This window comes from Streptomyces sp. NPDC004610 (genome assembly GCF_040609715.1).
Taxonomy (GTDB): domain Bacteria; phylum Actinomycetota; class Actinomycetes; order Streptomycetales; family Streptomycetaceae; genus Streptomyces.
The window spans coordinates 1-57,671 of sequence record NZ_JBEXLA010000030.1 but is presented as its reverse complement, the minus strand read 5'-3'; the positions used below and the strand labels follow the sequence as shown (position 1 = coordinate 57,671).

General features: G+C 73.5%; 36 protein-coding genes (1 of these 36 running past the window's edge). 28 read left to right on the top strand and 8 right to left on the bottom strand.

Translation table 11 applies throughout. The features are described 5' to 3' along the window. Positions 1–179 carry the 3' end of a hypothetical protein gene (locus ABZX40_RS29115; RefSeq protein ID WP_355747642.1) on the top strand. It extends 295 nt beyond the left edge of the window, so the window shows 179 of its 474 coding nt (coding positions 296–474); its start codon lies beyond the left edge, outside the window; its stop codon occupies positions 177–179. A 168-nt stretch (positions 180–347) separates the two neighbouring features. Here the strand turns inward: ABZX40_RS29115 and ABZX40_RS29110 are convergent, their stop codons facing one another. Continuing rightward, complete coding sequence (locus ABZX40_RS29110; protein WP_355747645.1) at positions 348–1,364, bottom strand: ABC transporter substrate-binding protein; 1,017 nt, start codon at positions 1,362–1,364, stop codon at positions 348–350. 238 nt (positions 1,365–1,602) lie between these two features. Between ABZX40_RS29110 and ABZX40_RS29105 the strand changes: the two genes are divergently transcribed. The 5 genes from ABZX40_RS29105 (at position 1,603) to ABZX40_RS29085 (ending at position 7,597) form a co-directional block, all read left to right on the top strand. Further along, positions 1,603–2,427 carry a hypothetical protein gene (locus ABZX40_RS29105; protein WP_355747648.1) on the top strand — a complete coding sequence of 275 codons (825 nt, stop codon included), beginning with the start codon at positions 1,603–1,605 and terminating at the stop codon, positions 2,425–2,427. Between the two features lie 94 nt (positions 2,428–2,521). Beyond that, entirely contained in the window at positions 2,522–3,469 is a 948-nt protein-coding gene (locus ABZX40_RS29100) for an HtaA domain-containing protein (protein WP_355747651.1), read from the top strand. A 216-nt stretch (positions 3,470–3,685) separates the two neighbouring features. Then, entirely contained in the window at positions 3,686–4,222 is a 537-nt protein-coding gene (locus ABZX40_RS29095) for a hypothetical protein (RefSeq protein ID WP_355747654.1), read from the top strand. Positions 4,223–4,355: 133 nt separating this feature from the next. Further along, complete coding sequence (locus ABZX40_RS29090) at positions 4,356–4,892, top strand: hypothetical protein (protein WP_355747657.1); 537 nt, start codon at positions 4,356–4,358, stop codon at positions 4,890–4,892. Between the two features lie 95 nt (positions 4,893–4,987). Then, positions 4,988–7,597, top strand: a complete 2,610-nt coding sequence (locus ABZX40_RS29085) for an immunoglobulin domain-containing protein (protein WP_355747660.1) — start codon at positions 4,988–4,990, stop codon at positions 7,595–7,597. A 74-nt stretch (positions 7,598–7,671) separates the two neighbouring features. Here ABZX40_RS29085 and ABZX40_RS29080 read toward each other — a convergent pair whose 3' ends face one another. Beyond that, a complete protein-coding gene (locus tag ABZX40_RS29080) occupies positions 7,672–11,040 on the bottom strand; it encodes a CARDB domain-containing protein (protein WP_355749682.1) in 3,369 nt (1,122 codons plus the stop codon). 481 nt (positions 11,041–11,521) lie between these two features. Between ABZX40_RS29080 and ABZX40_RS29075 the strand changes: the two genes are divergently transcribed. From ABZX40_RS29075 to ABZX40_RS29065, 3 genes are all read left to right on the top strand, one after another. Next, entirely contained in the window at positions 11,522–13,933 is a 2,412-nt protein-coding gene (locus tag ABZX40_RS29075) for a phosphoketolase family protein (RefSeq protein WP_355749679.1), read from the top strand. A 361-nt stretch (positions 13,934–14,294) separates the two neighbouring features. After that, positions 14,295–15,263: an alpha-L-glutamate ligase gene (locus ABZX40_RS29070; protein WP_355749676.1), complete on the top strand. Its 969-nt coding sequence runs from the start codon at positions 14,295–14,297 to the stop codon at positions 15,261–15,263. 119 nt (positions 15,264–15,382) lie between these two features. Then, positions 15,383–16,408, top strand: a complete 1,026-nt coding sequence (locus tag ABZX40_RS29065) for an alcohol dehydrogenase catalytic domain-containing protein (protein ID WP_355749673.1) — start codon at positions 15,383–15,385, stop codon at positions 16,406–16,408. A gap of 7 nt (positions 16,409–16,415) precedes the next feature. On the opposite strand, the gene ABZX40_RS29060 is transcribed toward ABZX40_RS29065, so the two are convergent. Next, the gene (locus ABZX40_RS29060) at positions 16,416–16,922 is read right to left on the bottom strand and encodes a cupin domain-containing protein (RefSeq protein WP_355749670.1); all 507 of its coding nucleotides are present in this window, start codon (positions 16,920–16,922) and stop codon (positions 16,416–16,418) included. A 155-nt stretch (positions 16,923–17,077) separates the two neighbouring features. Here ABZX40_RS29060 and ABZX40_RS29055 point away from each other — a divergent pair, with 155 nt between their 5' ends. From ABZX40_RS29055 to ssuE, 11 genes are all read left to right on the top strand, one after another. Beyond that, complete coding sequence (locus ABZX40_RS29055; RefSeq protein WP_355749667.1) at positions 17,078–17,524, top strand: Rrf2 family transcriptional regulator; 447 nt, start codon at positions 17,078–17,080, stop codon at positions 17,522–17,524. Continuing rightward, complete coding sequence (locus ABZX40_RS29050) at positions 17,521–18,429, top strand: DsbA family protein (protein ID WP_355749664.1); 909 nt, start codon at positions 17,521–17,523, stop codon at positions 18,427–18,429. Before ABZX40_RS29055 ends, ABZX40_RS29050 begins: the two co-directional genes overlap by 4 nt. Before the next feature lie 519 nt (positions 18,430–18,948). Next, positions 18,949–20,523 (top strand): ABC transporter substrate-binding protein, encoded by a 1,575-nt coding sequence (locus ABZX40_RS29045; RefSeq protein ID WP_355749661.1) that lies wholly within the window; start codon positions 18,949–18,951, stop codon positions 20,521–20,523. A gap of 32 nt (positions 20,524–20,555) precedes the next feature. Continuing rightward, positions 20,556–21,590: an ABC transporter permease gene (locus tag ABZX40_RS29040; protein WP_355749658.1), complete on the top strand. Its 1,035-nt coding sequence runs from the start codon at positions 20,556–20,558 to the stop codon at positions 21,588–21,590. A 4-nt stretch (positions 21,591–21,594) separates the two neighbouring features. Next, positions 21,595–22,476: an ABC transporter permease gene (locus ABZX40_RS29035; protein WP_355749655.1), complete on the top strand. Its 882-nt coding sequence runs from the start codon at positions 21,595–21,597 to the stop codon at positions 22,474–22,476. A 185-nt stretch (positions 22,477–22,661) separates the two neighbouring features. After that, the gene (locus ABZX40_RS29030) at positions 22,662–23,603 is read left to right on the top strand and encodes an ABC transporter ATP-binding protein (RefSeq protein ID WP_355749652.1); all 942 of its coding nucleotides are present in this window, start codon (positions 22,662–22,664) and stop codon (positions 23,601–23,603) included. Further along, on the top strand, positions 23,600–24,466 hold the full coding sequence (locus ABZX40_RS29025; RefSeq protein WP_355749649.1) for an ABC transporter ATP-binding protein: 867 nt from the start codon (positions 23,600–23,602) through the stop codon (positions 24,464–24,466). Before ABZX40_RS29030 ends, ABZX40_RS29025 begins: the two co-directional genes overlap by 4 nt. A gap of 188 nt (positions 24,467–24,654) precedes the next feature. After that, positions 24,655–26,004: an LLM class flavin-dependent oxidoreductase gene (locus ABZX40_RS29020; RefSeq protein ID WP_355749646.1), complete on the top strand. Its 1,350-nt coding sequence runs from the start codon at positions 24,655–24,657 to the stop codon at positions 26,002–26,004. Then, positions 26,004–27,056, top strand: coding sequence for an LLM class flavin-dependent oxidoreductase (locus ABZX40_RS29015; protein ID WP_355749643.1), 1,053 nt, complete (start codon positions 26,004–26,006; stop codon positions 27,054–27,056). The genes ABZX40_RS29020 and ABZX40_RS29015 overlap by 1 nt, the downstream gene beginning before the upstream one ends. Before the next feature lie 7 nt (positions 27,057–27,063). Beyond that, positions 27,064–27,846, top strand: coding sequence for an alpha/beta hydrolase (locus tag ABZX40_RS29010; protein WP_355749640.1), 783 nt, complete (start codon positions 27,064–27,066; stop codon positions 27,844–27,846). A 54-nt stretch (positions 27,847–27,900) separates the two neighbouring features. Further along, on the top strand, positions 27,901–28,464 hold the full coding sequence (ssuE, locus tag ABZX40_RS29005) for an NADPH-dependent FMN reductase (protein ID WP_355749637.1): 564 nt from the start codon (positions 27,901–27,903) through the stop codon (positions 28,462–28,464). A gap of 13 nt (positions 28,465–28,477) precedes the next feature. Here ssuE and ABZX40_RS29000 read toward each other — a convergent pair whose 3' ends face one another. After that, positions 28,478–29,317: a hypothetical protein gene (locus ABZX40_RS29000; RefSeq protein ID WP_355749634.1), complete on the bottom strand. Its 840-nt coding sequence runs from the start codon at positions 29,315–29,317 to the stop codon at positions 28,478–28,480. Between the two features lie 368 nt (positions 29,318–29,685). Between ABZX40_RS29000 and ABZX40_RS28995 the strand changes: the two genes are divergently transcribed. The 3 genes from ABZX40_RS28995 to ABZX40_RS28985 are packed head-to-tail and all read left to right on the top strand — an operon-like array spanning position 29,686 to position 33,506. Continuing rightward, a complete protein-coding gene (locus tag ABZX40_RS28995) occupies positions 29,686–30,150 on the top strand; it encodes an RpiB/LacA/LacB family sugar-phosphate isomerase (protein WP_355749631.1) in 465 nt (154 codons plus the stop codon). A gap of 36 nt (positions 30,151–30,186) precedes the next feature. Further along, a complete protein-coding gene (locus tag ABZX40_RS28990) occupies positions 30,187–32,562 on the top strand; it encodes a glycosyl hydrolase family 65 protein (RefSeq protein ID WP_355749628.1) in 2,376 nt (791 codons plus the stop codon). 44 nt (positions 32,563–32,606) lie between these two features. Then, positions 32,607–33,506: an NAD(P)-dependent oxidoreductase gene (locus ABZX40_RS28985; RefSeq protein ID WP_355749625.1), complete on the top strand. Its 900-nt coding sequence runs from the start codon at positions 32,607–32,609 to the stop codon at positions 33,504–33,506. A gap of 58 nt (positions 33,507–33,564) precedes the next feature. On the opposite strand, the gene ABZX40_RS28980 is transcribed toward ABZX40_RS28985, so the two are convergent. After that, positions 33,565–33,930, bottom strand: coding sequence for a DUF6479 family protein (locus ABZX40_RS28980; RefSeq protein WP_355749623.1), 366 nt, complete (start codon positions 33,928–33,930; stop codon positions 33,565–33,567). Between the two features lie 510 nt (positions 33,931–34,440). On the opposite strand from ABZX40_RS28980, the gene ABZX40_RS28975 reads away from it, so the two are divergent. Further along, on the top strand, positions 34,441–36,744 hold the full coding sequence (locus ABZX40_RS28975; protein WP_355749620.1) for a serine/threonine-protein kinase: 2,304 nt from the start codon (positions 34,441–34,443) through the stop codon (positions 36,742–36,744). 167 nt (positions 36,745–36,911) lie between these two features. Beyond that, on the top strand, positions 36,912–37,124 hold the full coding sequence (locus ABZX40_RS28970; protein ID WP_355749617.1) for a hypothetical protein: 213 nt from the start codon (positions 36,912–36,914) through the stop codon (positions 37,122–37,124). Positions 37,125–37,152: 28 nt separating this feature from the next. On the opposite strand, the gene ABZX40_RS28965 is transcribed toward ABZX40_RS28970, so the two are convergent. Beyond that, entirely contained in the window at positions 37,153–39,564 is a 2,412-nt protein-coding gene (locus ABZX40_RS28965; RefSeq protein ID WP_355749614.1) for a penicillin acylase family protein, read from the bottom strand. Positions 39,565–39,676: 112 nt separating this feature from the next. Between ABZX40_RS28965 and ABZX40_RS28960 the strand changes: the two genes are divergently transcribed. Continuing rightward, positions 39,677–41,173: an acyl-CoA synthetase gene (locus ABZX40_RS28960; RefSeq protein ID WP_355749611.1), complete on the top strand. Its 1,497-nt coding sequence runs from the start codon at positions 39,677–39,679 to the stop codon at positions 41,171–41,173. A gap of 67 nt (positions 41,174–41,240) precedes the next feature. On the opposite strand, the gene ABZX40_RS28955 is transcribed toward ABZX40_RS28960, so the two are convergent. Together ABZX40_RS28955 and ABZX40_RS28950 are read right to left on the bottom strand one after the other, a co-directional pair. Next, on the bottom strand, positions 41,241–53,789 hold the full coding sequence (locus ABZX40_RS28955) for a protein-glutamine glutaminase family protein (protein ID WP_355749608.1): 12,549 nt from the start codon (positions 53,787–53,789) through the stop codon (positions 41,241–41,243). 197 nt (positions 53,790–53,986) lie between these two features. Further along, positions 53,987–55,540, bottom strand: coding sequence for a sulfatase (locus tag ABZX40_RS28950; protein ID WP_355749685.1), 1,554 nt, complete (start codon positions 55,538–55,540; stop codon positions 53,987–53,989). A gap of 774 nt (positions 55,541–56,314) precedes the next feature. On the opposite strand from ABZX40_RS28950, the gene ABZX40_RS28945 reads away from it, so the two are divergent. Both ABZX40_RS28945 and ABZX40_RS28940 read left to right on the top strand, forming a co-directional pair. Beyond that, on the top strand, positions 56,315–56,557 hold the full coding sequence (locus ABZX40_RS28945; protein WP_355749605.1) for a DUF397 domain-containing protein: 243 nt from the start codon (positions 56,315–56,317) through the stop codon (positions 56,555–56,557). Positions 56,558–56,684: 127 nt separating this feature from the next. Then, a complete protein-coding gene (locus ABZX40_RS28940; protein WP_355749603.1) occupies positions 56,685–57,587 on the top strand; it encodes a universal stress protein in 903 nt (300 codons plus the stop codon). Positions 57,588–57,671: the final 84 nt, after the last annotated feature.

Below are 57,671 nucleotides of genomic sequence, written 5' to 3'. Positions count from 1 at the left end.
CGGCTTCCGAGGCCCACCAGGCGGGCAGCGAGATTCTCGTGGGCCTGGTCGACCAGTTGCTCGCAGTGTGGGACGGGAAGCCTGCCCGGGGATACGGCGGGACAGCCGATGTCGTTGCGTACGCCGAACGGACCGGTGTTCCGGTGCGCATCCTGTGGCCGGAGGGCGCCTGCCGGTGAGGGAGCGGGACGGTGCGGCGTCGTAGCGAGTGAGTCCTCCATGCCTTCCGTCCGGAGATCGGCTGTTTCCGCTGGTCAGACGCCATGGGTAGAGCGGTGACCGGAACCGGACCCGCCCGCCGCGACTCATCGGCCCCGCTGCCCTCCCCGGCACGACGGGACGTCATGTCACTCCCCGTGCAACCCCTCCACCAAAATGTCGATCACCAGCGGCGTCCGCGGCCCGAACCCGAGCAGGACGCCGTCCTCCAGGGCGACGACCCGGCGGTCCATCCCGGCCGGGGTCTCGCGGATGCCCGGGATCTCCACCAGGCCGTCGACCCCGCCCACCGACGCCAGCCCCTTGGTCATCATCAGCAGCACATCCGGCTGGGCATTGACCAGTGCCTCGCTGGTGAGCGGGGTGAAGGGCTTGTCCAGCCCGGCGTCCACCCCCGCGTCGACCGCGCCCGCCGCCGCGATCAGCGAATCCGCGCCGGACCCCTTGCCGCCCATGAGGTACACCGCCGCGCTGCCGCGCATGTAGAGGAACGCCACCTTGGGCCTGCTGCCCTCCGGTACGGCGTCCCGCGCCGCGGTCAGCTCCTTCTCCATGCGGGAGTTGAGCGCCTCGCCCGCCGCCGGGACGCCGAGCGCCTCGGCGACGCGGGTCGTGCGGGTGGTGACATCGGAGAGTTCCGTCGCCGGGTCGAGGACGACGACCGGCACCCCCGCGTCCCGGATCTGGTCGATGGCCTCCGAGGGCCCGGTGTCGGTGTCCGCCAGCACCACCGTCGGCCGCAGCGACAGCACGCTCTCCGCGCTGACGTCGTGCGCCTTGGTCACCAGCGGCAGATCCGCGGCCTCCTCGAAGGTCGCCGTGATGTCCCGGCCGACGACCCGGTCCCCCAGCCCGAGGGTGAACACGATCTCCGCGACCCCGCCGTTGAGCGGCAGGATGCGCGAGGTGTCCTCGACCGTCACCGAACGCCCGTCGGAGGAGTCCACGGTGACCGGGAGTTCGGGGGTGGGCGGCTCGCCCGCCAGCGGGACGAGGGTGTTCGCGTCGAGCCGTGCCCGCGCCGCCTCGGCCCGCTCGCCCGCCGACGCCGGGGACGCGCCGGAACCGGTATCGCCGCCCGCCTCACCCGAGCCCCCGGAGCCGCCGCCCGCGCAGGCGCCGGTCAGCAGCGCCAGCGACAGCATGAGGGCCGCCGCCGTGCCCCACCGCGGACGCGAACGGCTCCGGTTCCCTGACCCGGTACGGTTCCCCGGCCCCGTACTGTCCCTGTCCGGGCCCCCGTCCCCGTCCCCGCCATGGGCGGAAGCCGTCCACCGTCCCGCAGCCTTGACCCTCATTCGTCGCCCTTTCCCCTTCGACGGCACGCACTTGGGCGATAGTTTAGGTTAGGCTGGCCTAAGTTTCCCGAGGTGGGGGTGTTCCATGTCATCGGCAAGTGGCCCGCGCGGCAGGCGCGTTGGCTGGATCGGCGCGGTCACGGTCGCGGGGGCGCTGACGCTGGCGGTGCCGGCGCCCGCTGTCGCGGCCGGGGGCTCGGCGACCGGCCCGGAGGGGCAACGGCTCACCGTGTCCAAGACCTCCGGCCTCACCGAGGCGGGGGAGACGGTCACCGTCACCGGCACCGGATACAACACCGAGAAGGGCATCTACATCGCCCTGTGCGTCGACAACGGACCCGGCAAGACCCCGACGCCCTGTGTCGGCGGGGTCGACATGTCCGGTGAGTCCGGGGCCTCCGTCTGGATCTCCTCCAATCCGCCGTCCTACGGCGACGGACTCGCCCAGCCCTACGAGGGCAGCGGCCATGACGGCTCGTTCTCGGCGCAGCTCAAGGTCCGCGCCAAGGACGCCAACACCGACTGCACCGCGTCCGGGGTGACCTGCGCGGTCATCACCCGCAACGACCACACCCGGGGCGGCGACCAGACCCAGACGGTCCGGGTCCCGGTGTCGTTCGGCGGCGCGGCGGCGGACGGCGGGGCGTCCACGGGCGGCGCGGAGTCACCGGACCCGACCGCCACGGCGGGCTCCGGCACCACCACCGGGGGCGGGACGACCGGCACCACCACCGGTGGCGGCGGCTCGGACTCCGGGTCCACCGGTGACGGCCCGCTGGCCAGCACCGGTTCCGGTCTCGCGCTGCCGCTGGGCATCACCGCGGCCGGACTGGTCGTCGCCGGGGGCGCGACCTGGGCCCTGGCCCGCAGGCGCCGCTCGGCCGCCGCCGGTACGTCCGGCGTGCGGTGAGTCAGGCCCAGGGACCCGGGCCTGAGCCCCGGCTCCGGTTCTGGCTCCCGCGTCACATGGTCAGTTTCTTCGGGAGGTTCGAGGGACGGTGGAAGTGAAGGCGAGGAAGAGACCCGCCGCCGCGCTGGTCGTGGCGGGCGGAGCCGTGCTCGCGCTGCTCGCGCCGGGGACGGCGGTCGCGGCGGGCGGCGCCGAGGTGTCGGGCGGGTATGTGAGCTGGTCCACGGCCGAACTGGCCGGTGCCGGACTCACCCTGACGGGCGGCACCGGATCCGCCGGGCGCACCTGGTTCCGCGCCGGGGGCGGTGCGGTGGACGGTACGGACGCCCGGGTCGAGCTGGCCGGGACCGCCGCCTTCGGCGCGGCGGACCGGCCCGCGCTGCCGCTGGCCGAACTGTCGCTCACCCTGGACGACGGCACCGGCACCCTGCACGCCCGGCAACCCGGCGCCGACCGCCCCGAGTTCGCCCTCGCCGCCGTACGGCAGGGCGACACCGCCCCCGTCGTACGGGACACCGGGGCCACCTGGACCGGGCTGCGCGCGGCGCTGACCGAGGAGGGGGCCGCCCTGCTGTCCGGCTGGAGCGGGCGGGAGTTCACGGCGGGGGATCCGCTGGGGCTGCTGGACGTGACCGTGGGCACCGGCGACGGCACCCCCGAGCCGCCGCCACCGGCCCAGGGCGGCACCGGGGAGACCCCCGCGGCCCCGCCGCCCACCCCGGACGCGCCGGAACCCCCCGCGGCCGGGGCACCGGACCTGGACACCGGCGGTCCGCCCGCCGCGACCGTGGCGCACCCCGCGCTGACCGCCGGGGGTGAACAACGCGTCACCGGTACCGGGTTCACCCCGGGCGCGGTCGTCCTGGTCGCCATCGACGGCGACACCCGCTATCAGGCGGTCGCCGATGAACGGGGGCGGGTGGAGCGGGCGTTCCCCGTCTACACCAACGCCGTCGCCGGGGAGCACACCGCCGAACTGACACCGGTGACGGGCGGGGGCGGCGGCGCGCTGGCCCGCTTCGAGGTGCGCAGCCCCGACTGACCCATGTGCTGACCCGGTACCCGGGTCACCCCCAGGGGTACGAGGAGCGGACTCGCCGAGTCCGCTCCTCGGCATGTCCGGGAGGAGACCTCAACTCCCTTTGGAAAAAGGTGAGTTGGGACTCCTTTGCGAACCGTTGACAATCCTCCCCGGGTGGGACTTAGGTTTGCCTTACCTAATTGGGCCGCACTGAGAATCTGAGAAGGGGAACCTCGTATGAGACCCGTTTCCACGCGTACCGCCGTCCGCGCCGGGCTGGCCGTCGCCGCCTCCGCCGCACTCACCCTGGGCCTGGCGGGCTCGGCGTCCGCCGCGACCTCGACCCGCACCATCAGCGACGGCGGCACGACCTACAACCTCTCGCTCACCGCGCCGAACTCGGCGTCGGCGGCGGGCCAGGTCATCACGGTCTCCGGGTCCGGCTACAACTCCGGCCAGGGCATCTACGTCGGCCTGTGCGTGGTCAACGGCGCCGCGGGCGCGAACAAGCCGTCCCCCTGCCTCGGCGGCCAGGATCAGAGCGGCTCCACCGGCGCCTCCCACTGGGTGAACCAGACCTTCGGCGGGCTCTTCGCCAACAGCTCCAAGTTCACCACCGGCGGCAAGTTCACCGTGAACATCTTCGTCAAGGCCCAGTTGGAGGACGGCAGCGTCTGCGGCGAGGACGTCACCTGCGCCGTCGTCACCCGCGCCGACCACTTCGACACCAACGACCGCAAGTACGACGTGCACGTGCCGATCAGCTTCTCGTAGCCGACGGCACCCCTGGACGTGGTGCGGGCCAGCTTCCCGGCCCGTACCACCCCGGTGCGGGCCGGCTGTCCCACCGGCCCGCACCCCCCATCCCCCGCACCCGTCACCTCGTCACCTCGTGAAAGGTCCCCCCATGCGCGCAGCCACCCCCCGCAACGCCGCCCGTGCCGGTCTCGCCGTCCTCGCCTCCGCCGCCCTCACCCTGGGCCTGGCGGGCGCGGCGTCCGCCGCCACCTCGACCCGCACCATCACCGACGGCGCCACCACCTACAACCTCTCCCTCACCGCCCCCGACACCGCCGCCACCGCCGGTCAGGTCATCACCGTCTCCGGCTCCGGCTACAACACCACCCAGGGCGTGTACGTCGCCCTGTGCGCGGTCAGCGGTGCCCCGGGCCAGAGTCAGCCCACCCCCTGCCTGGGCGGCGCCGACCAGACCGGCACCACCGGCTCCTCCCACTGGGTGTCCAACTTCGGCGGCGGCACCGTCGCCAACAGCTCCCGCTTCGGCACCGGCGGCACCTTCTCGGTGAACATCTTCGTCAAGGCCACCCTCGACGACGGCAGCGTCTGCGGCCAGGACGTCACCTGCGCCGTGATCACCCGCGCCGACCACACCGACACCGCCGACCGCAAGTACGACGTCCACGTCCCGATCGCCTTCCAGTAGTCCCGTCCGGCCGGGCGCACCGCCTCACGCGGGGTGCCCGGCCCTCGGCGTCCCCGGGGGCAGCCGGACGCACATCCAGCCACGAGGAACCCGCCATGACTGACGACACCCGTCCGGACACCCCCGCCAGAGGCGGCCGGCTGCGGCGGCCCGCCGCGTTCATCGGCTCGGCGGCGCTGATCGCCGCCGGAGCCACCGCCGTCACCCTCGGCCCGCCCGCCCAGGCCGCCGACACCCCGAGGACCGGCCTCGGCAAGGACGGCCAGAAACTGACCGTCTCCGCCTCCGCCAACCTCGACCCCGACGGCGAGACCCTCCGGATCACCGGCGAGGGCTATGACGCCACCAAGGGCCTGTATGTCGCGCTGTGCAAGGACAACGGGGACAACCGCATCCCCACGCCCTGCCTCGGCGGCGCCGACCAGACCGGCGGCAGCGGCTCCTCCAAGTGGATCGTCCCGCCCGGCGACCCCAACGAGGGCGATCTCACCGAGACCTGGGGCGCGGGCGGCACCTTCGACGTCCAGCTCGCCATCGAGGCCAAGGACGGCGGCCTGGACTGCACCCAGGTCACCTGCTCGGTGATCACCCGCGTCGACCACCGCGCCGCCGGTGACCGCTCCCAGGACGTCCGGGTCCCCGTCACCTTCGAGGGCCAGGACCCCGGCGGCCCCGGTGACGGCGTGGACGTCCCCGCCGGGACCGTCAGCTATGTCCGGGCCGCCGAGTACGGCACCGCGGGCCAGCCCAACGATCTGCTGCTGCACCCCGACTCCGGGAAGCTGTACGTCGGTTCGAGCAACATCCCCGACACCTCCGATGTCAACGAGGCCGGGCTGTACGTGCTCGGCACCGCCGACGGCCGGGTCCTCAGCCATGTCGCCCAGGCGCCCAGCGCCACCGGGGTGCTCGCGCCGCGCAATGTGCAGCGCATCGCCGGGCCGCTCGCCGGGGACGGGGTCGTCTTCCAGTACCCGGTGCGCGGGATCGGCACCGCCAAGGACGGCGACACCGCCGCCACCGGCTTCTGGCCGGCCGGCGCCGCCATCAACGGCATCGCGCCCGGCACCGCAGCCGCCACCGTCTTCGTCGCCCAGGGCACCACCCTCTCCGAGATCGAGCACACCACCGGCACCGTCCGCCGCTCCGCCACCCTGGACGGCACCGGCGAACTCGCCACCGACAACGCCCGCCAGGCACTCTGGGCCGCCGACTACGCCACCAAGAAGCTGCGCCGGATCGACACCCGCACCCTGGAGGTCACCGCCACCGCCGATCTCACCTCTGACCTGGTCGCCTTCGTCAGCGTCGACCCCGCCACCGGCAATGTCTGGGTCGGCACCGGCCACGACGTCCTCGTGTACGACAAGAACGGCACCCTCCTCACCACCCTCACCGGCACCGACCGCCCCACCGCCCTCGCCTTCGACGCCACGACCGGCGAGGCGTTCGTGCTGCGCGAGGACTACGGCAGCGCCGAGGACGGCGCCGACAACGTCGGCTCCCTCGACGTCCACTCCGCGACCACCTTCGCCAAGGCGGCCGAGTCCCTCGCCCTGCCCGGCAGCCGCGCCGGGGCCTACGCGGGCATCGCCGTCACCCCGGGCGCGGGCACCGTCTTCGTCACCAGCACGGCGGAGAGCGAGGTGCTCCGGCTGGAGCGCCGGATGTCCCCGAGGATCACCCAGGCGCCCACCGACCAGACCGCCGCCCCGGACGCCCGGGTCACCCTGGTCGCCGCCGCCGAGGGCACCCCGGCGCCCACCGTCCGCTGGCAGGTCAGCCCCGACGGCGGCCAGACCTGGACCACCGTCGAGGGCGCCACCGAGAACGCCTACGGGTTCACCGCGCGGCTCGCCCAGAACGGCTACCGCTACCGCGCCGAGTTCACCAACTCCGCCGGCACCACCCGCACCACCCCCGTCACCCTCACCGTCGAGGCACCCGACGACGGGGGCGACGGCGGCGGCGACGGCGGTGACGAGGACCCTTCGGGCACCCGCACCGGCACCGGTCCCGAGGGCCAGAAACTCACCGTCACCCCGGTCAACCACCTGGCCCTGGAGGACCAGAAGCTGACCGTCACCGGCTCCGGCTACGACATCGACAAGGGCGTCTACGCCGCCCTGTGCGTCGACAACGGGCCCGGCGAACTCCCCAGCCCCTGCATCGGCGGCGTCGACATGACCGGCACCTCGCACTCCTCCGCCTGGATCTCCTCCAACCCGCCGGACTACGGCCAGGACCTGGCGATCCCGTACGGCACCGGCGGCACCTTCGAGGTGGAGCTGACCGTGGACGCCAAGGACGAGTTCACCGACTGCTTCCAGGTCACCTGCGTCCTCGCCACCCGCGCCGACCACACCCTCTCCGGCGACCGCAGCCAGGACGTCAAGGTGCCGGTCGCCTTCACCGGCCAGGACCCGGTGGACACCGACCCCGGTGACGGCGGCGACACCGGCGGGGGTGACACCGGCGGCGGCTCCACGGGCGGTACGAGCGGCGGCTCGACCGGTGGCACCTCCGGCGGCACGGGCTCCACCGGCACCACCGGCTCCACCTCCGGCGGGACCACCACCACCGGCGGCGGCAGCCTCGCCTCCACCGGCGCCACCATCGGCACCGCCGCCGCGCTGGCCGCGCTGCTCACGGCCACCGGCTGGTACGTCCACCGCCGCGCCCGCGCCCGCACGACGGCCGAGTAGCACCGAGGAGCACCCAGGCGGGCCCGCACCCCGGAACAGGGGTGCGGGCCCGCCGCCGTACGGGGGGAATCCGCCTACTGGTTGATCACGAACTGCGAGCCCGGCTGGACCACGATGTTGCCGTCCGCCGAGTTGGTGATCGTCACGTTCGACAGGGTGGCCGTGCCCCTGGCCCCGCTCATCGCGAGGATCCCGGCCCCGTTGTTTGACCTGTCGATGACGACGTTGGAGATCTGCGCGGTCACCGTGCCACCGCCGGTCTTGAACTGGATGCCGTCATAGGTCGAGTCATGGATCTCGGTGTCCCTGATCACGACCCCGGGGATGCTCTGCCCCTGGGCGAACAGGGTGATGGCCCCGAACTCCTGGTCCTCGTTCCAGAACGCCCCGCCCGTGCGGTACAGCCCGTTGTTGGCGATCAGGGTCTGTCCGGAGAAGGGCAGCGGATCGTGATCGGTCGCCAGCATGATGCCCGGGTAGTTCATGGTGTCGGAGATCAGATTGTTCTCGATGGTGTTGTCATAGCCTCCGTAGACCGCGATGCCATTGGCCCGCCAGGGGAGCTGGATGGTGTTGTTGCGGAAGGTGTTGTCATGGCCGATGTCCACGGACTGGTCCCTGACGTACTTGTTCGCCCAGACGGCGAGCGCGTCGTCCCCGGTGTTGCGGAAGGACGAGTTCTCCACCGTCGAATTGCGGCTGCCGTTGGAGAAGTTGATGCCGTCCGCGTAGGTGTTGCGGATCCGCATGCCGGAGAACTCCAGACCGTCGGCCGGACCCCACAGCTCGGGGATGTTGTCGTAGTCCCGGCCGACCCACACCCCGACATTGGCGTGCTCGATCCAGACGTTGTTGATCTCGGTGCCGGTGCCGAACCGGCCGTTCAGCCCGACGCCGCCCTCGGCACCGCCGTCGCCGCCCCGGATGGTGCCCGAGCCGAAGATCGCGATATCGGAGATCTGGGTGTTCTTGTCGATGTCGAAGCCGAAGTTGCCCTCGTGCGGATGGTTGATGCCGCCCGCCTGGTGGGGCGGGGTGAGGGTGTAGAGCTGGGAGTGCCACATACCGGCGCCCCGGATGGTGACATTGCTGATGCCGACCTGGTTGTACTGGCCCCGGTTCTGCGGGTCGTCGGTCAGGATCTTCTGTTCCTGGCGCCACTGGCCCGCCGGGATCCAGACACAGCCGATCTGCCCGTTCTGGTCGGCGGTCACGGCCCGCTGGATGGCGTTCGTGTCGTCCAGACCGTCATTGGGCACGGCCCCGTACTCGGTGATCGAGACACAGCCGGACGGCTGCTGCGCGGGCGGTGCCACCTGCTCCAGATCGATCAGGTCGATGATGTAGAAGGACGCGTTGTCCCCGGTGTCCCGCTGGAGCCGGAACTTGGTGCCCGCCGGGTAGCTCTGCGTCAGCAGCGCGTTGGACTCGTCGAACAGCCTGCGCGCGTCGGTCCCCGGGGTGTTGGACAGCCCCTCCGGGTCGTCCGTGGTGCCGTACAGCCAGCTGTGCTTGGACGACAGATTCAGTTTGCGGACGAAGGTGCCGTTGGCGTAGAGGCTCAGGGTCGCCTCGGCGCCGCCGCCGCCCGCCGCGTCCGGGACGGAGTTGCGCACCACGATGGAGTTGGCGGCACTGGTGGAGGTGAACTCCACATACTGCCCGCTGGTGCCCAGCCGTACCGACTTGCGGCCGGAGGACTCGGTGGCGAAGTTGGTGTGCCCGAACGTCCGCTCCTGGTCCGCCGTCAGCAGAGTGCCGTTGTGGGCGGCGTTCTCCGCCTCGTACTCGATGTAGGGCACCGCCGCGCCCCGGCCGACCACGATCGAGCGGGAGTAGACATTGTTGCCCTCGTTGGTCTCGGCGACGGTGTTGGTGGCGTCGGCGGTGGCGGTGAGCACGGCCGCGCCGCTGGTCGCCGTCCAGGTGCCGCTGATCGCGACCTCGGCGGTGGCGCCCGCCGCGATCGACGGGGCGGTGCCGTTGAGGGTGGCCGAACCGGCGGTGACCCGGGTGACCGTACCGGCCGCGACGGCCGTGGTGCCCCGGTTGTGCACCGACACGGTGAAGGACACGGCGGCACCGGCCGCCGGGCTGGACGGGTTGGTGGCGATACCGCGGACCTCCAGGTCCGGGCCGGGGCTCTGGCCGACGGTCAGCCGGGTGGCCGCCGTGCGGCTGTTGTTGCTGTTGTCGAGTTCCGGCACGGTGTCCGTCGGGTCCACCACCGCCGAGACGGTGTAGCTGCCCATCGGCCGCTTGCCCAGGGTGACCGGCACGGTCGTCTGGGCGCCCGCGGCGAGCGCGGCCACGGAGGCACTGCCCGCGACGGTGCCCTCCAGGCTGACGTTCACCGTGGAGGCGGGGGAGGCGGCGGTGCCCGCGTTGCGCACGGTCACCTGGGCGGTGACGGTGTCCGCCTCGGTGGGTGACGCCGGGCTCCAGGTCAGCTCGTTCACCACCAGGTCCGGGTTGGGCGCGGCGGTGCCGATGACCTCGAACTCGGCGGCCTGGGCACCGTAGCCGCTGCTGTTGGCGGTGTAGGTGAGCCGGACATCGGTGTAGCGGCCGGTGACCGGGATGGTGACGGTGTTGGCGTTGGAGGCGGGGTTGAAGGTGTAGTCGGCGCGGGCCTTGATCGAGGTGAACGCCGTCGACCCCTGGGCCCGGCCGAGCACCTCGATGCTCTGGGTCCGGGTCGCCCAGGCCGCGTCCGGGTTGAGCTTGACGACGACGCCGGAGAGGTCGGCGTTCGCGCCCAGCTCGACGGTGAGGGAGGCGGGCTGGCCGCCCGACTCCCAGTAGGTGCCCACCTGGCCGTCGTTGGCGTTGGCCGCGACGAACGAGTGGATGGTGGAGGTGGCGGTGATGGGCTTGCCCCGCGCCAGGTTGGTCCCGTTGACCGGCGGCTCACCGGGGTCCGGGTCGGTGCCGTAGACCTCCAGCGCGGAGAGCTGGGCGGCGTTCCAGCCGGTGTTGGCGGTCACCAGGACCCGTACGTAGCGCACGGTGCGGGCGGTGAAGTCGACGGTCACCGTGTTGGCGGCGGCCGGGTCGAAGCGGCGGGCGGCGGAGGTGGACAGGGCGGAGAAGGTGGAGCCGTCCGTGCTGCCCTCGACGGCCAGCGTCTGGGTCCTGGCCTCCCAGGACGACGGCAGCTTCAGGACCGCCTGGTTCACCTCGACCGCGCTGCCCAGGTCGACGCGGACCCAGCTGGGGAACGACCCGGCCGGGCCCTCCCAGTAGGTCCCCTGGCTGCCGTCGGTGACGTTCACGGCCGGATAGCCGCCGTTCGCGCCGCTGGCGGTGGCGCTCTTGCCCAGGGCGATATTGGGGCCGGCGGCCACCGCGGCGGCGGCGGTGCCGGGGTGCAGGCCGAAGGCGACCAGCGCGGCCAGGATCAGGCCGGTGATCGTCCGCAGACCGTGTCTTTTCCGTCTCATGGCGTCCTCGTTCCATGGCGGGGGACGACGGGGGAGAGATGGCGCTGGAGCTGTTGTCCGGAACTACCGGAGGGGAGTTGGGATTTTGCGCGATTCCATCGCAAGTTTGCGCGGCTTGGGTGACAGATTTCTGGCCGGGTTGACTTTTGTCAATGGCATGGACACGAAGAGGTGCACGAGGGGGCGGGGTGGGGGTGGGCCGGGCCCGCTCCGGGTCCGGTTTCGGCCGCTGCGCCCGAGCGGCGCGCGCTATCCGTGGAATCGGGTGAAGGTGGGGGTACCTGTGCGTACCTGTACCGCCGACCGACCGCCGTACGTGTGCCTATGTGATCCGCCGACCGACCGCCGTACGCGTGCGTACACGTGCCTACGTGATCCGCCGACCCGACCGCCGTACCCCTGCCCCCTCGTACCGCCGACCCGACCGCCCTACCTCGGCCCCCTCGTACCGCCGACCCGACCGCCCCCGGAGGGATCCGTGATGTCCGCAGACTCTCACCCGGCCCCGGCCCCGGCGCAGCCCGCCGCCGACGACCCCCGCCCCCTCACCGACGACGAGGTGTCCCGGCTCGACGCGCACTGGCGGGCCACCAACTATCTCGCCGTCGGCCAGATCTATCTGCTGGCCAACCCGCTGCTCACCGAGCCCCTGCGCCCCGAGCACATCAAGCCCCGGCTGCTCGGCCACTGGGGCACCTCACCCGGCCTCAACCTCGTCTACACCCACCTCAACCGGGTGATCAAGGCACGGGACCTGGACGCCCTGTGCGTCTGGGGCCCCGGGCACGGCGGGCCCGCGGTGGTGGCCGGCTCCTGGCTGGAGGGCTCGTACACCGAGGTCTACCCGGACATCACCCGGGACGCGGCGGGCATGGCCCGGCTCTTCCGGCAGTTCTCGTTCCCCGGCGGGGTGCCCAGCCATGTCGCCCCCGAGACCCCGGGCTCCATCCACGAGGGCGGCGAACTCGGCTACTCCCTCTCCCACGCCTACGGCGCCGCCTTCGACAACCCGGACCTGCTCGTCACCTGTGTGATCGGCGACGGCGAGGCCGAGACCGGGCCGCTGGCCGCCTCCTGGCACTCCACCGCGTTCCTCGACCCCGTCCACGACGGCGCCGTCCTGCCGATCCTGCACCTCAACGGCTATAAGATCGCGGGTCCCACCGTCCTCGCCCGGATCGACGAACCCGAGCTGGACGAACTCCTGCGCGGTCACGGCCACGCCCCGCTGCATGTCACCGGCGACGACCCCGCCACCGTCCACCGCTCCCTCGCCGCCGCGCTGGACACCGCCCTCGACCGGATCGCCGCCATCCAGCGCGCCGCCCGCGAGGACGGCTCCACCGAACGCCCCCGCTGGCCGGTGATCGTGCTGCGCACCCCGAAGGGCTGGACCGGCCCCGCCGAGGTCGACGGCCTCCCGGTGGAGAACACCTGGCGGGCCCACCAGGTCCCGCTGTCCGCCGTCCGCGACAACCCGGCACACCGCCGCCAACTGGAGGAATGGCTGCGCTCCTACCGCCCCGGGGAACTCTTCGACGCCGACGGCCGCCCGCGCCCCGACGTCCTCGACTGCGTTCCCGAGGGCACCCGCCGCCTCGGCGCCACCCCGCACGCCAACGGCGGCCTCCTGCTGCGCGAACTGCCCCTCCCGCCCCTGGACACCTACGCCGTGGAGGTCGGCAGACCGGGCGCCACCCTGCACGAACCCACCCGCGTCCTCGGCCGGCTGCTGGAGCACGTCATGGCCGCCACCGCCGACCGGCGGGACTTCCGCCTGGTCGGCCCCGACGAGACCGCCTCCAACCGCCTCGACGCGGTCTACGCCGCCTCCGGCAAGGCATGGCAGGCCGATGTCCTGCCCGTGGACGAACACCTCGACCGGCACGGCCGGGTGATGGAGATCCTCTCCGAGCACACCTGCCAGGGCTGGCTGGAGGGCTATCTCCTCACCGGCCGCCACGGACTGTTCTCCTGCTACGAGGCGTTCGCGCACATCGTCGACTCCATGGTCAACCAGCACATCAAATGGCTGCGCGTCAGCCGCGCCCTCCCCTGGCGCGCGCCCATCGCCTCCCTCACCTACCTCCTCACCTCCCATGTCTGGCGCCAGGACCACAACGGCTTCTCCCACCAGGACCCCGGTTTCGTGGACCACATCCTCAACAAGAGCCCGGAGGTCGTACGGGTCTATCTGCCGCCGGACGCCAACACCCTGCTGTCGGTGGCCGACCACGCCCTGCGCAGCAAGGACTACGTCAATGTGATCGTGGCCGGAAAACAACCCTGCTTCGACTGGCTCTCCATGGCCGAGGCCCGCGCCCACTGCGCCCGCGGCGCCGGGATCTGGCCGTGGGCCGGCACCGAGGACGGCGACCCGCCCGACGCCGTCCTGGCCTGCGCCGGAGACGTCCCCACGCAAGAGGTCCTCGCCGCCGCGCAACTGCTGCGCACCGAGCTGCCGGACCTCGCCGTCCGGGTCGTCAACGTGGTCGACATCGCCCGGCTGCTGCCCGCCGGAGAACACCCGCACGGCATGACCGACTTCGAGTACGACGGTCTGTTCACCCCCGACAGACCGGTGATCTTCGCCTACCACGGCTACCCCTGGCTGATCCACCGCCTCGCCTACCGGCGCACCGGCCACGCCCAGCTCCATGTCCGCGGCTACAAGGAGATCGGCACCACGACCACCCCCTTCGACATGGTCGTCCGCAACGACCTCGACCGCTACCGGCTGGTCATGGACGTCATCGACCGCGTCCCCGGCCTCGCCGTCCGCGCCGCCGCCGTACGCCAGCGGATGGCGGACATCCGACAGCGCCACCACGACTGGATCCGCCGGTACGGCACGGATCTCCCCGAGGTCGCCGACTGGACCTGGGACGGCTGAGCGGCGCGGCACCAGCACGGCGTACCCAGGGCGCACGGGCGGGGCGCGCGGCGCAGACCGGGAGCAGAGGGCGGGGGCCTTGTGCGCCCTGTCACGCCCCGGCGCCGGGCGCCTACAGTGTGTCGCCCAGCCCTGCGGGCCCGCCCGGCAGGGCCGAGCCCCATGAGAAGGGCCCTCGCCCCACCAGTACGGTCACCGGCCCGCGCCGACCCGGACCCCACACCGGGTACCGGCCAGGACGGCGGAGCGACGGACGCCGGTGGCCGCGCGTGTCAGGCACCACCCGTGAGAGCGCCCGGCCGGCCGCGCAGGCGGATCTGCGCGGCTCCACCGGCGCGCCCCGAAGCCGCTGGAGGCTCCTGTGTCCCGACCGTGCGTCGCCCTCGTCACCGATCCCACCTCGCCCGAAGGCTGCGGGGACGTCCTCGCCGAAGCCGTGGAGCGGCTCACCGGCCTGCCCCCGGTCCGGATCGACTCCCGGCACTTCGCCACCGGCGGCACCGGCCGCGCCGTCCCCTCGGGGAACCGGCTGCGGCTGATCGTCCCCGGCGAGCCCACCGAGGTGGAACCGGACGTGGTGGTCCTGTACGAGATCCCGCCGCACGCGCGCCACACCCTGGCCGATTTCCAGCACCTGCTGGACCGCCACGACATGGTCACCCTGGGCACCGGTGTCGACGCCTGGCGCACGGCCACCGAGAAGAACCTCACCGTCGAGCGCTTCCAGCGGGACGGCATCGCCCATATGGAGACCACCGTCCTGTCCCGGCCCAGCCCCCAGGAGGCCGCCGCGGCCTTCGGCAAGCTCGGCGGGGACGTCTGGGCCCGCCCGGTGATCGGCACCGGCGGCTACGACACCTTCCATGTCACCGACCTCGACCGCCTGGAGTACGTCAGCGGCTTCTACGCCGAGCGCGGCACCGACTGGATGCTGTCCCGGGACGCCGGGAACATCACCGCCGACGGGATGCGCCACCAGTTCCGGGTGTTCGTGCTGCACGGCCGGGTGGTGCACGCCCGTGAGCATCTCCAGCCCGAGCCCGACCAGCCCTGCAACACCAGTCAGGGCGCCACCGCCGTGTTCATCGAGCCCGCCGAGCTGGACCCCCGGCTCACCGAGCTGGCCGTCGCCGCCACCGCCTCGATGGGCCTGCCGTTCGCCGGGGTGGATCTGGCGATCGAGCAGGGCGGAGTGGTCTTCGAGGTCAATGTCCAGCCCGCTTTCATCCCCGGCGAACTGCACAAGGCCGCCGTCCCCTACATCGAGGCCCATCTGAGCGCCCTGGCCGCCCGCCTCGGCCCGGTCGGCGAACCGGAGCCGCAGCTCTGACCCTGCCCGAATCCTCGCCCGAGTTGTCGCCCGCGGACACAGTGGTCATCCTCGAAGAAGGCACGCCCGTGTCCCACCCGGTAGTGGTGGACGACTGAGGTCGTGGTGGAGGACTGAGGATGAACACCTACCGTGTCGCCCAGGTGACCGCCCCGAACGGCGCCTTCGCACTCACCGAACGGGAGATCCCCCACCCGCCCGCCGGGCACGTCAGGATCGCCGTGGAGGCGTGCGGTGTCTGCCACAGCGACGCCGCCTTCGTGGCGGGGGTGCTGCCCGGTGTCACCTTCCCCGAGGTGCCGGGGCACGAGATCGCCGGACGCGTGGCGGAACTGGGCGACGGGGCCGCGGCGTACGGCTGGGCGGTCGGTGACCGGGTCGCGGTGGGCTGGTTCGGCGGGAGCTGCGGCCACTGCGTCTCCTGCCGCAAGGGCGACTTCATCGTCTGCCGGGAACTGAAAGTCCCGGGCTGGGCGTACGACGGCGGCTTCGCCGAGCAGATGATCGCCCCCGTCGACGCCCTGTCCCGGATCCCCGACGCCCTCACGGCCGCCGACGCCGGTCCCATGGCCTGCGCCGGGGTGACCGTCTTCAACGGGCTGCGGCGCAGCTCCGCCCGGTCCGGCGACCTGGTCGCGGTGCTCGGGCTCGGCGGCCTCGGGCATCTGGCGGTGCAGTACGCCGTCGCCATGGGCTTCGAGACCGCCGCCCTAGCCCGCGGCCCCCAGAAGGCCGACTTCGCCAAGCGGCTGGGCGCGCACCACTACCTCGACACCACCGGCGCCACCCCGGTCGGCGAGGCGCTGGCCGCGCTGGGCGGGGCCCAGGTGGTGCTGGCCACCGCGGGCAACTCCGCGGCGATCACCGCCGTCGTCCCCGGGCTCGCGCCCCGCGGTGAACTCGTCGTCATCGGCGCCGACACCGCCCCCCTCGGCATCAGCCCGGCCGACCTGATCTTCAAGGCGTACGTCCTGCGCGGCCACCCCTCCGGCACCGCCCAGGACGTGGCCGACACCATGGCCTTCAGCGTCCTGCACCACATCCGCCCGATGACCGAGACCGTGCCGCTGGCACAGGCCGGTGACGCCTTCGCGCGGATGCTGGCCGGTCAGGCCCGGTTCCGGATGGTGCTGACCACCGACTGACGCCCCGTCAGACGCCGTCGGCGGGCAGGGCGTACAGCTGCGGCAGATTGACCACGATCGCCTCCTGCGTGGAGCGGGCGATCACCACCACCGCCTCCTCGGCCGGATCGGGGTTCTCCTCGCGGTGCGGGACGAAGGGCGGGACGAAGATGTAGTCGCCGGGCGAGGTCCGCAGCCGCACCTCCTCGCCGCCGTCCCCGGCGCCGTCGAGGAACACGAACTCCGGGTGCCCGCTGACCACATAGATGGCCGTCTCGGACTCGCCGTGATGATGGTCGGAGGACGAGGTGGACGGGGCGACATGGGTCTGGCCCATCCAGAGCTTCTCCGACCCGACCGCCCGCCCGCTCACCGCCGCGAACCTGCGCATGCCCCCGGTCTGGGCGGTGTCCCCGTCGAGGGAGTCGGCGCGGATGTGGTGCAGCCGGGTGCTCAGGGGTGCCGCCGGCTCCGGGGCCGTGCCGTGCAGATGCGGATGGAAGCCTTCGCCGGGAAGGGTCACGGGCTCGCTCATGGCTGGGGACGCTAGGCGCGACCCCTAAAGGACGTCAAGAGGTGTCCATTCCCGTTCACCTGCGGCAATGTTTCCGCAATGAAGAGATCGGGGCCGCCGCGAGCATGGCCGGGCGACGCCCCTTCGGGCACCGCCCGGTCGGGCATGATGGGGTGATGCATATCTCCGCGAAGGCGGACTACGCCGCACGGGCGTTGCTGGAACTCGCCCGCGAGCCGGACCGCCCGCTCACCTGTGAGGCCATCGCCTCCTCGCAGCAGATCCCGTTCCGCTTCCTGAAATCCGTCGTCGGCGAGTTGCGCAGAGCGGGCCTGGTCCGCAGCCAGCGCGGCTGCGAGGGCGGCTACTGGCTCGGCCGCCCCGCCGACACCATCACCCTCCTCGATGTCTCCCGCGCCGTCGACGGCGAACTGCTCACCCTGCGCGGCGAGACCCCCGCCGCCCTCGACTACCCCGGGGCCGCCACCCGGCTGCCCGGCATCTGGCGGCGGATCGAGGCCGAGGCCGCCGCTGTCCTCGGCGGGGTGACCGTCGCCTCCCTGCTCCCCGAGGGCGGGGCCGCCGCCGAGGACCGGCCGCTCACCCGGCAGGGCGCGGCATGAGCGCCCCACCCGGGCCGCCGCCGGTCGAAGTGGTCGAGTACACCGACCCGTTGTGCCCCTGGGCCTGGGGCTCGGAGCCCGTCTTCCGGCGGCTGCGCGCCGCCGTCGCCGGACGGGCCGTCTGGCGCCGGGTGTTCTGCGTCCTCTTCGACGACGATGACGACCCCGCCCCCGACCCCGCCGCCGAGACCGCCTGGTACGCGCGCTACGTCGAGGAGATCGGCACCCACACCGGCGCCCCCCGCGCGGTCCGGCTGGACCGGGTCGCGGCTAGCTCCTGGCCGGCCTCGCTGGTCGCCAAGGCGGCCGAACTCCAGGGCCCCGAGGTCGCCGACCTGGTCCTGCGCCGGCTGCGGGAGACCGTGTTCGTGCTGGGCAGCCCCGCGGACACCCTGCCCGCCGCCCTCGCCGCCACCACCGGCTGCCGGGCCCTGGACCTCGCCCGGCTCACCGCCGACGCGGCCTCCGAGCGGGTCCGCGAGCGCGTCCGGGCCGACCGCGCGGAGGCCCGCAGGCCCGTTCCCGAGGCGCACCGCCCGGCCCCCGGCGCCTCGCCCCACCCGGGCACCGCCAAGGAGACCGCCGACGGCGGCCTCCGGTACGCGCTGCCCACCCTCCTGGTCCGCTCCGGCCACCGCTACCGGGTGGTCCCGGGCTGGCGGCCCTACGAGGAGTACGCGGCGGCCCTCGGCGCGCTCGGCCCGCCCCCACCGCCCGGCCCCCAACTGCCCACCGCCCAGGCCCTGGAGCACTACCGCAGCCTCACCGACCCCGAGCGCCGGACGCTGACGCGGGGTGCCTGGCCGCCCCCCGGAGCCGTCCGGATCGACACCGCGAACGCACCCCTGTGGCTGCACCCCGAGGAGGCCGCCGTGCACCCGGCCACCGCCCCCGCACCCGGCTGACAGGGCGCTGAGCTGCGCACCCACCCGAACCGGCGGCCCTGCCGCCCCGACGGCGGCGACCGCACCGGCACCCGTCCCGCCCAATGAGACATCAAAAGGTGTCCATTGACAGACGGTGAGAACCGGCCCCAGGATTGCCGCATGCTCACGACGCACCCCGGTGTGGTGTGCCGCTACGTGGACCTGCGGCGCACCTGCAGCGCACTCTGTCGCTGACCCGCCCCCCGTCCCACCGCCCACGGCGCCCACGGCCCTTCGCCGACTCTCCCGCAGCCGTGCCGCTCCCGCCGTACCGCGCCTCTGAGCGCGCCCGTTCCGGCAACCCCTGACGCGGTGTCCGCCGCCCTCCCGGTCCGGCCCGGTCCGTTCCCGCGGACCGCCGACGCCGTCCGCCCCGCCACCGGTGCACCCCGATCCGTGCCCCGGCGCATGCCATCGCCGGCCTGCGCCGGTGCCGCGGTGCGCCGGTCCCGCGGTCCACCGCCCCGCACCGGGGCGCACCCTCGCAGAGAGAAACCCATGCCCGTACGTCTGCTCCAGCGCCGTCCCGCCCTCACCCCCGCGACCCCCTCCCGCCGCCGCTCCCTGCGCTCCACCGCCCTCGGCGCCGCCCTGCTCACCGTGCTCGTCCCCGTGCTCAGCGCCTGCGGCGGCGAGGCGGGCGCCGGTACCGGCAACGCCACCCTCAAGTGGACCTCGTCCTACTTCCCCACCCACTGGGACCCGGTGGTCAGCGGCAGCGGCGCCCAGTTCCGCGAACTCGCCCTGGTCTACGCCTCGTTGACCCGCACCGACGAGAACGGCAACGCGGTGCCCGACCTGGCCGAGAGCTGGGAGTACAACGACACGGGCGATCAGATCACCTTCCACCTCCGCCCCGGCCTCACCTTCAGCGACGGCGAACCCGTCGACGGCGCCGCCGTCAAGGCCGCCATCGAGCGGGCCAAGGAGCAGAAGAACTCCGCCCTGTTCGGCGACCTCACCTCCATCGAATCCGTCGAGGCCGACGGGCTCGACGCCACCGTCAACCTCACCCAGGTCGACTACCAGATCCCCCAGTTGCTCGGTCAGCGGGTCCTCCAGATCGCCAGCCCCAAGGCCGCCGCCGCACCGGAGGAGCTGGACCAGCAGCCGGTCGGCGCGGGCCCCTTCACCGTCACCCAGCTCGTCCCCGGCACCAAGGTCGTCCTGAAGAAGAATCCGGAGTACTGGGACGCCGAGAACATCCATATCGACCAGGTCGAGCTGACCTCCGCACCCGACACCGCCACCGTCGTCAACGGACTGCGCACCGGCGTCTACAACTTCGCCGACATCGACCCCAGCCAGGCCCAGGCCGCCGAGGACGCCGGACTCGATGTCTTCGTCCAGCCCGGCTTCAACGCCTCCAACCTCAGCCTGAACATCAACAAGGCCCCCTTCGACAACCCGGACGTCGTCGACGCCGTACGGCACGCCGTCAACCGCGAGGAGTTCGTCGACAAACTGACCTTCGGCTACGGCGAGGTGACCGACCAGCCCTTCCCCAAGGGCTATGTGGCCTACGACCCCGAGTCGGAGAACGCCTACCCCTACGACCCGGAGAAGTCCGAGCAGCTCCTCGCCGACGCCGGCTACGACAGCGGTGAGATCACCCTCGACCTGGTCATCCCCGCCGAGGACCCGCAGGCGGAGATCGTCCAGTCCCAGCTCGCCGCCGTCGGCATCACCGTCAACATCAAGATCGACAAGAACTGGGCCACCCCGTTCTTCGCCAAGGACCTCACCTTCTCCCTCTACGGCACCACCGGCCGCGACTCCGCCGTCCAGACCCTCACCGCCCACTTCGGCCCCGACGGCCCCCTCAACCTCAGCTCGCCCCACGAGCCGGACGGCTTCGCCGACGCCGTCGCCACCGTCCGCCAGACCCCCCTGGACTCACCCGACTACGAGGCCAACCTCCAGGCCGCGACCCGCGCCGGACTCGCCAGCCGGGCCCTGGTCTTCACCTACTCGCAGCCCAACCTCATCGCCAAGAGCAGCACCATCTCCGACCTGCCCAGGAACCCCGCCCACATCGACTGGACCGGCGTCACCATCTCCGGCACCGACTGACCACCGCCCACCACCCCGGAAAGGAGAAGCACATGACGACGACCGAGGCGCGGGCGACGACCAAGCCCCGCCCCGCTCGCGGACCCCGCGCGGCCCGGACCCGCCGCGCCCTCGGCCGGGTCCTGGTCACCCTCGCCCGGTCGGTCGCGATCTTCGTACCGGTGTTCCTGGTCGCGACCTTCGTGACCTTCGCCCTGCGCTCGCTCAGCGGCCTCAGCCCCGCCCGCATCCAGCTCGGCGAACAGGCCACCCCCGAGGCCATCGCCCGGATCGAGGCCGAATGGGGCCTGGACCGGCCGTTCCTGGTCCAGTACGGCGACTGGCTCGCCGGAGTGTTCCAGGGACAGCTCGGCGCCAGCTGGACCAACGGCGCCGACATCTCCACCCTCATCGGCCTCGGCCTGGGCGTCAGCCTCTCCGTGGCCACCTTCGCCCTGCTCATCGGCGTGACCGCGGGCTTCGCCCTCGGCACCCTCGCCGCGCTGCGCCGCACCACCTGGATCGACCGGGCCGTCACCGGCTTCGTCACGGTGATCTCGGTGATGCCGCCGTTCGTCGTCGGGATCGTGCTGGTGGCGGTGTTCGCGGTCGGCCTCGGTCTCTTCCCGTCCGCCGGATACGTCCCCGCCGCCGACGGACTCGGCCCCTGGCTCACCCACATCACCCTCCCCGCGATCGCCCTCAGCTTCGATGTGATCGCCGATGTCGCCCGCCAACTGCGCGGCAGCCTGGTCGCCGCGTACCGGGAGAACTATGTGACCGGCGCGATCGTCCGGGGACTCGGCCCCCGGCGGATCTTCTTCGGCCATGTCCTGCGCAACGGCCTCGGCCCCGCGCTGGCCACCCTCGGTCTGAAGTTCCCCGCCCTCGTCGGCGCCTCCGTCGTCACCGAGTGGATCTTCGGCCTCCAGGGCTTCGGCCGCTTCGCCAACGACTCCGCGCAGGCCGGGGACGTACCCGCCGTACAGGGCGTCCTCGTGGTGTCGATCGCCCTGGTCGTCGCCTTCAACCTCGTCGTCAACCTGGTGCTGGCCCGGGTGACCCCGGCCGCCCAGAGGGGGGTGTGACCCCATGTTCCGCCGTGTCCTCGCCCTGCCGTCGGGCCGGATCGCCACCGGTATCCTCGCCGCCATCGCCCTGCTGGCCCTGCTCGGCCCGCTGCTCGCCCCGCAGGACCCCCTCGCCACCAGCGACCATGTGCTCGCCCCGGTGTCCGCCGGGCACTGGCTGGGCACCGACTACCTCGGCCGCGATGTCCTCAGCCGCCTCCTGGACGGCTCCCGCCTCAGCGTCCTCGGCGCCCTCGAAGTCGCCGTCACCGCACTGGTCGTGGGGACCGTCCCCGGCGTACTGTCCGTCTACCTGGGCCGCACCTTCGAGTGGGTCACCCTGCGACTGGCCGACACCCTGGTGGCGCTGCCGTTCCTGCTGTTCGCGGTCGCCGTGATCGCGCTGCTGGGCAACGGTCTCACCCAGGCCATGCTGGTCACCGGCGTCCTGGTGGCCCCGCTGTTCTACCGGGTCTCCCGCGCCGCCACCCTCACCGTCGCCCGCTCCCCGTACGTCGAGGCCGCGCTGCTGTCCGGCGCCTCGGTCGGCTGGGTGGTCCGCAAGCATGTGGCGCTCAAGGTGCTGCCGCCGATCGCGGTCGCCCTCGCCCAGACCATCGGCGTCGGCTTCGTGATCGTCTCCAGCCTGACCTTCCTCGGGATCGGCGTCCAGCCGCCCGACCCCACCTGGGGCGGACTGCTCGCCTCGGACCTCGGCTATCTCGCCCAGCGCCCCTGGGCACCGGTGGCCCCGGCCCTGCTGATCATGGCCACGGTCTGGGCCAGCAATCTGCTCGCCGACGCCGTCCGCGATGTGTCGGGCGAGGCGGGCCGGGCCCTGCTGACCAGCCGCGCGGCCCGCGCGGAGCGGGCGCGGCCCGCGGTGAACGGAGGAGGTGCGTGATGGCGACGACCGTCTCGGACGACATCGTCCCCGGCCGGGGAACGGAGCGGAACCCTCCGGGAGAGCGGGCCGCAGCCGTCCCTGCGGGTGCGGCGGGCCTGGCGGGTGCGGCGGGCCTAGCGGGTGCCCCTGCGCTTGAGGGTGCCCCCGTGCTTGAGGGTGCCCCAGCCATTGAGGGTGCCCCCGTGCTTGAAGGTGCTCCCGCCATTGAGGGTGCCCCCGACCTTGAGGGTGCCGCAGCCCTTGACGGTGCCCTAGCCCTTGAGGGTGACCCCGCTCCCGTCCCCGCTCCCACCCCCGCCCCCGTCCTCTCCCTCCGTGACGTCCGACTCCGCGACCGGCTCACCGGCCTCGACACCGTCCACGGCGTCGGATTCACCCTCGCCCCCGGCCAAGTGGTCGGCATCGTCGGCGAGTCCGGCAGCGGCAAGACCCTCACCTGCCGGGCGGCCCTCGGCATCCTGCCCGAACGGTTCGAGATCTCCGGCGGAACCATCGAGATCGCCGGCACCGACATCGCCGCACTGACCCCCGCCCACTGGACCGGGCTGCGCGGCACCACCATCGCCGCCGTCTTCCAGGACCCCGCCTCCTACCTCAATCCCTCCCTGCCGGTCGGCGCGCAGATCGCCGAGGTCGTCCGCGTCAAGAAGAAGGCGTCCCGCCGGGCCGCCCGCCGCCGCGCCGTCGAACTCCTCGCGGACGTCCGCCTCCGCGACCCCGAGCTGGTGTACGGGCAGTACCCGCACGAACTGTCCGGCGGCATGCTCCAGCGCGTCCTGATCGCCGCGGCCATCGCCGCCGACCCCCGCGTCCTGATCGCCGACGAGGCCACCACCGCGCTCGATGTCACGGTCCAGGCCGAGATCCTCGACCTCCTCGCCGAACTGCGCGAACGCGCCGGGCTCGCCCTCGTCGTGGTCTCCCACGACCTGGCCGTCGTCGCCCAGCTCTGCGACGAGGTCCTCGTCATGCGCCACGGCGAGGTCGTCGAACAGGGCCCCACCGCACAGGTCCTGCACACCCCGCGCCACCCCTACACCCGGCTGCTGGTCGACGAGCACGAGCAGTACGGCCTGGAGCGGTTCCTCGACCCCGGCCCCGACCCGAAGGAGACGGCGGTATGAGCACCCGCCCGAAGAACGCGGAACCGCCCGCCGACGGCGACCGGCGCCCCGTCCTGGAGGTCTCCGGTCTGGAGGTCCACTACGGCCCCCGCAGACGCCGCCGCCGCGCCCTGCACGACATCGCCCTGACCGTCTCGCCCGGCGAGACCGTGGGGATCATCGGCGAGACCGGCTCCGGCAAGTCCACCCTGGCCCGGACCGTCCTCGGCCTGGTCCCCGCCACCGCCGGATCCATCGTCCTCGATGGCGAGGAGGTCACCTCCCACAGCCCCCGCCAATGGCGCGACCTGCGCCGCCGGGGCGTGATCCAGTACGTCTTCCAGGACCCCCTGCGCAGCCTCGACCCCGATCTCACCATCGCCGCCTCACTGGCCGAACCGCTCCTCGTGCGGGGCGTGGCCGCCGCCGAGGCCGCCGACCGCGCCCGGACCTACCTCGCCCGGGTCCACCTGGACGAGGAACTGCTCGACCGGCTGCCCGGTGAGCTGTCCGGCGGGCAGCGCCAGCGCGTCGCCGTCGCCCGCGCCCTGGTCACCGCACCCCGGCTGATCATCCTGGACGAACCGGTCAGCGCCCTGGACTCCGCCAACCGCGTCCAGATCCTCACCATCCTCAAGGAACTGCGCGCGGCCGGAACCGCCCTCGTCTTCATCTCCCACGACCTCGGCTCGGTCGCCGGGATCGCCGACCGGATCGCGGTGCTCTACCGCGGCGAACTCGTCGAGACCGGCCCCGCCCGCGAGGTCGTGGCCCGCCCCCGGCACCCGTACACCCGGCTCCTGGTGCGCTCCGCACCCACCCTGCGCGCGGCCCCCGCCGACCGCACCGAACGCGAGGCGCTCCGCGCCCTGCTGCACATCTGAACCCCACGCTCCACGCCCTGCTGCACATCTGAACCCCACGCTCCACGCCCCGCCGCCCACCTGAAGAACCACACCCTCCGCGCCCTGCTGTACAGCTGCCCAGCTGAAAGACCCCACCCTCCGCGCTCTCCTGCACAGCTGAACCCACCCTCCCTCCTGACCCACCCCACCCCCGGAAGGACCCACCCATGTCCCGCACCCTCCATCTCGCGCTGCACCCCTACGGCGTCGGCGGTCCCGGCCAGCACGGGCTGTGGAAGGACCCGCGCGTCGCGAAGAACGCCAGCATCGACATCCAGTACTACATCCGCCAGGCGCAGGCCGCCGAACACGCCCTGTTCGACGCCCTGTTCATCGTGGACAGCCAGTTCATCAACCACACCTACCCGGCCCACTACCTCAACCGGCTGGAGCCGCTCACCCTGCTCTCCGCCGTCGCCACCCACACCCGGTACATCGGCCTCGTCGGCACCGCCAGCTCCACCTACAACTCACCCTTCAACCTGGCCCGCCGCTTCGCGTCCCTGGACCACATCAGCGGCGGCCGGGCCGGCTGGAACGTGGTGACCAGCTTCGACACCGGCGCCGCCCAGAACTTCGGCCTGGACGAGCACCTCGACTACTCCACCCGCTACGCCCGCGCCCTGGAGTTCGTCCAGGTCGCCCGGGGCCTGTGGGACTCCTACGAGGACGACGCCTTCCCGGCGGACGTGGCCCGCGATCTCTTCCTCGACCCGGACAAGCTGCACCGCCTCGACCACGAGGGCGAGCACTTCCGGGTGGCGGGCCCCCTCAACCTCTCCCGCTCCCCGCAGGGCCAGCCGGTGATCTTCCAGGCCGGGGTCTCCGAGGAGGGCCGCGATCTGGCCGCCCGGGTCGCCGAGGGCATCTACGCCCCCGGCGGCAGCCTCCAGCAGGCCCAGCAGTACTACGCCGACATCAAGTCCCGTACCGCCGCCCACGGCCGCGACCCCGACCACATCAAGATCTTCATCCACGGCGGCCCGGTCGTCGCCGCCACCGACGAGGCGGCCCGCCGCCGCGAGCGGGAGATCTTCGAGGAGGACAACGACTTCGACCGCAATCTCGCCCTGCTCGGCCGCTCCTTCGGCGCCTACGACTTCAGCACGCACGACCTGGACGCCCCCTTCCCCGATGTCGCCCATCTCGCCGAGAAGGGCGGGCGCACCGGCGCCACCCAGCTGATCGCCCGCGCCCGCGCCGAGAACCTGACCCTGCGCCAGGTCGCCGGACTGGTCTCGGAGTTCCGCGCCTCGCCGTTCGTCGGGGCACCGGAGACGGTCGCCGACACCATCGAGGAGTGGTTCCGGGCGGGCACCCTCGACGGCATCAACCTCGCCTTCCGCACCGAGGACGAGCTGAACCTGTTCGTGGACGGCGTCGTCCCGATCCTCCAGAAGCGCGGGCTGTTCCGCACCGAGTACACCGCCGACACCCTGCGAGGGAACCTCGGCCTGCCGGTACCGGCCAACCGCTGGACCCGGGAGCGCCCCGCGCCCGACGGTGTCACGGCCTGATGGGGACACCCCGTCTGCGGCTCGGCTTCCTCACCCATGTGCAGGGCCGCGACCAGGACTTCGCCCGCACCTACCGGGACGCCCAGGATCTGTTCGTCGCCGCCGACCAACTCGGCTTCGACATCGGCTGGGTCGCCCAGCACCATGTGGCACCGGGCGGCGGCGGACTCTCCTCGCCCTGGACCTTCCTCGCCCACGCCGCCGCCCGCACCCGCCGCATCCGGCTCGGCACCGCCGTCACCGTCCTCCCGCTGGAGAACCCGATCCGGCTCGCCGAGGACATCGCCACCGTCGACACGCTCAGCGGCGGCCGGGTCGAGATCGGCGTCGGCAGCGGCTCCGGCACCCTGGAGTACACGGCCTTCGGCAAGGACCCCGACCGTCGGCGCCAACTCACCAGCGACCACCTCCAGGTGCTCCGCCGCGCCCTGTCCGGCGCGGAGACCGGCGCCCCCGGCTTCCGCATCCAGCCCCCGCCCGCCCCCGACCTCACCGACCGGATCTGGCAGGGCGTCTTCAGCACCACCGGCGCCACCCATGCCGCCGCGGCAGGCTCCCACCTCCTCCTCAACCGCGCCGCCTACGGCCACGACGCCCCCACCGACGAGGTCCAGCGCCCCTGGGCGGACACCTACCTCGCCGCCTGGGACCGCCCCCGCCGCCCCCGCGTCGGACTGTCCCGCTTCGTCTTCCCCGCCCAGGACCGCCGCACCGCCCTCGCCCACATCCGCGACGACGTCCACCGGGCCGCGCTGCGCATGGCCGACCAGGGCACCTTCCCGCCCGGCCCGGGACCGGAGGAGGCCCTGCGCCGCTTCCACTGCTTCTACGGCCACCCCGAGGAGATCGTCACCGCGCTGCGCCAGGAGCGGGTGCTGCCCGTCGCGACCGACCTCATCACCCAGTTCAACCCGGCCGTCCTCGACCACGACACCGCGCTGCGCGCCCTGGAACGCATCGCGACCGAGGTGGCCCCCGCCCTGGGCTGGAAACCGGCCGCCTCCACCGAGCACACCCCCACCGAGCACACCCCCCAGCGACCCGAAGAGTGAGCCCGACATGACGACCGACGCCACCCCCACCGCCACCCCCACCCCGGCCGAGTACACCGACCACCACGCCCCCGCCGGTCTCCGCGTCCGAGGCACCGTCGTCGTGGTGCCCGGCCGGGGCGAGACCCGGGCCACCTACGCCCGGCTGGGCCGACGCCTCGCCGCCGACGCCTACCGGGTCCGGGTGATCGACGCGGCGGAACCCGGCCTCGCCCCCGCCGACTTCGCCCACCGGATCGCCGACGCCGTGACGGGCACGGCGGGGGAGGACGGGGTGGTCCGGCCGCTGGTGCTGCTGGGCGCCGACTCGGGAGCCGCCGCCGTGGCCGCCGTCTCGGGCGACGGCCCCGGAACCGCCCACCCGGACGCCCTGATCCTGGCCGGACTGCCCGGAGAGCGGTCACCGGCCGCCGACACCTGGGAACAAGAACTGGACATCCGCACCTCCTGCCCCGCCCACCGAGGCACGCTCACCGAGGACACCGGGGTCCGCCGGGGCGCCCTCACCACCCCCCTGCCCGAGCCGCTCCGCACCGCCGCCCGACAGGCCGAGCCGGGTGTGCCCGTACTGCTGCTGGCCGGTGACGCCGACCCGCTCACCGACCACGAGACGCTCACCCACACCGCCAAGTCCCTGGAACGCGCCCGGCTGGCGGTGGTCCGGGGAGCCCACCACGACGTCCTCAACGACCTCCAGCACCGCTCGGTGGCCGCCGAGATCGTCACCTTCCTGGAGACCCTGCGCAACGACCTGACACCGCTGATCAGGGTGGAGTCCAGCGCCTGGTGACCCCTGCCCCCCGAGCCCTCCCGCCCCTCCCCGCCGCCCCCGAAAGGTCCCGCCATGGCCACCGTCCTGTCCGTCTCCGGCAGCCCCTCCGCCACCTCCCGCACCGCCCGCCTCCTTCGCCACCTCGATGAGCGACTGCGCCACCAGGGCCACGAGGTGACCACCCTCGACGTCCGCACCCTCCCCGCCGAGGCCCTGCTCGGCGCCGACTTCCGGCACCCCGCGATCACCGAGGCGACGGCCCGTTTCGAACGCGCCGACGGCATCGTCATCGGCACCCCCGTCTACAAGGCCGCGTACTCCGGACTCCTCAAGGCGCTCCTGGACGTCCTGCCCCAGTACGCCCTGACCGGCAAGACGGTGCTGCCGCTCGCCACCGGCGGCAGCACCGCCCATGTCCTGGCCATCGACTACGCGCTGCGCCCGGTCCTCACCTCGATGGGCGCGGCGCACATCGTGCCGGGCTGGTTCACCGTCGACAAGGACATCAGCGCGGGCCCCGACGGCACCACCCTCCTGGCCCCGGCCCCCGCCGAGGCCCTGGCCCGCGTCACCGACCGGTTCTCGGCGGCCCTGGGGGGCCGGGTGGCGGGGGAGTTGGCGACCACGGCGGTGTGACCGGCGCCCGGGGTCACCCGCCCGGAGGCCCGTCGCCCGGCGGGGGTTCGCCGGTCCGGGACGCCGCGCCGCGTGCCGTTCTGCGCCGGGCGCCGCCCAGCACCAGGCCCGCGGCGATCAGCAGGACGGCGAACCACACCGGGCCGCCGTCGAGGGCGAGCACGACGACGCCGAGGGGGAGCGCGAGGCTCCCCAGCGGCACCAGGAGGTCGCGCAGCGGCGGAGGGGTCCCGCCGGGCCGGGCGCGTGCGCGGACGACCTCGGGGTACCAGGCGGTGAACCGCAGGGCGGCGAGGATCGCCAGGATCTGGATGATCCACCCGGTCCAGAGGTTGCCCGGGTTGTGCAGGACGAGGTCACCGTAGGCCCCGGCGACGGCGGCGACGAGGAAGGCCAGACCCCAGACCCCGGTGATGACGTAGTTGGTGCGGAGAAAGGCGGGGGTGTCCCAGAGCCGTCGGTCGACCCGCTCACGCGCGTACTGGATCGTGAAGGGAACGCGTACCGCCATCGATCCGAGGGCGATGACGACAAGGGCGATGTTCGACACCTCGCCCGCGTAGGTCTCCAGCCACCGGTGGGTCGCGGGCGAGGCCAGCGCCCCGACCACGGCCATCAGGGCGAAGAAGGCGGCGTCCGCCAGCTCCAGCAGCTTGAGGGAGCCGCCGGGACGCCTGAGCCGTCCCGCGATCACGATGACGGCGGTGATCGCCAGGGCGAGCACCACCGACAGCTCGAACCGCGAGGGGCCGACGAGGACCGAGAAGACGATCCAGGGCGCCATGCCCAGCAGCGGGCTGTCGAGCACGGCGTCGAACCGGCTGCCCCGCGGGGCGGCTGCGGCAGGGCCCATGGCGCGTCAGTCCTTCGTCCGTCCGGGATCCGGCGCGGACCGCGCCGCACCGCCGCCCCGGGTACGGGGTTCCCGGTTCCAGCATGCCGTGGACACGCCCACCCGGCCCGGCGGGAGCGGGCGCGGCGGAGCCGTTCGGGCACCGGCCCGTCCGGCGCGCGGCGGCCGGTGCAGCCCGTTCGGCGTAGTCGGCGCGGGGCCGGTGCCGACGGCGTCCGCGCGGTCACCGGCCGCGCACTCCGGCGCCCGGCCCCGCGCGGGGCCCGCCGGAGCGGACCGTGTCACTGTTGAGGTCCGGCCGGGGCGATGTCCACAATTGAGGTCGCCGACCGTCGCGGTCCCACGACCGGGGGAGAGGGGAGCAGGGCATGAGGATCTCCGTTTCGTCGGACATGGACGAGCCCGTCGCGCGCCGACTGGTGGCGGCGCTGCGTGAGCGCGGGCACGAGGTGGCGGCCCACGGGGCGCTCAGCCCCGGCGACGACCCCCAGTGGGCCGTGTGCTCCGAGGCCGCCGCCCGTGAGGTCGCCGCCGGGACCGCCGACCAGGCCGTGGTGTGCTGCTGGACCGGCACCGGCGCCTCCATCGCCGCCAACAAGGTGCCCGGCATACGCGCCGCGCTGTGCGCCGACGCCGCCACCGCGGACGGCGCCCGCCGCTGGAACGACGCCAATGTGCTCGCCCTGAGCCTGCGCCTGACCTCCGAACCCCTGCTCGGGGAGATCCTGGACGCCTGGTTCGCCGCCGAGCCCAGCACCGACCCCGAGGACCGCGCCAACCTCGCCCATCTGGCGGACATCGAGGCCCGCCCGGTCACCGACCGCCGCCACTAGCCCCGCTACGAGCCCCCCGACCGCCAGGAGCGCCGAGTGACCCGCTGGATCTGGGAGTACGACGGCTACGACCCCGCCGACCAGCGGCTGCGCGAGTCCCTGTGCACGCTCGGCAACGGCGGCTTCGCCACCCGGGGCGCCTTCCCCGAGTGCGCCGCCGACGACATCCACCACCCCGGCACCTATGTGGCCGGCTGCTACAACCGGCTCACCTCCCAGGTCGCGGGCCGCGAGGTCGACAACGAGGACATGGTCAACGTCCCCAACTGGCTCCCGCTGCGGTTCCGCCCGGCGGGCCGCCGCTGGCTCACCCCGGACACCACCACCGTCCTCGACCACCACCAGGCCCTCCACCTCGACGCCGGAACCCTGGAGCGCCGCACCCGCTACGCCCTGCCCGGCGGCGGTGAACTGACGGTCCGTCAGGTCCGCCTGGTCCACATGGGCGACCCCCATCTCGCCGCCCTGCGCACCGAGTTCACCGCCGACACCCCGGTGGACCTGGAGGTCGAGGCCGCCCTCGACGGCGGGGTGCGCAACTCCGGGGTCGCCCGCTACCGCGATCTCGACGGCCGCCATCTCACCCACGCCCACACCGGCACCCACTCCCCGGACACCGTCTGGCTGCGCTGCCGCACCCGCACCTCCGACATCCGCATCGGCATGGCGAGCCGGATCACCGCCGCCACCGACATCGCCGTACGGCACACCCCGCCCCGGGCCGTGCAGCGGCTCACCCTGCGGCTGGTGCCCGGTGCCGTCGCCACCGTCGACAAGACCGTCGCCCTGCACACCTCCCGGGACCCCGCGATCAGCGACCCCGTGTACGCGGCGCTGGCCCGGGTCGACCGGTCGCCCGGCTTCGACGGGCTGCTCGCCTCCCACCGCACCGCCTGGGCGCAGTTGTGGCGCCGCGCCGACCTCGATGTCCCCGGCGAGGCGGGCCGGATCCTGCGGCTGCACCTCTTCCACGTCCTCCAGACCCTCTCCCCGCACACCGCTGACATCGATGTCGGCGTGCCCGCCCGGGGGCTGCATGGCGAGGCGTACCGGGGGCATGTGTTCTGGGACGAGCTGTTCGTGCTGCCCTTCCTCAATCTGCACTTCCCCGAGGTCTCCCGGGCCCTGCTGCTCTACCGCCACCGCCGTCTCGAACAGGCCAGGATCGCCGCCCGGGACGCGGGCCGCGAGGGTGCCATGTACCCGTGGCAGAGCGGCAGCGACGGCCGCGAGGAGACCCAGCAGCTGCATCTCAACCCCAACTCCGGCCGCTGGCTGCCCGACCACTCCCGGCTCCAGCACCATGTGGGCTCCGCCATCGCCTACAACGTCTGGCAGTACTGCGAGGCCAGCGGCGACACCGAGTTCCTGCACACCAAGGGCGCCGAGACCCTGCTCCAGATCGCCCGCTTCTGGGCCGACGCCGCCGTCTACGACCCGCGGCTCGGCCGCTACCGCATCTCCGGTGTGGTCGGCCCCGACGAGTACCACGACGCCTACCCGGACGCCGAGGAACCCGGCCTCGTCGACAACGCGTACACCAACGTCACCGCCGCCTGGGTGCTGGCCCGCACCCAGGAACTGCTCACCGCCCTGCCGCTGCCCCGCCGCCGCGAACTCGCCGAGCGCACCGGCCTGGACGACGGCGAACTCGACCGGTGGGACGAGGTCTCCCGCAAGCTCCACGTCCCCTTCCACCGGGGGGTGATCAGCCAGTTCGACGGCTACGGCGACCTCGCCGAACTCGACTGGCAGCGCTACCGCGAGCGCTACGGCGACATCCGCCGCCTCGACCGGATCCTGGAGGCCGAGGGCGACACCGTCAACCGCTACCAGGCGTCCAAGCAGGCCGATGTCCTGATGCTCGGCTATCTCTTCTCCCCGGCCGAACTGCACGCCCTCTTCCACCGTCTCGGCATGCCCCTGGACGAGGAGACCTGGCGCCGCACCGTCGACTACTACCTGCACCGCACCAGCCATGGCTCCACCCTCAGCGGCCTCGTCCACGGCTGGGTCCTGGCCCGCTGCCGCCGTGCCGAGGCATGGGAGTTCGTGCAGGAGGCACTGCGCGGCGACATCGCCGACATCCAGGGCGGCACCACCGGCGAGGGCATCCACCTCGGTGCCATGGCCGGCACCCTCGACCTGGTCCAGCGCGGACTGACCGGCCTGGAGACCCGCGACGGCGCCCTGTGGCTGGACCCGGTCCCGCTGCCCGAACTGTCCACCTACGGCTTCTCCGTGCGCTACCAGGCCCACTGGGGCGTCCGCTTCCGGCTGCGCCAGGGCAACCTGGAGATCACCGTGCCCAACCACACCGAGGCGGCCCCCATCGACGTACGCCTCCCGGACCGGGCCTTCACGCTGGGGCCCGGGGAGAGCGCACGGCTGCTGCTGCCGCCGGAGGACTGACCCGCAGCCCCCCACGCACCCCCACAGTCAGGAAACCCGCCGCCATGAACGACCCGCTCACCGTCTCCGTCCTGGGCACCGGCATCATGGGCGCCGCGATGGCCCGTGACCTGGCCCGCGCCGGGCACACCGTCACCGCCTGGAACCGCAGCCGCGCCAAGGCGGAGCCCCTGGCCGCCGACGGGGTGACCGTCGCCGACACCCCCGCGGACGCGGTCCGCGACGCCGACGCCGTCGTCACCATGCTCTACGACGGCGGCACCGTCCGGGAGGTCATCGGCCGGGCCGTGCCCGCCCTGCGCACCGGCACGGTCTGGGCCCAGACCACCACCGCGAGCCTGGAGGACGTCGCCGCGCTGGCCAGGACCGCCGCCGAGCACGGCGTCCTCTTCTACGACGCGCCCGTGCTCGGCACCCGGGAGCCCGCCGAGGCCGGGAAACTGACCGTGCTCGCCGCCGGGCCCACCGAGGGACGTGAGCGGATCACCCCGGTCTTCGACGCCATCGGCGCGCGGACCGTGTGGACCGGCGAGGACGCCGCCGCGGGGGGCGCGACCCGGCTGAAGCTGGTCGCCAACAGCTGGCTGGTCACCGCCACCAACGCCACCGGCGAGATCCTCGCCCTGAGCGAGGCCCTCGGCGTCGACCCGCAGAGCTTCTTCGACGGCATCGCGGGCGGGCCCCTGGACACGCCGCTGCTGCGCGCCAAGGCCGCGCTGCTGCGGGAGGGGCGGCTCACCCCGCCCGAGTTCGCGGTCACCACCGCCGCGAAGGACGCCCGGCTGATCGTGGAGGCGGGGGAGCGGCACGGCGTCCGCCTGGACCTGGTCGCCGCGAGCGCCGCCCGCTTCGCCCGCGCGGAGGCCCAGGGGCACGGCGGGGAGGACATGGCGGCGGTGTACTACGCGGGGTTCGAGGGGGACGGGCCGGGGCGGAGGGCGTGAGCCGCGGGCCCAGCGAGGGTGCGGAGCGCCTGAGGCGGAGCTCCTCAGGCGGAGCGCCTCAGTGGGCGCCGAGGCCGCCCCCGCCGAAGGATCCGCTGCTGCCCTTGCTCCAGCGCGGCCGGTCCTTGCCGGTCCCCGGCTTGGTCTGCATATTGCTCAGCTCGTAGGGGGTGAGGGCGCGACCGCCCTTGGGAACCTTGGGCACCTCGTCCGGCTCACGGTTCTCCAGCACCTCGTGGACCGGCCCGGTCTCGGGCGCCCGGGGCTGCTCCTCGGGCCGTGGCGTCGGGGGCTCACGGTCCTTGATCCGATTGCCCAGCCAGAAGCTGCCCGCCAGAACGGCGAGGACTGCCACCGCGACCACGAAAAGGACGAGGCTGAGCAGTCCGCTGGGCGCTGCCAGATACATCGGTGCGCTGCTCATACCTCATGGATACCCCCAAAAGGGTGGCGCGACCAGTCGAAATGCGGTTTTTCTCACTAAATACACCACTTTCCGTTCCCCCGTCGCAACGGCTCCCTGGTGCCCCCCGGCCCGGCACGCCGAGCCCGCCGCGCAGGCGGACGCCCACCGCACCGGGGCATCACCATGCTCCTGGCCCGAGATCATCGCGTGCATCGGGCTGGGCGTGCCGCAGGTGCGCCGCTGACCCCGCCCGGCCTCGCCCCTCGGGACGACAGCGCCTGAGTTCGCCGCAGATGTCCCGGACGCCCCGATCCCCTTGGCGGAACGCCGCGTTCGACCCCGTCCGGGCGGCCCCGCGCGTGTCGCGGACCCTCCGCTCGCGGATACGCTGGCCCCGCTCCCGATCACATGGGGTGGGGTCCGGAGTCCGGTGACGGATGTCCGGCCGCGTTCAGCGCCGGGCGGGCGGTCGCATACTGGACGGGCCAGGGGAGGGCGCGGCAACGGTGACGGGGGCGACTGCGGGCGATGGCGGAGACCAGGCTGATCCAGGGCCGGTACCGGCTGCTCGACCTGATCGGGCGCGGCGGCATGGGCGAGGTGTGGCGGGCGCGCGACGAGTCGCTGGGGCGGCAGGTCGCCGTGAAGTGCCTGAAGCCGATGGGGCCGCAGCACGACGCCGACTTCACCCGGGTGCTGCGGGAACGCTTCCGCCGGGAGGCCCGGGTCGCCGCCGCGCTCCAGCACCGCGGCATCACCGTCGTCCATGACTTCGGCGAGTCCGAGGGGGTGCTGTTCCTCGTCATGGAACTCCTGGAGGGCCGCAACCTCAGCCAGTTGCTGGACGACAACCGGCAGCACCCGCTGGCCGTGGACGATGTCGTGGAGATAGCCGAACAGGTCTCCGCCGCCCTCGCCTACACCCATCAGCAGGGTGTCGTGCACCGGGATCTGAAACCCGCGAACATCGTCCGGCTCTCCGACGGCACGGTGAAGATCTGCGACTTCGGCATCGCCCGCCTCGGCCATGACATCGGCTTCACCTCCCGCCTCACCAGCACCGGCGTCGCCATGGGCACCCCCCTCTACATGTCCCCCGAACAGATCGGCGGCAGCGAGGTCGACCAGCGCAGCGACCTCTACTCCCTGGGCTGTGTGCTCTACGAGATCGCCACCGGGGCACCGCCGTTCGATCTGGAGGACCCCTGGGCGATCCTGGTCGGCCACCGCGACACCGAGCCCACCCCGCCCCGCGCCCACCGCGCCGAACTCCCCGTCTACCTCGACGAGATCATCCTCGACCTCCTCGCCAAGGAGCCCGACGCCCGCCCTCGCGATGCCCATGAACTGAGCCGCCGGATCAGCGCCGCCCGCGCCACACCCCCGTATGTGCCGACCCTGGGGGCCGCCGTCCGCCCGCCGTCCGAGCCCCGGAGCGAACCGCCGGGCGGCGGACCCACCGCCGACTCGCCGGGAGTCCACGGAGTCCCGGGAGCGGCGGGTGTGCCGGGGAGCGCGGCCGTCGTCTGGCCCGAGCCCGAGTCCGGTCCCGGTGGCGACCTGGACGAGGCCGGTCCGCTGCCCGACTGGACCCGGGGGATGACGACCGGTCACCGCGCCACCGGCGCCACCACCCGCCCCGTCCCGCCGCCCGAGAACTGGGCCGCCCTCACCGCCGCCTGGATCCCCCGCCCCGGCACCGGACGCCCCGCCGCCCCCACCCCGTCCCCCGAGGTGCTCGCCGAACTCGCCGGACGGCACAACGCCGGGCTCAGCCTCGGGCGGCTCGGCCGCTGGGCCGAGGCCGGTGAGGTGCACCGCGCGGTGGCCGCCGACCGGGAGCGGCTGCTCGGCGCCGGACACCCCGACACCCTCGCCAGCCGCTACGAGATCGCCTTCACCCTCAGCCGCACCGGCCGCGCCGACGAGGCGCTCGCCGAGTACACCCTGGTCGCCGAGGCCCGTCACCGCGCGCTCGGCCCCGACCACCCCGACACCCTCGCCGCCCGCCAGGAAATGGCCTACGTCCTGGGCCAGTCGGGGCGGCCCGACGACGCCCACGAGGTCTACACGGCCGTGCTCGCCACCCGCGAACGCATCCAGGGCCCCGACCACCCCGACACCCTGCGCTGCCGCCACAACCTCGCCTTCAACCTGTCCCGGCTCGGCCGCCTGGACGACTCGTACCGCACCGCCCGCGAGGTCGCCGACGCCCGCGCCCGGGTACTCGGCCCGCACCACCCGGACACCCTGGTCACCCGGTACGAAGTCGGCTACGCGCTCGGCCAGTTGGGGCAGTGGGCGGAGGCGCTCCTCACCTACCGGGAGGTCGCCGAGGCACGGGCGCGCGCCCTCGGCCCCGACCACCCCGACACCCTCGCCGCCCGCTACGAGATCGGCATCAGCCTGGGCCGGCTCGGCCGCAGCGCCGACGCCCTCACCCTCTACCGCGACCTGATCGCCGACCGCACCCGCGTCCACGGCCCCACCCACCCCGAGACCCTCCGCGCCCGCCACGGCCTCGGGGTCAACCTCGGGCGGCTGGGCCGCTGGGAGGAGGCCCTGACCGAGTCCCGGGACGTCTGCGCGATCCGGGCGCGGACGCTCGGCCCCGACCACCCGGACACCCTGGTCAGCCGTCGCGAGGTCGCCGTCGGCCTGGGCTGGCTCGGCCGCTGGGCCGACGCCCTCACCGAGTACCGCCGGGTCGCCGAGGCCCGGGAACGCGCCTTGGGCGCCGCACACCCCGACACCCTCGCCGCCCGCCAGGACGAGACCCACTGCCTGCAACAACTCGGCCGCGCCACCGAGACCGGCCACCTCTACCGATAGGCCGCCCCCCTGCGCGCCGGGGGAGCCCGAGGGGGGCCGCTGAACCCCCGTGGGCCCAGGCGCCGGGACGGTGGGCTTCCGGACGGTGCGGGTGGGCCTCCGGGCGGTGCCGGTGGGCCTCAGGACGGTGCCGTGGCGCGTCCGGGGCCCGTACTTCCGGATCCGAGGTGTCGGAGGACCGAGGGGGTCGGGCCGCCATCGACCGCCGCGCCGCCGACATCGAGTCCGTCCTCCTCGCCCACCGCGCCGAGCGCCTCGCCGGGTACATACGGCCCCGCAGCGTCGACTCCATCGCCGAGATGCCCCGCGACCCCGACGGCAGGCTCTGCGAACGGCGGCTGCGCGCGCCCTACCGGCAGGGGCGGGCGCGGCCCCTGTGAGCCGCGCCCGCGTCCCCCGAGCAAGGCGTCAGCGGCGCTCCCGCACCGTGACCACCCGCAGCTCCGGCGAGTTCAGGATGTCCCGCTCGCAGAACCGGGACGTCACCCAGCGCTCCGCGCCGAACAGCCGGGTCTGGTCGGCGTGGTGCGGCGAGGCCGGGTTCGAGGACTGGGAGTAGGTCAGCAGCGTGCGCGCCACCGGGCAGGGGCCGCCGTTCCAGCCCACCGCCTGGAGATAGCTGGACCCGGTGGTGACCTCGGTGGAGCCGCCCGCCGGGTCCCACACCGGCTCGATCTTGTTCCACACCCCGAGTCCCTCGGTCCCGCCCGGCACCGCGATCCGCTGCCCGCCGCGCACCACGACCTGGTGGTCCCCGAGCCGGGCGTCCAGCGCGATGCCCGCCGCCCGCAGCTCGGCGACCGTGTCCGCCAGCGCCGTCGCGAAACCCGGCGCCGAGGTGTCCAGGGTGCGCGGGGTGTTCACCGGGTCGGCCGGGTCGAACGGCACCTTCCACCGCCGGTCCGCCGGGACGGCCGCCGTCAGCTTCCGCCAGAACCGGTCGAAGAACAGCGCGCCCCGGCTGTCCGTGTCCAGCGTGCGGTCCCAGCCCGCCAGCACCTCGCACGCCTCGCCCACCGCGACCGGCCGACCGTCGCCACCGGTCGCCGTACCGCCCGGCAGCGCCGCGCAGGCCCGCGCCGCGTCGTCCGCCGCGAGATCCCCGGCGGGCACCCGGTTGGCGAACTGGAGCGCCTGGAGGTCCCGTACGGTCAGACCGCCCCGTTCCGTCAGCGCCGACACCTCCTCGATCGCACCGCGGGTGCGCAGGCTGCGGGCCGTGCCGATGTCGCCGAAGACCCGCTCGTACCCGGTCAGCGGCCGGTCGGCGTTGGCCAGCCAGGCACTGTCGTTGGAGTTCTCCGCGTACGGGGCGTCCCGCAGCGTGGGCAGCTTCGCCGGACCGAACACACCGGGCTGGACGGCGTCCGGGTCCCGGCCCAGCGCGCAGTCGCCGCGCGAGCCGTCCAGGACGGCCAGCCCGGACGCCGGGTAGGTGACCCGGCCCAGCGGGGTGGAGCAGGTGCGGGCCAGGTCGTCGGTGATCCGGGGCAGGACCTGCGCCTGCGTGAAGAGCGTGCCGCCCCGGGAGTCGGCGGCGACCGTGTTCAGCCAGGGCAGGCCCTGGGTGCGGTGCAGGGCGTCGAGGACACCGTCCGTGCTCCGGGCGCGGGCGAGACCGAGCGCGGTGTCGGCGAGCCGCAGATTGACCGCGTTGGGGTCGTTGACCGCGTACGCGGTGGTCGTGGTCCACGGCAGCGGTATGCCGGGGCCGAGGGAGGAGAGCACCGGGCCGTAGCGGGTCCACCACTGGTCGCGGGTGACCGGGGCGCCGTCCTGGACGGCCACCGTGACCTGCCGCCTCGTCATCCGCTCGGGCCGCCCGTCGACCAGATAGACCGTCGGGTCGGCCGGATCCAGGGTCAGCTGATGGAGGTTCATGGTGATGCCGGTGGCGACGGTGTGGCTCCACGCCACCCGCTCGTTGTGCCCGATACCGACCACGGGGGTGCCGAGGAGGGCGCCCCCGGAGACGTTCAGCCGCCCCGGGATGGTCTGCTGCATCTGCCAGAAGCGGCGCCCGCCCTCCCACGGGTAGTGCGGATTGCCCAGCAGCAGCCCCCGCCCGTCGGCCGTGGTGCCGCCGCCGAACGCGACCGCGTTGGAGCCCATCGAGGCGCTCTCGGCGGCGAACAGCTCCCGCGCGCCGCGCGCCACGGCCGTCCCGTCCGGGGTGGCCGCCCCGCTCCCGGAACTCGGCGGTCGCGCCGCCGTGATGCCGTCCACCGCGCGGCCCTGACCGCCGAGCACCGCGAGCGCGTAACTGCGCGCCGCCACGTCCAGGGTGCTGACCGGGCGGACCCAGGCGGCGTCCCGGCACGCCGGGTCCGAGACGCGGTTCTGCCGCAGCCAGGCGTTGTACCCGGCCGCGAACCCCCGGATCAGCTCCTTCACCTCCCGGCTCGGCCCGGCCGGGGCCGGGGTGGCGAGCAGCCGCTCCACCGTCCCCGCCTCGCGCACCCCGCGGAAGTACAGATCGCTGGAGAGATTGCGGCCCGCCGAGGACAGCGCCGGATCCGAGGGCGCGTCGGCGCCGAAGTACTGGGAGCGCTCCCCCCGGACGGTGGTGAAACCCTCGGCCAGCGTGCACACCTGATCGGTGGCCTGCGCCCAGCCGGTACCGAAGCCGAGCGAGGCGTAGTCGCTCCCGACGATGTGCGGAATGCCGTACTCGGTGTAGCGGACGACGGCGGACAGGCCGCCGCCCCAGGGGTGCTGCTCCCCACCGCCCGGCTCCGGTGCTGCCACGGCGGGCAGGACCGGTAGGGCGGTGAGCAGGGCGGCGGCCAGGACGGTGAGCCGTCTCGGACGGATGCGCATCGAGCCTCCCGACATCGTTGGGGGGGAAGGAGCGGTGGAGCGTACCGTTCGGTATGCCGGCCCGGCCAGGTCCCTTGACCTGGTCCGGCCCGGCGGCAGAGGATCATCTGTCATGACGCCCGGACACCACAGCACGGTTGACGGAGTGCTGCGCCGCAGCGCCCGCCGCACCCCCGCCCGCGTCGCCGTCGAGTACCGCGACCGCACCTGGACCTACGCGGACCTGGACGACGCCGTGTCCCGCGCGGCGAGCGTGCTCCGCGCCCAGGGGACCGCCCCCGGGGACCGGGTCGCCGCCTTCGGCCACAACTCCGACGCCTATCTCATCGCCTTCCTCGCCTGCGCCCGCGCGGGCCTGGTCCATGTCCCGGTCAACCAGAACCTCACCGGTGACGATCTCGCCTATCCGGTGCGCCAGTCTGGTGCCTCCCTCGTCCTCACCGACCCGGACCTCGCCGACCGCCTGCCCGAAGGGGTACGAACCCTGCCCCTGCGGGGCGCCGAGGACTCCCTGCTCGCCCGCCTCCCCGGCGCCGAACCCCACGACGGGCCCGAGGCCCGCTCCGAGGACCTGGTCCAGCTGCTCTACACCTCCGGCACCACCGCCCGGCCCAAGGGCGCGATGATGACCCACCGCGCGCTGGTCCACGAGTACCTCAGCGCCATCACCGCGCTGGACCTGAGCGCCGGGGACCGGCCCGTGCACGCCCTGCCGCTCTACCACTCGGCCCAGCTGCATGTCTTCCTGCTGCCCTATCTCGCGGTCGGCGCCACCAGCGTCCTGCTCGACGCACCCGACGGCGACCGGATCTTCGACCTGGTCGAGCAGGGCCGCGCGGACAGCCTGTTCGCCCCGCCGACCGTCTGGATAGCCCTCTCCCAGCGGCCCGACTTCGCCACCCGCGACCTCACGGGCCTGCGCAAGGCGTACTACGGGGCCTCGATCATGCCGGTGCCGGTCCTCGAACGGCTCCGCGCCCGGCTCCCCGACCTCGCCTTCTACAACTGCTTCGGCCAGAGCGAGATCGGCCCCCTCGCCACCGTCCTCGGCCCCGACGAGCACGAGGGCCGGATGGACTCCTGCGGACGCCCCGTCCTCTTCGTGGACGCCCGGGTCGTGGACGAGAACGGCAAGGACGTGCCCGGCGGCACCCCCGGCGAGATCGTCTACCGCTCGCCGCAGCTGTGCGAGGGCTACTGGGACAAGCCCGAGGAGAGCGCGGAGGCGTTCCGGGACGGCTGGTTCCACTCCGGCGATCTGGCCGTGCGGGACACCGACGGCTATCTCACCATCGTCGACCGGGTCAAGGACGTCATCAACTCCGGTGGGGTGGTGGTCGCCTCCCGGCAGGTCGAGGACGCCCTCTACACCCATGAGGCGGTCGCCGAGGCCGCCGTGATCGGACTGCCCGACGACCGCTGGATCGAGGCGATCACTGCGGTGGTCGTCGCCCGCTCCGAGGTGTCCGAGGCCGATCTCATCGCCCATGCCCGTGACCGGCTGCCCCACTTCAAGGCCCCCAAGCGGGTCTTCTTCGTGGACGTGCTGCCCCGCAACGCCAGTGGGAAGATCCTCAAGCGCGAGCTGCGGGACCGGTTCACCGGGTGAGCCGTCGGCGGCCCTGGGCGCACCGGGTCCGGCGACGCGCGCGTCCCGGTGGCCGGGCGGGTCCCGCTCACCCGGCGTTCCGCCGCCGGGCGATGTCCCGGGCGATCCGTTCGGCGGACCCGTCGGTCGCGTCACGTGCCGTACCGAACTCCGCCGGGGTGGGGGGCACCGTCTCGCCCAGCCGGGCGAGCAGCACCGTGACCGCGACGAGCACGGGCAGCGCCGTGACCGCGACGAGGCCGGGGTCGGGGTCGGGGCCGATCCCCACGACCGCTGAGCGGAACTCGTCCGCGGTGACCGGCGCGGCCCCCGCGAGGGCGGCGTCGACAGTCCCCAGGAGCGTCACCTGCCCCTCCAGCGCGGTCGGATAGTCCTGGACCCCCTGGACACCCCCGCCCAGCGTGTCCACGGCACGCCACAACTCGGCGCCCGTCAGCGCGCCGTGACCGTTCAGGACCCTGGGGACGTCGACCCGGGCGCGCAGATGGTCGCGGACGCGCGCGGCGAGGGTGTCGGCCGCCCGCGCCAGCAGGGCCGCCCGGTCGAGGTCGGCACCCGGATGCAGGAACAGCGGGGGCAGCAGGTCCGACAGGGCCGGGGCGAGCCCGTACGGGAAGGGGATCATCCGCCCGTCCGCCGGGCGGTCGAGCAGCCGGGCGACCTCCGGGAGGGCGTGCCGCAGAGCGAGGATGTGGGCCGGGGCGTCGGGGTGGAGGTACTGAGGGATGCGGCCCAGATCGGCGACGGCCTCGGGCGGCAGCAGCAGCGGGTTCGCCACGGCCATGGCCTCGGGCGCGGTGATCGGCGGCTCGTGCAGCAGAGCCATGGCCTCGTCGTGGGTGGCGTCCCTGACCCCGACCGTTCTGTCCGGGCGTTCCTCCTCCAGGAGGTGGACGGGCGCGCCGGTGCCGTCGGTGAGGATGTGGTGCGGCGGGCGGCCGTCGTGGTGCGTCCGGGTCACCTGCACGGGCCGGCCCAGGATCCGGGCGACCTCCTCGTAGCGCTGGACCACCTCGTCGACCGTCGCCGGCGGGCCGAACCGGGCGATCACCTCGGTCAGTGTCCGGGCGGGTGAGAGCGGCCCGGACGGTCCGGTCGGTCCGGCTGGCCCGGCCGGTCCGGCCTGCTGGTCCGCCCCGCCCGCACCCGTCGCCCCGCCCGCACCCGCCGCCGGGTCCGTGCCCGCCCACCCGGTACGCCGCAGAGCGGCCGTCACCTCCGCCCGGAACACGGCGTCGTTCATCACCTCCAGCACCTGCGGGATCGCACGGGCACGCGCGCGGAAGTCGGCGAAGCCGTCGGAGTCGGTCCACCCGCGCAGTTCGACGAGCACGGCGAGCAGGGCCGTGTAGCGAACCCGGTCGGCGAAGGTGAGGGGCAGTTTGCCCCTTTCCCAGGTCTGGATCGTCGCGGGCCTGAGCCCCTGGTGCACCACATTCGCGAACTCGGTCCATGGAATGCCGCCGTCGGCGTCCGGATCGATGTCGTCGAAGCGCAGATCCGCCCGTTGCTGCCGGGTGAGCAGCCGCAGGATGTCCCCGAGGATCTCGTGCTCGGCGAGGAACACGAACATCCGGGGCTCCGGCGCGGACGGCCCGGCGTCCACCGCCTCGCCCGGCTCCGCCTCGGCGGGACCCGGGGACGGTTCCGGGAGCGGGGGCGGGTCCGCGGTGGGGTCACTGACCAGGAGCGCGGCGGTGAGCCGTGCCCGGAAGGGCCCGTCTTCCATCCAGCGCCGTACGCCCGGCAGCGCGCTCGCGTTCCGGTGGAACTCGCTGAACCTCGGGCGGTCGTGCAGCCTGCGCAGTTCCGCGAGAACGGCGAACATCGCCAGATAGTGCTCGCGGACACCGGCGTCGGCCGGGTTCTTGCCCTTCTGCCAGGTCTTGAGCCCGGTGGTGCTGGCGGCACCGCCGAGCGCCCCGGCGAGGGCATCGAAGGGAATGCCCGAGCGACGGCCCCTGCCGCTGCCCCGCAGTTCGTCGCGGTGGCTCGCCGTGAGCAGACCCAGGGCGGTCGCGACGGCGTCGGCGTCCGAGCGGAAGGGGTCGGACTGCCAGGGGCCGACCTGCTGACCGGCGCTGTCCACGGGTTCCGTGGCCAGCCAGTGGCCCGGTCGGTGGCCGAGCAGGACATGGGGGTGGGCGGGATCGCCGTACGCCGAGCGTCCGATTCCCCCCGTGGTCAGGTCCCTGACGTCGATCCGGAGACCGAGGGCGAACGCGGCGACGGCGGGGGTGAGGTCCGCGGCCTGGACGGTCCAGAGTCCGGTGGTGCGGATGTCGGCGATGATCTGCTGACGGAGCGGGTCGGTCAGCGGCTCGCCCTGTGTGTCCACGGAAGCGTCGAAGTCGGTGGTCCAGCGTCCCCGGCCCGGGGCCGCCAGCTCGGCCTGGAGATAGTCCGCCATCACCCGCCGCAGCTCGGCCGGTGTGCTGTTGAGCTGCGCCGTGACATTGAGGGCGTGATAGAAGCAGTCGCCGTCCCGTCCGACATCCCGCAGCCGCCGCTGCTCGGCCTCCACCTCGGCGGACAGCAGGGCCGGCAGCTGCTTGCGGGGGCCGGCGTAGCGACGGGTGGCGGGTGGGTCGGTGAGGGCGTCGACGGTGAGGGAGCGGCGGCTGTTCCCGAGTGCCGCGGGGCGGACGCTTCCGTCGGGCCCGACGACCGCGGCCAGGGTGTCCCCGGGAGCGTCGTCCGGCTCCCGCGCGCTGACGCGGGGCCCGCCCTCGGCCTGCATCTCGACCCAGCGGACCGCGCCGCCCTCGATCCGGTGGGCGGCGAACGCGTGTCCGAGGCCCTCCCTGCTCTGTCTGAGGATCAGGGCGGTGGAGCCGGGGTCGACGCGCCCGAGGGCGGTTGTCACATCGCTCCAGCGGGTGACGGCGGCCCAGCCGGGGCCGGGGAGCAGCGACAGGTCGGCTCTGCGGGTGCCGATGTGGATGTCGTCCTGATGGGTGGCCGGACGCGGCCCGGGGCCCCCGGGGACACGGTCGGCCCGGGAGAAGAGACCGGTGTCATCGGTGGGATGGAGCTGATGGAGGAGGTGGCGCAGGAGGAGGACGCAGTTGATGGCGGTGAGGGGGGTGGGTGGGGTGGGTGCGGCATCGGCGGGGGTGCGGGATGCCGTGTCAGGGGTGTCCGTGGTGTCGGTGAAGGGGGCGGGGAAGGGGCTGTCGTCGTCGGTACGGGACTGTGCGGCGTCGTGCTGTCTGCGGGCGGAGTCCGCCGCCGCGAGCATGGCGGCGTTCAGCCGGTTCTCGTCGAAGACGGGGGCCGCCGGGGCATGGGGGCGCGGGCCGTCCGCACGCGGACGCGGAACGTCGGTCGCCGCGCCCAGCAGCGTGCGGAACACGGATTCGCCCCGGGCGGGAGCGCCGGGCGCCTGGGCCACCGGGGACGGGTGGCCGAGGGGGCGGAGGACCGGTCCCGTCCGGAAGACGCGGACGAGGTCCGCGAGATCGTCCGCGCCGAGCACCGGGGTGTCGTCGTGCGGCTGACGGCCCCCGGTGAGGGAGCCGTCCACGTCGATCCTGGGGGACCAGGGGCGGTCGCGGAAGAGGTACCCCTTGGCGAAGTAGCGGTCGGAGAGACCGACGAAGTGCAGGAACTCGTGAAGCAACTGATCGTCCGTCAGCCTTTCGCCCCGGGGGTCCCGCAGATGCAGCTCGGTCGTGGTGATCGGGCCCCGGCCCCCGTGCACCCGGACCACATGGTGTGCCCCCCGCCGCCCGGGAAGGAACTCCACGTTGAGCTGGAAGACGGACGTGTCCGGCAGCCTGAGTCCGGCGGAGTTGACCCGCTGGTGCACGGTCCGGGTCACCCGCTCCTGAAGCGACAGGATGTCGGTGTCCGTGACCGCCTCTCCGGGCCGGTCCGCCGTCCCGCGTGCCAGATGGACCCGGACCGTGGCATCGCTGACCCAGGTGCCGGACCGCAGTTGCAGGACCCGCGCGTCGAACCGAATCAGATTCCTCGCCCCGGCGAGCCTGCCCTCCTCGTACGGCCCGCCGCGCCGGGGGTCGAAACTCTCGGTACGGATCGGCGCCGGGGTCGCGGTGGCACGCAACGCCCCGAGCGGGTCGGGAGGGAGCGGGACGTGGACGCCGGGGGGAAGACCGCCCTCGTTCCACAGGGCGCCGCTGTCCGGGTACGGAAGGGACCAGGCCCCCGGGGTGCCCCCGACGACATCCATGCCGTCCTCGTCGTCACGGGTGCCGCCCCGCAGGCCGTCCCGAGGGCCGTCCCGTAGGTCGTCGTCGGAGGCGTAGGGGGAGTCGGTCATGTCCTCGTCCCCGCTGGAGTGCTCGTCGGGGGATTCCTCGGGGGTCGTCTCGCCGGCCGAGTCCTCGTCGGGGACGAAGTCGGCGTCCACGGGCGGGAACAGCGCCGCGAAACGGTCGTAGTGGGTCTCGGTCAGCAGGCGGCGCGCGGCGAGCGTGAAGTCCGGCCGCTCGTCCAGGAATCCCTGCATCGCTCCGTGCCGGGCGACCTCGTCCCTGAGCCGCCGGAAGACGTCCGCGGGTGGGTGCTGCCGGGGCACCGCGGCGAGGATGCCCTCCAACTCGCGTGCCAGTTCCCGGCGTTGCGCCCGGATGTGCTGGCGGTACAGCCGGTTCGCGTTCTTCAGCACCTTGGCATGGCCGTCCTGCCACGACCGGATCAGCGGCTGGTCGGGGAACGGGAAGCTGGGGGAATGCGCCTCGCTGTAGAGCAGCGTGGGTTCCAGCGGCAGCGCGGGCGCGAAGGAACGCCAGGCGTGCGGGCGCGCCCGGAGGTCGGCCCACAACTGCTGGTGCACCTGGGCCAGGGAGCCCTGGTAGTGGCGGTAGGCGCCGTCCTCGGTCGGCATGCCCAGGGCCTGCATCCAGGCACCGACGGTCAGTGGTCCGCGCCCGAGTGACGGATCGAGCACGATGGACACGGCCCGTCTGTCGGGGAGCAGCGCTCTGACCACCGGTGCCACATGAAACGGCCAGGTCACCCGGCCCGGGGCCGTGGGCGTGGCGTTCCGGGCCGTCGGCGTCGTCACGTTCAGCGCGGGCCCGCCGGTCCGCGCGGCGTACACCTTGAGCGGCAGCACGCCCCAGCGCATGAGCTGGAGGCTCCACAGATAGGAGCGGTCGATACAGCCATCCTCGGGGTGCCCCGTCGTGACTGGGACCGTCCCGTGCCGGTAGTGCTCGAAGGTGACATCGGCCAGTTGCCGGTACCACTGGGCGACCTGGACCATCGGCACCGGCGCGCTGTCGTGGTGGCCGAGCGCGTCGGAGGTCTGGGCCGCGTAGGCCGGCCACGCCCGGGAGAGCAGCGGGCGCATCGCCGTGCCGTACCGCCGCGCCCAGGACGTCTCGACCGCCCACACCTTGCGCAGGTCACGGTCCAGGCTCCGCAGCAGGTCCAGCGCCCGCTCCGGGTCGTCCCGGGTGAACGCGTCGCGCACCTGGGCCGTGAACTCCACCACCGCCGGCAGATCCGGCTCGTCGCGCGCCTGCCGGGCCGCCATGTGGGGCAGTGCCTCCCCGACGGGGCGGGAGTCGCCGGCCAGACCGAGACGACGGGTCACCAGCGGAAGGTCCGCGAGGTCCAGCCTCCCTTGCTCCGCCGCGTGGTTGAGGTCGGTGGCCAGATCGGTCCCGGTCACCTCGTGGTACTGGGTCCGCAGCGCGTCGGGAGTGAGCAGGGACGGCGTGGAGGACCACCGGTTGACGAGGGTCAGCAGCGCGCCGGTCTGGAGCGGCTCGGTATGGAGGATCCGCGCGATGTCCTCGGCGTACAGGCGCTGAGCGGCGACCTGCTCGGGTGTCCGGCCGGATGCCCGGTCGGGAGCGTCGTCGGAGGTGTGCTCCGGCTGGAGGGTCTGCTCCGGCCGGAGGGACGCCGCGCCGGGAGTCTCTTCGGAGGGGGAGGGGCCTTCGCGGGGTGTGCGCGTCGGGCGGGAGGGGCCTTCGCCGGATGCGTACGTCGGCCGGGAGGGTCCCTCGCCGGGTGTGCGCGTCGACCGTGACGGTCCTTCGCCGGGTGCGTGACCGCGTGCGTGACCGCGTCCGGAGGACGATTCGGCCGGGGGCCGCCCGGGGGTGTCGTCCTCGTCGGGTGTCCAGGCCGGTGGCGCGGAGGGGGACGTCCAGGCCGGTCCGGGGGCCGTGTCCCGGACGCCGTCGCGTCGGCCGGGTGGGCCGGGGGAGTCGGCGCCGGGGGCCGGGAGGGCGGGGGCGACGGTCACGAACGGGGTCCGTCCCGCGGCGTCCACCAGTTCACCGATGCTCCGCCAGGACTCCGACCGGGTCAGCGGCATCGCCGTCTCACCGGGCCGCAGCATCCGGGCGTCCGTGACGATCTCCCCCAGCCGCCAGCGGGGCCGGGGGACACGGCCCGGCCTGTCGAGCGTGAGGAACTCGTGGGCGCGCGCCGGAAGGAGCGCCGGGGTCAGTTCGTCGTAGGCCCGGTTTCCCGGCATGGGCCGGAGTCCGTGGGTGGTGATGCTCCTGACCCTGGCGCTGAGGTCCGGGGTGCGGGCCACGAACTCCAGCAGCGCCGCCCCGGCCGCGTCGGGATCGGAGAGCGAGCGCAGAGCGGGGGTGATCAGCGTGAAACGCAGGTCGCCCGCGCGGTTGAACAGCTCCCGTACGAGGGTCGCCGCCGCCCTGACGAGGATGTCGAGCCCTTCGGGACTGTCGGGCGGGACGGCGGTGCGGGCGAAATCGGTGTTCCACGCCCCGTCGCTGGTGTCGTCGACCGCGTCGAAGCCCGGTGCGTCGGTGATGGCGTCCGGCGGCATACCGGTCCGCCAGATGACCGTGTCCCGGCGGGTTCTCAGCAGCGGTGTCGCCATCATCGAGTCCCAGGCGGCCGGCGGGCCCTCCAGCCGTGCTACGTCGTCGGCGAGTTCCCCTCCGGCCGCCGCGAGCGTGGCGAGGGTCGGGTCGCGATCCGTGTGCACCAGGGCCCGCTGATCGAGCCGGTAGTTCTGGCGGATCGTCTCCAGATAGTCGTGGACGGCCCGGTGCTGCCGGGGGGCGACGAGAACGTCGTTGCTGCCGTTCGGGGAACCGAGCAGATCGGAGTCCGCGAGGCCGTCGGTGAGACTCCGCAGCGGGTCCACCCCGATCAGCAGGGACAGATCGCCGTCCAGGTAGATCCCGCCGAAGCGGTGCACGATCTCCAGTCTGAGGATGTCGGAGGCCGCCGCGTAGCCGCGTCCCGTCTGCCGGATGTGTTCCGTGGCGTACTCGGCCCGCAACCGCATCGGGGCGTCGCTGGTGAAGATCTCGTCGGGGTGGACGAGCCGGATGCCCCGGTGCCTGGCCCAGCGCAGCATGTCGTGCACGGCCGGGGCGCTGCTCGGGTCCCGCCCGGCCGCCGTGAACGCCGCGCGGGGGACGTCCGTGAACAGGACGGTCGTGAGGCCGCGTCCGAAGCCGGTGGCGACCTCCGCCAGACGCCGTCGGACATCGCCCATCGCTCCGCGGCCGGTGAGCGGTCCGCCGAGCCAGATCGCGTACCGCACCAGGGGGACCGGGCCGCCGGCGGTGGGGAGGGTGGCTCCCCCGGAGAACCTCTCCGGTGCCAGCCGCCTGGTCGGCGCGCTCCGCGTCATGCTGAGCCGGCTGAAGAAGTCGCCCACCCCGCCCGGCGGGAGGGCGTCGTGGTCGAAGCCCTGGAGGAAGGGCGGCGGGGCGGGCTCCGAGCGCAGCCCGAACAGATCCGGCCCCAGCGGCCCCGCGCCGTCGCGGACTTCGGCTGCGTCGCCTGCCGCGTTGGATGCCGCGCCTGCCTTGGATGTCTCGGGTGTCGCGCCTGCCTTGGATGTCTGTGCTGACTGTGCTGACTGGGGTATCTGGGGTGTCTGGGGTGTCACCTTCGCGAAGAGCCGGTCGACCAGTTGCGCGGGGCGCAGCTCCACCTGGATCGCGACGCCGCGTGGGCCGTCCGCCGACCGCAGGTCCACCGGGAAGTCGGAGGGCAGCACCTGGCGCCGCCACCGGCCGGGCGGGGGGATCAACGAGCCCAGCCTGACGCGCAGTTCACGGGCGACCGCGCGGGCGCGTTCGTCGCCGTTGAAGCCGGAGAAGAGCTTGTTCTTCTTGCCGTAGCCCACGATGACGATGTGGGGGCGGTAGCGGCCGGGCTCCGGGTCCCGGAAGCTGTGGTCGGCGACGTACCCGGCCGCCGACGCGATCCGGGCCGGGTCGGCGATCTCGGTGCTGCCCCGCTGGAAGGGCACCCAGAAGGTCTCCGTCGTACCGAGGGGCGGGGAGTGCACGGGGGCCGCCGGGCCGGGAGGGCGGGGCTGGGTCCCGCCCTCCGGCTCCTGCCCCTGGCCCTGGCCCTCACGCGGGCCGACCGGCACACCTCCGGGGTGCCCCGGGGCGAAACGCAGGAATCGGGGCGCGGACGTTCCCCCCTCCCCGCCGGTCGTCACGATCACGTCGGTCGCCAGCAGCTCGGCCAGCGCCGACGCCTCCCGGTCCGAGGCCCTCGTCATCAGCACCGGGGTGGAGTACGGGGCTGCCCGGCGGATCAAGTCCGCCAGCTCCTGAGGGGAGACCGCCCGGGATCCGGCCCGCATCCTGCCGTCACCGTCACCGTCACCGTCACCGTCATCAACAGCGACGCGGTCACGGTCACCGTCACTATGGCCGTGGACGAACACCTCGCTCGCCGCCGAGTGCGTGCCCTCGGCGAAGACCGGGAGCCCGGCCGGGAGCCCCGCCTCCTGCCAGGGCGGGGCGCCCCGGCCGTCGTGCAGCCAGATACCGAAACGGCGGCCCCGCTCCGACACGACGACCGACTCGCTCAGCGGGCCCGAGCCGGGCCGCTGCCGTACCGTGCTCCGGTCCGGACCGCTGGAGAGCGGAACAGTGCCGAACCAGCGGCCCTGGACACGGGCGAGCGTGACGGCTCGACCGGCCCCGTGATGCGCTCGCCTGATGCCGAACGGCGTGGAGTCGACCACGTCGAGGCTCAGGCCGTAGTAGTGCGCGGCGATCCGGGGCACCAGCGGATTCCATCGCGCGTCCCATCGGCCCTCGGTGGCCATGTCGTCGATGAACCGCCGTCGCGCGCTGTCCCGTGCGCCCCCGGTGGCCTGCGGGGCGACGACGGGATCGATGTCCCGCCAGATGCTCCGTTCCGCCGTGTCGAGCTGGTCGGCCAGGAACCCGGCGAGTTCCCGGCGGGTCTCCCGCACCGAGGTGGTCAGGGCGGCGCTGATGACCAGGGACGAGAAGAACGGGTCACCGTTCCCGTCGACGGGGTCCTCGGCGGGCACGAGGCCTTCCTCACGCAGCCGATCCCGCAGCCGGTCGTGGACACCGAGGAGGGCGGACCCTCGTCCGGGCGTCCCGGTGAGATCGTCCGGCCCGTCGGTGGGCTGTGGTCTGCGGGCGCCGTAGCCGGTGCTGGCGGGCGGGTCGGTGAGCGCGGTGACCGTGGCGGGAGCGGCCGTCGGGTCCGGGAGCCGGTTCACGACCCGGCCGTCCGGGCCGAGGAGGACCGCCCGGGTGTGACCGGGGTCGAGAGCGGGCGGGTTCGTGTGGACACGCTCCCCTTGCGGCGCCTGCATCTCGATCCAGCGGGGCCCGTCACTGGTGTGGTGGACGGCGAAGGCGTGCCCCACGCCGGTGGGGTAACTGGTCAGCACCAGGGCGGTGGAGCCCGCGCCCGTACCGACGAGGGCGGTTTCGAGGTCCGGTGCGGAGGTGACGGGCATCCAGCCGGGGCCCGCGGCCAGACGCTGACGGGTGTGCGCCGCGCCGAGCGCGGTATCGGGATCGGTCGCCGCGCCCAGGACGAGGCCGCGCTCGGTCCGGTCCGTGCCGAGGGCGAGGTCGTCCACCGGGACGGCGGGCCGGACGCCACTGCCGGGCAGGTCGCGTCCGAGCACCCGGAGTGCGTCGGCGGCGCCGGGGTGGAGCCGGCGGGTGAGGTCCTCCAGCAGGATCACACAGTTGAGGAGCTTCGCCGCGGGGCGGGGAGGGACGGCGACGTCCCCGGACGTGGGCGCGGGCTCCGCCGGCGGGAGCCGGGTGAGCGGGACGGTGGTGGAGGGGTCGGGAGTGGAGGGGTCGGTTGCCGAGGGGGAAGGGACGGTGGTGGAGGGGTCGGTCGGCGAGGGGGAGGGCGCCGACGGATCGGGCGCGGCGGAGAGGACGGGGGCGGAGGGGACGGGAGGGGTGCCGAGCCGGTTCGCCGAGGCGGCGGCTGCCTTGTCCACCAGCTCACTCAGGCTCCGTTCGTCATGGACCGGCCACGACGCCCGGCCCTCGTTCCCCGGAGCGGGGGCCGACGGGACCGGGCCTCCGGTGGGCTCGTGGTCGCCGGTGGCATCGGTGCGCACGGTGCTGCTCGTGGTCGTCGAACCGAAGGTCTCCGTGCTGGTGACGCCGACGCTGCCGCTGTTGCTGTCGGAATCCGAGTCCGAGTCCGAGTCGGTGCCGCTGACGCTGGTCGCGGTGTCGGTGCGGAAGGCGAAGGGGTCGCCGCCCGTGCCGAGGTGGCGGGGAGCAGGGGGTTGCGCGGGGGCGTCCGGGCGGTGGACGGCGGTGCTCTGGCGCTGGGCGTCCTGCCGTTGCGCGTCCTGAGGCTGGTCGGCGTGGGGCCGGTGCATCTGGAGCCGGTGTTCTTGGGCCCGGTGTTGCGGGGGCGCCGGGGGCACGCCGGTCTCACCGATCCGGTGAGGAGAGGGAAACGTCAGGCCGGAGTGGGGACGACCGGCGTGCGGGCCGTCCGCACGCTCACTGTCCCCCGCCGAGCCGACCCGCTCCGCCACGCTGTCGGGTCCGGGTCCGGTGCCCGTCCCGGCGCCGCGCGGGTCCGGCGTCGAGATGTCGGCCGACGGGGCGTTGAACACCGTCGGAATGAGCGTCGGCATGTCCGGCACATCCATCGTCCCGGTGCTGAACACATCGTCCATGGGACGGAGCAGGTCGCCCAAGGAAGGCATACCACCGCCGTTCCTTCCACCCGTGGAAGCGTCCCCCGCGAACGTGGCCGCGCCCGCGCCCGCACCCGTGGTCACGGGCGTAGCCGTAGCCGAAGCCGTGGTCGTGCTCATGGTCCTGACCACGGACGAGGATGAACCACCGGCCTCGGGCGGAGCCCAGTCGGTGGCGTTGATCGAGGAGAGCAGCCCGAGCATCTCCGGGTCCAGCGTGGCATCGGGGCGCTTGAACTTGTCCGCCAGCCAGCTCGCGCCCATGTCGAAGCCCTCCGCGGCGCGTTCACTGGACATCGAGGTGAAGAACGCCCCGACACCGCTCACCATGAACTGCTTGAGCGTGATCGCGTTGTAGACCAGCTCCGAACCGACCCCGATGATTCCGTCCCCGATGCCGTGCAGGGCGAACGACAGCACCTTGCCGCCCCAGTTCCGCGTCCCGAACGCGTCCGCCACCGAGGTGGACATCGCCCGCACCACACCGTCCCCGAACAGACCCGAGAACCGTCCGTCCAGCACCGACCGCAGCTCACCCGCCAGCCCCGCGCCCGACAGACCGTCCAGGAAGGCGCGCGCCCAGTCCGCCCCCAGCGTCCGCGCCGGTCCGCCGCCCAGGTCGTCGCCGAACCGGCCCGCGAACAGCGCCCCCATGTCCCGGGCGAACGCCTCGCGCACACCGTCCGGAGCGGCGCCCCGCGCGAGCAGATCGCTCACCTGGGTGAGCCGGTCGGCGAAGCCCCGCGCGAACAGCCCGTCCGCACCGCCCGCGCCCCCGCCCCAGCCGGCCGGGAGGCCGCCCCCGCTGAAACCGCCCGGGGCGTCCCCGGGCCGGGGTGGCGGCAGCGGCCTCGGAGTCCCGCCCACCGGGTCGTCCCCGGCGCCGTCGGCCGCGTTCCTCGCCGGGTTCTTGGGGTTGTCCGGAAGCGGACGGTTGGCCAGCGCCTTTTCCAGGTCGTCGAAGAGCCGGTCACCCGCCCCTCGGTGCATCCGCTTGATCAGGCTCTGTGCCAGCCAGGACGCCCCGAACTGCACCGGCACCGCCACGAATCCGGCCACCGCCCCGAAGGCGACCGCCTGCGTCAGATAGGTCTTCCCCTTCGTCGTGGTGAGGCCCCGTCCGGCCAGCATCCACTGCGTGAGGCGGTCCATCGCCACCGCCAGCCCGATCTGGATGACCTGCTGCGAGGCGATGGCCGCGAGAACCTTGAACACCAGGCTGTTCAGGATGTTCCGGTACAGCGCCCGCAGCATCGCCTGCCGGACCATCGCCCCGAACGGATTCCAGATCGCCATGATGAACGTGGCGGCGAACTCCACCAGGAACAGGGCCAGTTGCAGCAGGATCATCAGATTCGTGTACTCGACCTGGTAGGCGGACTCCTCCGAGAAGTCCCCGAGCTGCCGCGCCGCGTTGCGCAGCCCCTCCAGCGCCGACCGCCCCTCGGGCGAGGCCAGCGTCAGCATCGCCTCCCGGTAGGCGTCGGAGAACTGTCCGTTCGACTGCTCCGACACCGACTGCGCCACCCGCACCACCAGCTCCTGCACCTGCACGAGCTGCTGCTCCAGCTCCCGCTGCGGAACGACCAGAAACGCACGCATCAACGCCGGGTCGGCGTCCGGCATCTGCTGGCCGGTCAAGACCAGAAAGAGACCGTTCAGGGAGTCCGCGTCCACGGAAGGACGTTAGTTCCCCGAGGCCACGGCACCCCGTCCGCCGCCCGGACGCTCTCACCAATGAACCTCGACGCTGCACGATCAGGTAGCCGGCCCGGCACACTCCTCCGGCCGGGGGAAACTCCGGCGAGAGACACGCGGCCCGGTCCCGGTGCGTGGTGCCCACCGCCCGCCCCGGCCGCGCCTCCACCGTCCCTCTACCGCGCCCCCGTCCCCCCGTACGCCGTCAGAAACCGGTCACGGAACGCGTCCATCCCCCACACCGGGGCGTCACCGGCCGGTTTCAGCCCTTGCGTCCACTCCCACCCGGCGATCCGGTCGAGCACCTTCTCGTCCTTGGCGACGATCGTGATCGGCACATCCTTGCCGCCCCGCCCGTCGGTGACCGCCGGGACGGGCTGATGGTCACCGAGGAAGACCATCACGGTGTTCTCGTCGCCGTACCGTTCGAGCCACTGGACGAGGGAGGTCAGCGAGTAGGCGATGGAGTCCCGGTACGCGGTCCGCAGACGGCCGGAGTCGCGCAGCACCTCCTCGGGGTCGTCACCCTCCTCCGCCATCGCGTGGAAGGCCGAGCCGTCCCCGAGGTCGTCCCAGTCCAGCATCCTGGTCTGCGGCACCCAGGGGTTGTGGCTGGAGGCGAGGATGATCTCGGCCATCACCGGACGCCGGTCCGCGACGCCGTGCTCCAGCCGCTCGAACGCCTCCAGCGTGAACTGGTCCGGCACCGGCGTCCAGCTGAAGTACGGGCCCTCATAGCCGAGCCGCTCCGAGTCGTAGATGTGGTCGAGTCCGAAGTAGGCGCCCTCCGGCCAGGCCCGGCGCACCCCCGGCACGATCCCTACCGTCCGCCAGGCCCCGCTGTCACGGAAGTAGCTGGTCAGGGTCGCCCGGTCGCCGCCGGTGAGGGTGCGGTAGCGCTGCTGGTTCTTGACCCAGAGCCCGGACAGAAAGGTGGAGTGGGCGAGCCAGCTCCCGGCGCCCGTCACCGGCGAGCGCAGCCAGCCGCTGCGCGCGCCGAACCCGGCCGCCGCCAGCGTCGCCGTCCCGTCGTCCAGGACGGTGCCGATGCGCTCACCGGTCGCCGGATGGTCGATCGCCGTCCGGCCGTAGCTCTCCACGAAGGTGAACAGGACGTCCTTGCCGCGCAGCCCGGTCAGCAGGTCCTCGGGCGGGGTGCCCGCGAACGCGTCGACGGCCGCCTCCCGTTCGAAGACCTTGGCGTCCCGCAGCCCCGCCCACACCTGCTCCACCCGGTTCCCCAGGAACTCGGTGTTCCCCTTGGTGGCGACCGGCACCCCGGCGATCTGCACCCCGAGCGTCACACAGGTGATCCAGGCGGTGCCGAGGACCATCGCGGTCCGGGTGGCGCGGTGCCGGTGACGGTCCATCAGCCGGGTGATCCGCACCATGGCCAGCGTCATCAGCACCAGCAGCGCCACCAGCAGCACCAGCACCCCGGCCACCACGAGCACCTGCCCCGAGCGCCCGAACGACTCCTTGAGATAGCCGGTCGCGTCGTCCAGCAGGACCCAGTCGAAGACCAGGTCGAACGGGCGGGCCAGCACCTGCTGGAAGCCCATGTCCAGGAACTTCAGCACCGTCACCAGACCGAGCACGGCCCCCGAGACCACCGCCGCGATCCGCCGCGCCCGCGCCGGAAGCGCCAGCAGCAGCCCCACGAGCAGAATCCCCTCCGCCGGAAGCCGCGCGAACGCCCCCACCGACAACCGATCGACCCGGTTGGGCATCAACAACGCCCCGAACAACAGCAACCCGGCGAGCACGGTCACCCCGACACCGATGCCGCGGGCGGTACGGGGATATCGGCGGCCCAGCCGGAACCGGCCGACCGCCGCCGCAGCACCCCCCTCGGCCTCCGGCCCGCCCGCGCCCTGTTGCCCCTCTGGCCGGCCCGCGCCCTGCTCCGCCTCCCGCCCGCCCGCACTCTCGGCCTCCGTCCCCTCATGGGCCTTCGCCTCCTCGTGGGAATCCGGCTCCTGGCGAGGGCGAGTGAAGAGCGACACCCTGGGGTCCTTCCGTGCGAGCCGATCCCGCGAGGGGCGGGGCGGGCGAGGCGGTGACGGCAGCGCGGACCCGCCCGGCCGGCCGGGCCCACCCCCCACAGATACGTCGCCGGGCCACCGGACGTTCACCCGCCGGGCCCCGTGTTCACCCACTCGCCGCGCGCCCCGCCACCTCCCGTACCCAGCAGGTCCGCGCCCTCACGCAACCGCAACTGCACCACGACCGCCCCCTGGTTGCCCGACCGGGCGTTGCCCCGTACCCGGAAGCCACGCTCGGGCCCCGAACACGACATCACCCTCGACAAGGTCCAGCCATGACCCGGTTCGCCGAGGCAGCCCCCGGCGCGCGGGCCGACCGCCATGTGGCTGGTCGGCGACCGCCCGCCGGAGTCCCGCCGCGCTCCCGCTCACTCCTCCCACGTGCCCCACGTGACCTGTCGGCCCCGGGACACGATCGCTAGGCTGGCCGCGGACGACGGAACCGGGAGGAGCACGGACGTGGCCGAGACCACCATCACCCACAAGCCGCTCACGGGATGGGACAAGCCGGAACTGGATCTGAGCAACGCCGAATGGCGGTCCAGCAGCCGGGGACGGGGGGATGTCCAGATCGCCTTCGTCGAGGGATTCATCGCGATGCGCAACAGTGGCCGCCCGGAGAGCCCTTCCTTGATCTTCACCCCCGCGGAGTGGGGCGCGTTCGTCTCGAACGCGAGGGAGGGCGAGTTCGACCTGACGTAGGACCCGCCGGTCCGAAGGGGGCCGCCGAACCCCCACGCACCCCGACATGCGAGCATGAAGCCGTTCCTGGACCGGTATCACCCGATACGGTCCAGGAGCGGATGGTCGTATTCCGGAGGTGAGGACCATGAGCAAGCTGCCGGTCATCGCGGCGGTCGACGGATCCGAGGACAGTCTGCGGGCCCTGGACTGGGCCGTGGACACCGCCCGGGGACGCGAGGCGCCCCTGAAGGTGGTCCATGTACGCCAGTACGCCGCCTGGACCCAGCCCGGCTCCCCGGTGGTCCTGCCGCCCGGCCCGGTCGAGGACGACGTCCTGGACGCCGCCCGCGACCACCTCGCCACCCTCACCGACGTCCCCGAGACCGAGTACCTCGGCGTGGACGGCGCGGTAGGGGTGGTCCTCCCCGAACTCGGCGACACCGCCCAGCTGATCGTCCTCGGCTCCCGGGGCCGAGGCGGCTTCGCCAGCCTGCTGCTCGGCTCCAACGGCATCGCCGTCTCCCGTGACGCCCCGTGCCCGGTCGTGGTCGTTCCGCGTCCGGGCCGCGAGGTGGACGACGCCCCCGAGGTCGAGCCCGGCCCCCGGGTGGTGGTCGGCGTGAAGGTCGACGGCCCCGACGACGCCGTCCTCGACTTCGCCTTCGCCGAGGCCGCCCGCCGGGGCGCCCGGGTCCACGCGGTCGCCACCTACCCCTGGCCCATCCAGGTCTGGACCACTCCGGCGGAGATCCTCCCCCCGGCCCTGGACCAGGACGCCATCGAGCAGGAGACCCGCACCCTCGCGGACGACCTCCTCGCCCCCCACCGCAAGAACCACCCCGACATCCGCGCCGACGCCTTCGCCGTCCCCGGCGACGCCGCAGCCGCGATCGTCGCCGCCTCCAAGGACGCCACGCTCACCGTGGTGGGCCGCCACCGCCGCCACCTGACGGCCCCGGCCCCCATGCTCGGCTCAGCAACCCAAGCAGTCCTCCTCCACGCGGCCTCCCCCATCGCGGTAATCCCCCAATCCCCCGAAGACGACTGACCACCACGCACCCGCACCCACCCCCCACCCCCAGCCAGGCACCACCCAGGGGCGCGGGGAACTGCGCAAACCCCACCACGGACC

Bases quoted from the DNA above. Each gene is read 5' to 3' on its own strand.
- ABZX40_RS29110 (WP_355747645.1), bottom strand. From the start codon at position 1,364: ATGCTGTCGCTGGCGCTGCTGACCGGCGCCTGCGCGGGCGGCGGCTCC.
- ABZX40_RS29105 (WP_355747648.1), top strand. From the start codon at position 1,603: ATGTCATCGGCAAGTGGCCCGCGCGGCAGGCGCGTTGGCTGGATCGGC.
- ABZX40_RS29095 (WP_355747654.1), top strand. From the start codon at position 3,686: ATGAGACCCGTTTCCACGCGTACCGCCGTCCGCGCCGGGCTGGCCGTC.
- ABZX40_RS29090 (WP_355747657.1), top strand. From the start codon at position 4,356: ATGCGCGCAGCCACCCCCCGCAACGCCGCCCGTGCCGGTCTCGCCGTC.
- ABZX40_RS29085 (WP_355747660.1), top strand. From the start codon at position 4,988: ATGACTGACGACACCCGTCCGGACACCCCCGCCAGAGGCGGCCGGCTG.
- ABZX40_RS29080 (WP_355749682.1), bottom strand. From the start codon at position 11,040: ATGAGACGGAAAAGACACGGTCTGCGGACGATCACCGGCCTGATCCTG.
- ABZX40_RS29075 (WP_355749679.1), top strand. From the start codon at position 11,522: ATGTCCGCAGACTCTCACCCGGCCCCGGCCCCGGCGCAGCCCGCCGCC.
- ABZX40_RS29065 (WP_355749673.1), top strand. From the start codon at position 15,383: ATGAACACCTACCGTGTCGCCCAGGTGACCGCCCCGAACGGCGCCTTC.
- ABZX40_RS29060 (WP_355749670.1), bottom strand. From the start codon at position 16,922: ATGAGCGAGCCCGTGACCCTTCCCGGCGAAGGCTTCCATCCGCATCTG.
- ABZX40_RS29055 (WP_355749667.1), top strand. From the start codon at position 17,078: ATGCATATCTCCGCGAAGGCGGACTACGCCGCACGGGCGTTGCTGGAA.
- ABZX40_RS29050 (WP_355749664.1), top strand. From the start codon at position 17,521: ATGAGCGCCCCACCCGGGCCGCCGCCGGTCGAAGTGGTCGAGTACACC.
- ABZX40_RS29045 (WP_355749661.1), top strand. From the start codon at position 18,949: ATGCCCGTACGTCTGCTCCAGCGCCGTCCCGCCCTCACCCCCGCGACC.
- ABZX40_RS29040 (WP_355749658.1), top strand. From the start codon at position 20,556: ATGACGACGACCGAGGCGCGGGCGACGACCAAGCCCCGCCCCGCTCGC.
- ABZX40_RS29035 (WP_355749655.1), top strand. From the start codon at position 21,595: ATGTTCCGCCGTGTCCTCGCCCTGCCGTCGGGCCGGATCGCCACCGGT.
- ABZX40_RS29025 (WP_355749649.1), top strand. From the start codon at position 23,600: ATGAGCACCCGCCCGAAGAACGCGGAACCGCCCGCCGACGGCGACCGG.
- ABZX40_RS29020 (WP_355749646.1), top strand. From the start codon at position 24,655: ATGTCCCGCACCCTCCATCTCGCGCTGCACCCCTACGGCGTCGGCGGT.
- ABZX40_RS29015 (WP_355749643.1), top strand. From the start codon at position 26,004: ATGGGGACACCCCGTCTGCGGCTCGGCTTCCTCACCCATGTGCAGGGC.
- ABZX40_RS29010 (WP_355749640.1), top strand. From the start codon at position 27,064: ATGACGACCGACGCCACCCCCACCGCCACCCCCACCCCGGCCGAGTAC.
- ssuE (WP_355749637.1), top strand. From the start codon at position 27,901: ATGGCCACCGTCCTGTCCGTCTCCGGCAGCCCCTCCGCCACCTCCCGC.
- ABZX40_RS29000 (WP_355749634.1), bottom strand. From the start codon at position 29,317: ATGGGCCCTGCCGCAGCCGCCCCGCGGGGCAGCCGGTTCGACGCCGTG.
- ABZX40_RS28995 (WP_355749631.1), top strand. From the start codon at position 29,686: ATGAGGATCTCCGTTTCGTCGGACATGGACGAGCCCGTCGCGCGCCGA.
- ABZX40_RS28985 (WP_355749625.1), top strand. From the start codon at position 32,607: ATGAACGACCCGCTCACCGTCTCCGTCCTGGGCACCGGCATCATGGGC.
- ABZX40_RS28980 (WP_355749623.1), bottom strand. From the start codon at position 33,930: ATGAGCAGCGCACCGATGTATCTGGCAGCGCCCAGCGGACTGCTCAGC.
- ABZX40_RS28975 (WP_355749620.1), top strand. From the start codon at position 34,441: ATGGCGGAGACCAGGCTGATCCAGGGCCGGTACCGGCTGCTCGACCTG.
- ABZX40_RS28965 (WP_355749614.1), bottom strand. From the start codon at position 39,564: ATGCGCATCCGTCCGAGACGGCTCACCGTCCTGGCCGCCGCCCTGCTC.
- ABZX40_RS28960 (WP_355749611.1), top strand. From the start codon at position 39,677: ATGACGCCCGGACACCACAGCACGGTTGACGGAGTGCTGCGCCGCAGC.
- ABZX40_RS28950 (WP_355749685.1), bottom strand. From the start codon at position 55,540: ATGCCCAACCGGGTCGATCGGTTGTCGGTGGGGGCGTTCGCGCGGCTT.
- ABZX40_RS28940 (WP_355749603.1), top strand. From the start codon at position 56,685: ATGAGCAAGCTGCCGGTCATCGCGGCGGTCGACGGATCCGAGGACAGT.